This is a genomic window from Brevibacillus ruminantium, from assembly GCF_023746555.1.
GTDB classification, from domain to species: Bacteria; Bacillota; Bacilli; order Brevibacillales; family Brevibacillaceae; genus Brevibacillus; species Brevibacillus ruminantium.
The window spans coordinates 3,063,848-3,120,205 of the sequence record NZ_CP098755.1 but is presented as its reverse complement, the minus strand read 5'-3'; the positions used below and the strand labels follow the sequence as shown (position 1 = coordinate 3,120,205).

The following is a 56,358-nucleotide window of genomic DNA, read 5'->3' as shown; positions in this document are numbered from 1 at the left end:
CGTGAAGGAAGTGCGGAAGCTGATCTTTGTCGTGGGTGTGGTTGGGTTTATCTCGACTACCGTGTTTGCTTTCTTCCTGTCGTCGCGGATCACGTATCCGCTGCGCCAGATGAAGGAGACAGCCCATCGGATTGCAGAAGGGGATTTTCATGCGGAAATTCCGATCAGAACGACGGATGAGATCGGTGAACTGGCTGCATCGTTCAACAGTATGGCCAGTCACCTCAATCAATTGGTAGACGCCCTATCCAAGGAAAAGGAACAGCTTTCCAGTGTGCTTCGGAGTATGGTGGACGGCGTCATCATGATCGATGAACAAGGCAAAATTGCCGTGACCAACCCGCCAGCCGAACACTTTTTGCGCGACTGGACCTATGAGCATCCAGACGAGCCGATTCCGCTGTTCACGTTTTACCAGATGGTCGTTCGCACGGGCCATGAGGTTACGGAAGAGATTCCGGCACAAGGAAGAATCTGGTCTCTGGTGATGATCCCGCTTACTGATCGCGATCAGATTCGGGGGGCTGTTGCCGTCATCCGTGAGATCACGCGGGAGCGAAAGCTGGACAAGATGCGTAACGATTTTGTCGCCAATGTCTCCCATGAGCTCCGTACGCCTTTGTCCATGCTGCAAGGCTACAGTGAAGCGATTGTAGATGACATCGCCGCTACTCCGGAAGAGCATAAGGAGCTTGCCCAGATTATCTATGACGAGTCGGTGCGTATGACCAAGCTGGTCAATGAACTGCTGAGCCTGGCAAGGATGGAGGCGGGTCATATTGAGGTGTCGCTGGAGCAGGTCGAAGTGCGTCCGTACCTGGAGCGCATTCAGCGGAAATTTGTCAATCTGGCCAGGGAACAGGAAATACATTTGCTGCTGGAAATCAATACATCCGTGGAAACCACATGGATTGACCCGGATCGGATGGAACAGGTGCTGACGAATCTGATTGACAATGCCATTCGCCATACACATGAGGGAGGAACCGTCGTACTGCGTGCACGCGGAGACCAGACCCTGTTGTTGGAAGTAAGCGATACCGGTTCAGGGATTCCGCAGGAAGACTTGCCATTTGTCTTTGAACGCTTTTACAAGGCGGACAAGGCGCGTACACGCGGAAAGGCAGGCGGAACCGGGCTTGGCCTTGCGATTGCCAAGAATATTGTGGAGGCCCATGGAGGAACCATTGGAGTACAGAGCAAGCTGGGAGAGGGTACGACCTTTACCATCGCCTTGCCTGATAAACATAAAATTGTAAAAGCATAGAGGGGCGAGAGAATGATTAAGACCATACTGTTTGATGTTGATGGAGTCATGTTGAGTGAAGAAAGATATTTTGACGCTTCGGCGCTGACCGTTTGGGAATTGCTGCACAGCCCGCTTTACCTTGGCCTTGATTCCGATGTGTTTACGCCTTCGCCAAAGGAAGCTGAGATTCGCAGAGTTCGCGAACTGGTCTTTGCAAACGATGAGGTTCTCAATTTTATCAAATCACGTGGGATCAACTCGAACTGGGATATGGTCTATTTGGCTGTCTCCTATCAGATTATCCGTTTGTGCGGGCGGTTGAAAGCTGATCTGGGACAACAGGTTACAGATTTGTTGACAGGTCAGATCAATCGTGCTGCGATTGCCCGCTTGGCAGAATGGGCAAAAACATACGCGCCTGATTTTACGATCGAGTACGCCAAGTTTACCACCGATTTTGCCCGTGGCAATGCCCAAAAGGCTGAGATGCTGTTGTATTTGAACCAGATTGCCCGTGAACGCTGCGGGATCGTGACCAATATTTTTTCGCGTAACAGCGACCTCTGGAAGCTCTGTCAGGAGACGTTTCAGGAGTGGTATCTGGGCGATGAGCGCGTAGCCGCTTCGATTGGCCGTGAAACTGTTCAGCCTGGGAAAAAAGGATTTCTCCATGATGAGATTCCGATCGTCAGCCCGGAAGAAATGATTCAGCTTTTCCGCACACTGAAGGAAAAGGGCTATACGATCGGCATCGGTACCGGACGCCCAACCATCGAAACGCATGTGCCGCTCGAGGAGCTGAAAGTACTGGAATGGTTTGATCCGAACCGCGTGGTGACTGCGAGCCATGTTCTGGAAGCGGAAGAAGAGTCGCCGGCGCATGCGCCACTCTCCAAGCCGCATCCCTTTTCTTATGTAAAAGGCTTGCTTGGGCTGGATACGCCCAACCTGGACGTGCTCAGCTACTCTCTCCCCATCCCGAATGGCGATGAAGTACTGGTAGTGGGGGATTCGCCAGCCGACCTTCTGGCCGCACGTGCAATGGGCTGTCGTTTTGCTGCAACCCTTACCGGATTGTCAGGCCAAGCTGCACGCAGCAAATTTGAAGAGGCAAAAGCGGACTATATTTTAGATGATGTGCGGGACCTTCTCTCAATTTTGGAATCATAAGAAAGAGACAGACAAGCTGGCTAAGGTGATGACCTGGCTGGCTTGTTTTTTTGTGTCAGAAGACAAAAAACAACCGGCTCTATGCGAACCGGTTGTGACCCCTTCTACGATTTCCATGAAAGGGATTCCACGCAGCGAAAACGGAAGGCTTGGAGCAAAAAGGGAATGACGGCATCGGAGCGAACGATCACTTCATAGGAGCCATCCTGCTGCGTGTAAAACAGGGCGTCTGTATAGTCCTTGTTGTCGTCAAAAAAGCTGCGAACCTGCTTCAGTCGATTCCTCATCTCATCGGAGTATACCTGGAGGGTAAAGGTAACATCATGTTCATTTTGCGTTTCCTGAATGGAAATCTGATTGTGGTCAAAGGTGTAGGTTACCACGTGTATGCCTCCCTATCAGAGAAAATAGCGCAGAAAAACGTACAGATGCGACAGAACGATCGACATAATCATTAGAGGAAAAGCGATTTTCAAAAAGCCGATGAAGGTAATGTGGTGGCCTTCCTTCGCAGCCAGACCAGCTACGATGACGTTGGCGCTGGCACCGATGAGCGTGCCGTTTCCACCGAGGCAGGCGCCCAGAGCGAGGCTCCACCAAAGCGGTTCCAGATTTGTGATACCAAGAGCCCCCATCTCCTTGATCATCGGGATCATGGTGGCGACAAACGGAATGTTGTCGATAAACGCGGAAGCAATGGCACTGAGCCACAAGATCAGGAACGAGGTTTTCATGGCATCTCCGCCGGTCAAATGGATTGCTCCTTCAGCCAGCCTTGCAATCACGCCCGTTTCTACCAGACCCGAGACGAGTACGAAAAGTCCCACGAAGAAGAAGATGGTTGTCCACTCTACCTTGCTGATCGCCTCTTCGAGGTAATGCTCACCCGTGATCAACAGCAGCAGGAAGGCACCTGTGAGGGCAATCGTTGCTGATTCGAGGTGAAGAGCACCGTGCAACATAAAACCGACGATAGTCAATGCAAGTACCGATAAAGACTTCTTCAGGAGCTTGGCGTCCGTAATTTCGTCCTTTTCATTCAGGTTCATGATTTTTGCCTGCAATTCCGGTGTAGTCTTCAGCTCTTTCCGATAGATCAGGGTTAAGCAAAAAACAGTAGCGATCATGATAATGATGATAACAGGAGCCAGATTAAACAGAAACGCCATGAAGTCCAATTCCGGGACAGCGCTTCCAATCATGATATTCGGCGGATCACCAATCAGAGTAGCGGTGCCGCCCACGTTGGATGAAATAATTTCAGAAATGAGATAAGGGAGAGGGTTTACCTGCAACTGTCTGGCGATACTGAATGTAACCGGTACGATTAAGAGCACGGTGGTCACATTATCGAGAAAAGCAGAGGCAGTTGCGGTAATGATACTCAGATAAATCAGAATTCGCAGGGGATTTCCGTTAGCGGCCTTGGCTGCCCGGATCGCCATGTACTTGAAGACACCAGTCTGCGCGGTAATTGCGACAAGGATCATCATCCCGATCAATAAGCCAAGTGTATTAAAATCGATATGGTGTACGGCCTGTTCCTGACTGACGACACCAAACAGGATCATCAGAATGCCGCCAAACATGGCCACGATGGTCCGATGCAGCTTCTCACTGATTATGAATGCGTATGTAATGAGAAAGATGCCGATTGCGACGATTGCCTGGGTGGTCATATAAATCTCCTCTCAATGAACGATATTAATCTGGGATTAAATTGTATGCTAATATTATAACCAAATTTTATCAGAGGTAAAGGCCTGATCCAGAAGACCAGGCCTAATAATGAAGATTAAAGCTCGATTTGGGTGACGCTTTTCACTTCTGGCAGTTCACCCATGGTATCCAGCAGCTCAGCCGTAAGCGGTTTGTCTACGGACAGCATCATGATCGCATCTCCACCCATATCGCGACGACCCACCTGCATGGTGGCAATGTTTACGCCGTTTTCACCCAGGATGGAACCGACTCGTCCGATCACGCCAGGGCGGTCGTTGTGGTGAATATAGAGCAGATATCCTTCCGGTGCTACGTCAATCGCAAACTCGTCAATCTTTACGATCCGCGCTCCATAACCGTTCAGGCGGGTACCTGCAACCATGCGGGTCTGTTGCGTCGTTTTTAAAGTGACAGTGAGCAGATTGGTAAAGCCTCGATTTTGTGTGGATTTCTTCTCCGTCACGGTAATATCGCGGGCTTTTGCCAGCAACGGAGCATTGACAAAGTTCACTTCTTCTCCGAGATGGAAGGAGAGAACTCCTTTTACGACGGTGCGGGTAAGCGGTGCCGTATCCACCTCGGTCAAATCGCCACTGTAGCTGATCGCAATTTCCTGAACGGAACCAACCGTAACCTGTGCCAGGAAATGTCCCAGCTTCTCCCCGAGGGTAAAGTAGGGCTCGATGCGCTCCATGACGTGAGGGGGGATGGACGGCAGGTTGACTGCGTTTCGGAACGGCTCCCCGCGCAGCACCTTGAGGATTTCTCCTGATACGTCAACGGCGACGTTTTCCTGGGCTTCCACTGTAGAAGCACCCAGGTGAGGCGTCACAACCACTTGCGGCAAACCGATCAGCGGGTTATCAACAGGTGGCTCTACTTCAAACACATCCAGTGCAGCGCCCGCAACTTTACCGGTAATGATGGCTTCGTAGAGCGCCTTTTCATCAATAATGCCACCGCGTGCACAGTTGATGACGCGAACACCCGTTTTCATCTTGTCGAATTCTTTGCTGCTGATCAGATAACGCGTTTCTTTGGTCAGCGGCGTGTGCACAGTGATGAAATCAGCCTGGCGGCAAATGTCATCCACAGTCGCGTGCGTAACCCCCAGCTTCTGGGCCCGTTCTTCGGTCAGGAACGGGTCATAAGCCAGGACGGTCATCCCGAATACTTTTGCCCGCTTTGCCACCTCGGTACCGATCCGTCCCATCCCGATCACACCGATTACTTTTTGATTCAGCTCGACACCCTGGAAGCTCTTTCTGTCCCACGTGCCATCCGCCAGCTTGCGATACGCCTGCGGAATATTGCGAGCCACTGCCATCAGCATTGCAAAGGAATGTTCTGCGGTGGAAATGGTGTTTCCGTCCGGTGCGTTGATGACGACAATACCAGCTTCGGTGGCTGCCGTGACATCGATGTTATCGACACCGACGCCAGCCCGCCCAACTGCCTTGAGCCTCTTGGCAGCCGCCAGTACTTCTGAGGTTACCTGGGTTTGGCTGCGGACCAACAGGGCATCGTAATCTCCAATGATGGAGAGGAGATCAGACGGAGAGAGGTTCGTATTGCGGACAACTTCTACATCTGGTGCTTCCAATAGCTGTTTGATACCAAATTCACTGATGGGGTCTGTAATCAATACTTTATACATGGGCAAGTAGCACCTCCTGGGCAGCTTTTACACCGGCTCCGAGTTCGACAGGAGCTCCGATTTGTTGGAGAGACATTTCAATGGCTGCAATGACTTGCAAAACATCGAGCGGTTCGCAAAAGCCCATATGGCCAATGCGGAAAATTTTCCCTTTCAGATGGCCTTGGCCGCCTGCAATCACGATATTGTGTTTGGTTCTGAGCACTTTGCGAAGCTGCTCGGCATCGAAAGCATCATGCGGATGGCAGGAGGTAACCGTAGTGGCTGCGTATTCTTCGGAGGCCATCAAAGGAATGCCCAGCGCTCTCATGGCTGCGCGAGTCATATCGCGCATCAGTTCATGACGTTTGATAATCGCCGGCAAGCCTTCCTCATCCAGCATATTGCATACCTCAACCAGGCCAAAGATCAGCGATACAGCCGGGGTATAAGGCGTGGTCTTGTCTGCCAGGCTTTTCCGGTAGGCTTTCAGGTCCAGATAAAAAGCGAGCGGCTTTTTGCTGTCAATTACATCCCAGGCGCGTTTGCTGGCTGCCAGAAAGGCTAGACCTGTAGGAAGCATGAAAGCTTTTTGCGAGCCTGTGACGACAATGTCCACACCCCATGCGTCCATTTCACAAGCAACTGCTCCGAGACAGCTTACTGCGTCCACAATAAAGAGGGCATTGGACTTTTCACGGACGATGTGGGCCAGCTCGCGAATCGGATTTTGAACACCGGTCGAGGTTTCACAATAGGTGGCAAAGACCGCTTGTACCTGAGGCTTATCTGCCAAGAAAGAGGAGAGTGCTTCAGGTGTGACGGCTTCTCCCCATTCAACCTCCAGGCGATGGACGATAATGCCGTAGCGTTCGCAAATCTTTGCAAAGCGTTCGCCAAAAGCACCGCTGACCAGAACAACCGCTTCTTCACCGGGCTGGAGCGTATTGACAACACTCATTTCGAGAGCGCTGGTTCCGCTGCCTGCGAGGATAAACACCTCTCCGGAAGTTCCGAAGTAGGGGCGAAGCCGCTGCTCTGTGCGGGCAAACAGCTCAGAAAATTGTCCGCTGCGGTGGCCGATCATCGGCTGATTCATCGCTTGCTGCACGCGAGGCGGGATCGGGGTAGGGCCAGGAATTCGCAAAATCATTTTGTCTGTAAACATGTTTCTCTCCTCCTTGATACCATTCTTTGCATGAAAACTGAGAACATAATAAAAAGCCTCCCGATCTCACACTGCTCCTAAGAATCGGGAACAGGTGAGGGACGAGAGGCTTAGCTTCGCGGTGCCACCCTCATTCGTTCTTCTTTTCGCAAAGAAGAACCTTGGCAGGTACATGACCTGTAGAGATAACGGATCTACCGTTCGCGTCTACTGAGATGCCCGGGACATCCGTTCAACGCAACAACTCGGAAGTGCTTATCCTAACGCGGAACCACCGATTCGCAGCAACCATCGGCTCTCTGAGGGTTTCCAGGCAAGGCGTTTCTTCGTCATCGCTGTTCAAGTATTCATACTCTTTAAGATTTGTCTCTACGATATCACGGGTAGCGGAGAGCGTCAAGTATGAAAAAGCAGAAAAAATGAACAAAAGTTTTAAAATAGAATTTATTGTTCGTGAAATAACTATGTTTGAAAGGGAAAAGGGAGCCTGAAAGGGGTAAAAAACGAACGTTAAGGATTAGGTTTCCTAGAAAATGGGAAATTCATTGAAAAATGTTCGGGTTTTCTGAAAGTGTTGATGGATCTGTTTGATCCTTTTTATTTGGCTCTGCCCAAATCAGATGAATACAGCCTGCCCAGTAATGCTCTGCCGTTTTCAAACGGAGGTCAGAGCGGTCAACAATATTCATGATATCCCGATTATGGTGGCAGCCTTCGATGCGTAAAATGAGAGGGTCCAGCGATTGTTGCGCGATCGCAAGCAAGCGATTCGAACTCAATCCATGCTCCATCAGCAGAATATTCCCGCCACTCCTGCACCAGTGGTTGAACTGGTGCAGCACCGTCAGCGGGTCTTCATAGCTGCAAAGTGACAACGTAGACACAATCGTATCAAAGGAATCGGGAGGAAAGGAGAGATGGTCCATATCCGATTCCATAAAAGTTGTAGGAATCCCGTACTCTTTTGCTGCTTCCTTTGCTTTCCTGAGCATCTCAGGGCTGAAGTCAACAGCCACTACTTCGTCCACCATTTCCTTTGGATAAAAGGGGAAGTTGGCACCGGCTCCAACAGCCGCTTCCAGGACCCTGCCCCGAGCAGATTGGACCAATCGGCTTCGCCATTGGCCAAGTGAATGGGCTTTCCGATTCCGCTCATACATAGCAGCCTGCCTGCTGTATTTCTTGATGCGGTCGGCTTTGTTCATGGTCATCCCTCTCCCTGCCTGCTACTCCTAAGACTATCATAGCCGAGAGAGGACTGAAAGAAAAGCGGCCAGTTGTTCACTAGTCCAGGAACGATTGGTGAACCGGCTGAGCGGCAAGAAAAAGAAAAACTCTCTTCCGTATTTCCGGTAAGAGAGAGTTTTTCCGTATCCGGCACCCACGAAGAGAACGGAGCGCAGAATTACATATTTGCCAAAGTGTCGGTTAATACTGGGACGATTTGCTTCTTGCGAGAGACGACGCCTTTCAGCTCCGCTTTGTTATTTGCCAATGTGACTTGATAAGCCTTTTCTACAGCATGAGAAGCTTTACCCAGCGCCAGACCAATTGAGTCGTTGTTCAGGATATCGGTTACCACGAAGAGGAACAGGTCCAGTCCTTTCTCGGCAATGATCGCGGAAAGGGCATCTTCCAGTTCTCCCTGACGTGCCAGGACATCATGTACGTCAACGGCATTCACTTGGGCGATTTCTACTTTGTAGTTCCCCATTTGGAACTCCTTCGAGTCGAGGGAGATCAGCTGTTGGATCGTTTTGTCGCTCAAATCAGCGCCAGCCTTCAGCATTTCCAGTCCGTAGCTCTCCAAGTCCACGCCGGCGATCTCAGCCAGTTCACGCGCTGCTGCCACATCTTGATCCGTGCAGGTAGGGGACTTCAGCAGGAGTGTGTCGGAAATGATGGCGGAAAGCATCAGGCCCGCGATATGCTTGGGAATTTCGACACCGTTTTCCTTGTACAGCTTTTTCAAGATTGTGGTAGTGCAGCCAACAGGCTCTGCACGGTAATACAAGGGATTGCTTGTTTCAAAATTGGCAATGCGGTGGTGGTCAATAACTTCCGTCACCTGTACCTTATCGATGTCACTTACGCTTTGCTGACGTTCATTGTGGTCTACCAAAATAACCTGATCGACTTCATTTGCCGCTGTTTCAATCAAGCGGGGAGCTTCCACTTTAAAGGTATCGAGCACGAATTTTGTTTCGTTGTTGATCTCACCGAGACGAACAGGCTCGACTTCCATGCCCAGCTTGGTTTTCAGATCGGCATAGACAAGTGCTGAACAAATGGAATCAGTGTCCGGATTTTTATGTCCGAAAATAAGTGTTTTTCCCATTCTAATGCTCCTTCTTTGTTTTTGGCGAGAAAATTATACCATAAATAAGGGAGGAAATGCGATGAAAATGAAAAAACCCCCCACAGCTGAAGAGCAGTGAGCGGTTTTTTGTGAGCTGGGAATCTTACTCTTCCACTTTAATGGAATCAGTTGGGCATCCTTCAGCCGCGTCGCGAACGTCGTCGAAAAGGATGTCAGGAATCTCAGCGCTGTTGGTGTTATCGTCGATCTTGTTGAAAGCAAGGCCCTCGTCATCGTAGTCGAAAACGTCAGGAGCCGTTGCGCCACAAGCACCGCAAGCGATACAAGTTTCTTTGTCTACCCATGTGGTCATCGTGGTTTCACCTCCCATACCCAATGGTACGTCCACTGTCATAAATCATTGTATGCTGTGTCTGGAAAGATTTCAAGAATGAATCGCATCTAAAAATGAACGACTATTGGTAAAGCGGAATTTCGGGGGTTTTCAAGCGGTTGTAATGCTTGTTTTTGACCTCTTTGAAATCTCCGCTATGCACAGCGTCTGTCGCTGTTAACAGCTTGACAGCCGCGTTTACATCTTTGATACCCAAATTTTTGACATCATCAGATTCAAACAACAAATCCATACGGGCGGTAAGATCCTCAGGGTTGTAATCGCCCCATTTTTTGTGAGCGGTCATGGAAAGGGCAGCAATATAGGTCTTGTAATGAAACGGCAGGCGCTTCCATTGGTCGATGCTCACGTTGTCAGGCACTTCTTTCGGCAGCGGCTGTTTGGTTACATAAGCCGATTCCCAGACAGCCAGCGAGTGGTAAAGCTGTTCATTTGCTTGAAACCAGCTGGTTAGCCCCAGGCGGATGGTAATCTCATCGGGGGTAAGAGCATTACTATTTTGATCGGACAGTAATTGCTTCATACCATCCAAATAAGCCCGTGCTCCAGACTGAAACTGACTGTGTGCCTGAACCAGCAGCGGGGAAGTGGGCAAAGGCACTTCCTTTTCCAGCTTGGTACTTGTTTGTTTGGCGGCGTCGATCAGAGACTTGAGCGTCTCTTTGCGTTTTGTCTGGTCAAGATTAGGCCATGCTTCCATTTTTTCGAAATGATTTCGTTTCAACTCGAGGAAGGGAGCATAGATAGCGTAGTAAAAGCGGATAAAGTCCTGTTCGCTGTACAGCTTTTGTTCGCGAAGCTGTTGCTCTCGCTCGGCCTCCAGCCTTTGTTGTTCCAAAACGGCTGCTTGCTCGGAGGCAATTTTCGATTTCATATAATAGGCGCCGAAAAAAAATCCGCCAACCAGGCAAGCAAGTGATATGATGATCATGTAAGCAAACAGAAATTCAGATCGAGACAGACGCTTGTTCATACAATCCTCCACAGTTGTTGGTACAATAACGGATTCGTCGCAACGTGACCGGCAAGGTCCGAAGAGACGACCCGATGTTGAAAAGGAGTTTTCATGAGCAGTCCAACATTGAATGAAAGGGAATGGACATTTGTCTGCACCCTCGTGCTTGGCGGTTTCATGCCCCTGGCCCATGAGCGGACAGTCCAGTCCCTGTACTATATTCTCCGTGGCAGAAAAGCCAATCAAACCTTGCAGGACGTTCATTTATACAGCCTTTATCCGTATTATCGGCTGTTTCCCCGTCTTTTGAAAGAGGATTGGGCGAAAATTGTTGAAAAGCTGCAAGCAGATGAGTTGTTCATCTCTATTCCTGCAACCGGAGACAGAAAAAAACCGTCCTTTTATGTGACCGATAAAGGAAAACAAGTTGCCAGCGAAGGGGCAGAGAGATTTTGCCTCCCGGACTGGTTTGCTCCCTTTACAAGCGCAGACATTCCGGAAAAACTGGAGGTTTTCTGGCTGCGGCTGCATCTGCTTGTTCAGACGGTTTCGTATTTATTGAAAAAAGATCTTTCCTTTCAACCCGTTGTCCAGGAGAAACGCGTCCAGCAGTGGGTAAAGCAGCGTTTGGCAGACCGGCGAGAGCGAGAACGCTGGGAGGAAGGATTGTCAGCGGAGTTGTTCCATTGCCTGTCGACGCTGCCCGAATCGGTGCAAGAAATCATCATTCGTCTCTTTTCAGGGGTTTCCCAGTCGGGTCAAACTCTCACCCAGCTGGGTAGGGAGAGGCAGGAGGCATCTTCATACATACACGTTCAGCACCGCTTTGGACTGGCCCGCGTGCTGCACTTGCTACGGGAGAAACCGGAGCAGTTTCCCTTGCTTTCTGCGTTACTGGAGGATGACAGGAGCAATGATCCTCGTTTGACAGAAAGCGCATCCCAAACCTACATGCTGGTCAAAAGGGGCACATCGATCGAGGAGATTGCAAAAAGGCGGGGCATCAAACCGAGTACGGTGGAGGACCATTTGGTGGAAATCGCCCTGCGCTGCCCGGAATGGAGCTGCTCTGATTACCTTGCTCCACAGCTGGCAGAGCAAATTGTCGAACTGAGTAATCATTTGGGGACAAGCAGATTACGATTGATCAAGGACCGGATAGGAGCCAATGTATCTTACCTGCAAATCCGGCTCGCTCTGGCGAAAAGGAGGGAAGAGGGTTGATCGCAGAAGCGCGGGAGACACTACACGATCTGCTTCAGCGTTATTATGGATATTCTTCCTTTCGGCCGGGACAGTGGGAGATCATCGAGCGAATTGTGAACCGGAAAAACGTTTTGGGATTGCTCGCAACCGGTGCGGGAAAATCAATGACCTACCAACTTCCTGCTTTGTTTCTCCCAGGTACTGCGGTTGTGATCTCGCCGCTTATCTCTCTAATGGTGGATCAGGTCCAACAACTGCGTGGAAAAAGGAAAATTCCAGCGGCCTTTGTAAACAGCACCCAAGAACCTGCAGAAACGCGTGAGCTTCTTATGCAAATTGCACAAGGCGCTTATAAGCTGGTCTATGTTTCTCCGGAAAAACTGCAAAACAACACCGTTCAAAGAGCATTGCTCCGGGCAGGTGTTTCGATGATTGCAATCGATGAGGCACACTGTATTTCCCAATGGGGGCATGATTTTCGCACAGACTATCTGCGCCTGCCCGCTGTGATCCAACAACTGGGAGCACCCCCTGTGTTGGCAGTGACAGCCACTGCCACGCCAAGCGTCAGAGCAGAGATTTGCCAGCTTCTGCAGATTTACCCGGAAAATGTGGTGTCGCAGCCGTTAAATCGGGCAAATATTGCGATTGACATCATGCCGGTAGAATCGGAGACGGAGCGACGGAGCATGGTAATCCAGGCGATGGAGGATTTGGAGGGGCCGGGGATTGTCTATTGCAGTACCCGGCAAGCCGTAGAAGTATTGGTCGCGGAATATCAGCTTTCCGGGAAAAAACGGGTGCATGGGTATCACGGCGGAATGAACAGTATGGACAGGATGGTCGTCCAGACGCAATTCCTGCGAGATGAACTGGATGTCATTGTCGCGACGAACGCATTTGGCATGGGGATCGATAAAGCAAATATACGCTATGTCCTACACTATCATACTCCGTCCAGTCTGGAGGGATATGCCCAGGAAATCGGGAGGGTAGGACGTGATGGTCAAGCGGGGTACGCGGGGCTGTTCTATTCGCCGGAAGACCGTCTGATTCACGCTCATCTGCAGGAAAAGGAGTATCCTACGGAAGAGCAGCTTATCCGTTTTTTGCACCTCGTTTCTGGGAAAGAGACTGTTTCGATAAAAGAACTGATCATTGCGGATATTCCGGAAGAGATGGCGGGGCTTTTGTTTTTCTATGCAGAGCAAGCTGGTATCCTTCGAAATACGGTTGCGGGTCGTGATGATTTTCGATTTGAGAGTGGCTCAGTGCAGCATCGTCAGATTCCTGAAATGGCGGCACGGCTGCTGAGTGCGCTTGACTTGCCCAAAAAGCAAAAAAGAAAAAAACTGGCCGATATCTATTCCTGGCTGGAGGCTACTGGTTGTTTTCGGAAAAACCTCAACCTCTATTTTGGTGAGGCTGATTTTTCCCATTCTCATGCTTGCTGTACCCGCTGTGGACTGGAGCGAAGCAAGTACGTCAACCGGGTGTCGGCAGAAACGAGAGAATCTGAGGCGCAGGGTTGGAATTTACGGAAGGCATTGGAAATGCTTTTGCCGAATAAAAAGGGAGGCAGCAACTTTTGAAGCAGGAGCACCCAATGATTGACGAGACCACCTTGCGTTACCATTTGTGGCTGACACAATTCGTGGTGATAATGATAGCGGTGGCGGGGAGTTTGCTCGTTCACGGTTGGGAAAATTCTGTAGCCCTCTTTCGGCTCTCTTCTGCCGGCGCATATCTGTGGGCGCTCGGCATCGCTCTTGTGGTTGTCCTGTCGAGTATTGCGATGGATCGCTTTCTGCCGCCTCGCTGGCAGGACGACGGAAGTGTGAATGAACGGATTTTTACCGGGCTCACCCCAGGAAAAACGATTTTGCTTTGCGCGCTGATCGGGGTAGGAGAAGAGTGGTTGTTTCGCGGGGTGATCCAATCACTGATAGGCAACCTGTGGACAAGTCTTCTGTTTACCCTCGTGCACGTCCGCTATCTAACCAAACCCTTGCTCGTCGGCAGTGTGTTTCTGACGAGCTGGCTGCTGGGAAATTTGTTTCAGGCAGATGGCCAATTGCTTCCGCCGATACTGGCGCATATCGTGATTGACCTTTTGCTTGCTTTCTATATTCAATTTGGATTTTCCCGCGAGAGGAGGAGTCGGGAATGACAGAGCATATAAACCACAATTTGCCGGAAAGAGATGGGGAACGAGATGGAGACCAAGCAGGAAAAGAAGGGAGAGCTGAGCATTCAGCGCTAATGGCAGAGTTTGCAGAAGATCAGGTGAGCCTTTCACAGGGATTGCCTCCGCGCCGTCTCAGGCACAAGCACACAAACAAGCACGCAAACAAGCAGAAGATATCGCGTCCGAATCGTCGTCCTGAGGCTGCAGGATTTTCCAAAAAAGCGGTACTGCGTTTGGGCCTGGCTGTGTTTGGAACACTCTTTTTTCTATTGATCTGCATGGAGCTGTACAAAGCAGGCCAGTCCGTCCCGGCAAACGTGTCCATGGAGGAAAAGCAAGGTGAACCGGGTCAAACATGGTCCCCAGATCAACAGGCATCCACTGCGGGAACCTTGCCTGTACAAGCGCAGGAATCCTCGCCAGAAGGAAATACCGGAACTGCGCAATCAGCGGAACCGGTTGATGGTATCATCACACCCAGCGCTGGCACCGAGACTGAACATCAGCAGAATCCAACTAGTGATCACGCATCAGAGCAGAGCGTCAGCCATACTGGCAATACAACGCCGCCCGCCGCTCCTCTCCAGCCGGAGTCAACCGTCAAGGAAGCTGTCACACAGGAAAAAGAGGAAAAAGCGCAAGCAACAGTAAAACAGCATAAAGTAAAGAAGGGTGAAACATTATTTCAGCTATCTCGCCTATATTACGGGCATAACAGCGGAGTGAAAAAAATTGCCGGCTACAACGGGATCAGTCCGGAATCACAGCTTTTTGAAGGGCAAATTGTCCAAATTCCCTTGTCACCATAAATAAACAGCACACATATGAGAGAAAATAAACGGAAATGAAGAGACAAGGGTGGAATGAACGTTGACCTTTGACACGGTGATTATCGGGGGAGGCATTGCAGGGTGGCAAGCTGCCATTCAACTATGCCGTTCGTTGCGAAGGGTGGCAGTGATAGATGCAGGGGGAGGAAGATCTTCTGCTTCTCGGGGATACCGAAATCTTTTGGGATTCCCCGCGGGGGTTAGCGGAGAACAACTGCGTCACGCTGGACGTTCATATGCAACGAATTTGGGAGCTGTTTTTGTTCAGGATGAAGTGATCTCCTTGGCACAAACACCAGACCGTTTATTTCACCTCACAACCAGAAGTCAGCGAATCCTGCAAGGACAAACCATCGTGCTTGCCACTGGAATTGATGATCCATTTCCGCAGATCGAAGGACTGAGGGAATGCTTGGGCATTTCCGTTTTTATTTGTCCCGATTGTGACGGATATGAAGCTGTTGGCAAAAGGACGGCGGTCATTGGCAAGGAAGCACAAGTAGCAGAGATGGCAAAAGCGATTTCCTATTACACGGATCAGCTCGTGCTTCTCCATGATAAAAGCACGGAACATCAGAAGCAAATCGCCCGTATCCTGCATATAGATGGAAAAGTCGCTGGTGTTGAGCTGGAATCGGGAGAGAAAATCGAAGTGGAACGTATCTTTCTCGCATATCCGGGAGCACGCGTACAGTCCCAGCTCCTTCGCTCCTTGTCGGTGCAGCTGAATGAAAAAGGACATGTTCTGGTCGATCCCCGAACCAAAGAAACCAGCCACCCGGGAATTTGGGCAATTGGCGATGTAACGGTTCACTCACAGCAGGTCGCAATCGCTATGGGAGATGGATTGCAAGCAGCTATCTGGATACATAAACGATTGCAGGAGCAATCTCGTATGCATCAAGAAACCTGTACAGCGAAAGAGCATACATAAGAAATAATGTTTCCTGGGAAAGCGCAGGAAGTGACATCTGCCAACACGGCAGCACTCCAGGTTCGCTAGCTTTCGACACGTCAGCGCGATCGTGCAGTCAATGGGTTTCCCTTGCTATATTCTTGTCCATAAATATGGTATGATAGTGATAACCCGGAAGGAAAATGGGTTATCTATTACGAGGTATTCGTCGGAAAATGCGGAGAACTCTTACAGGCTCTCATTCATAATTTGTAGTACGACTGGATGGCGAGGAGGGACGGTCATGCGTGTTGAACGCCTTGGTCAAGATAAAATACGAATCTTTCTGACGTTTGATGATCTGTCAGAGAGAGGAATCGAAAAAGAGGACATGTGGCGTGACATTCCCAAAGTTCATGAACTGTTCAACGACATGATGGAGCAGGCTTACCATGAGCTTGGCTTTGAGGTGTCAGGTCCTGTGGCCGTTGAAGTGTTTGCCTTGCCAGCACAGGGAATGGTCGTAATCGTAACTCGCGGAAAAACTGGCTCGAAGTCTGATAAAGAAGAAGAAGAATACGATGATGAGGACATGTATGAACTCGAGGTAACGCTCGAGGAAAGTGATCTCGTGATCTATTCCTTCCGCGACTTTGAGCATCTGGTGGAAGCTGCTCATCGAATCAATGCTTTCCTGATTAACGGAGGAGCAGCATACTTTTACCAAGGAAAATATTACCTTGTACTGGAGGAGCTGGATCTCGATCAGGAGCGCTACCAGAAGTTGATTGCGATCCTTTCTGAATACGGAGAGGCAACACCTACTACCGTGTATGTATTGGAAGAATATGGGAAAGTTGTCTTTTCTGACGATGCAGTCAAGGAAATCTGTCGACACTTTCGTTAAATAAATGACGCCGCTGCATGCGCGTGAAAGAGCACCTGGTTATTCGCCAGGTGCTCTACCTGTATGTTTCCCTGATTCATCCATTCAATACGAGATTCCTGAAAACAGGTCTGCTTCTTTTTCCGTCGAGCTTGGGAGTCCTGCTGCGCTGTACGCGAGTATAAAATGATTGACCGAGCGAACATACGCAGTATCCCCCTCCAATACACCCGGGAATACCCGACTGACCGAGAGATGCTGGGTTCGATGTGCCGCCAGTGCCTGCGCAACCTCTGACACGTACTCGGGAGCCGAGATGATCGTCGTAATGCTCTCAAGCGGGTCTGTAAAGGGAGGGGCTATGTTGCCGAAGCCCTGCTTAGCTGCATGTGTGACATAATACAGCTTTTGAACAGATAAAGGCTCACTGTCATGCTTGACGGCGTACGCGGTCGCTGCAGAAATCGCCTGATGATCGGGGTGACCAGAGATCCCATGAGGGGCAAAGGTGATCACGATTTGCGGCTGGTATTGCTGGATGGACTGCCGGATTTTTTCTGCCAGTTCCTCTATAGGTACATCTGAGAGGTGTTTATCTTGGTATTCCAGGAAGTCAACCGTGGTAATGCCAAGGATCGAAGCGGCCACGCGAAGTTCGTTTTCTCGAACGGCGGGCAGTTCTTCTTTTGTGCAAATAGGCGGCTCTCCCGGTTTGCCTGCTTCGCCTCTGGTCGCACATAAAAGATGAATGGATACATCTGGTTGGTTGGCGTACTTGCGTATGGTGACACCCGATGTAAACGTCTCGTCATCGGGATGGGCAAAAATGAACAAAATTCTTTTCTTGTTCATGGGGACCTCCGCTAAAAGAAATGGACTCACTTACTCTATTATAGGCAAGGGACGGCGGTTTTGACAGGGCACAGGTGCAGAAAGCGTAATGAGTGATGGGAAAATCGGGCAAGCTATCAACAGATGAAATCATGCGGGCAATCAACCGGCAAAGCGTGTGACATCAATGCTTTCTTCATATGCGTGACCTTCTTATTTTTGAGAATATCAGGCTGTCGGTACCAGTCCGAAAGTTTCGATTACACATCGAAAGGGAATTTTCATCTTCTCATCCCTGATACAAGCGTGTATACTTAACGATGGGTTTACCGACAACTATTTTGAGGTGAATAAGTAATGGGTAATCACGAAGTGGTAACCGAAAACACCCAAGGACAAAAAAAGCAACAAGAGAGCATGAATCTGTTGCATTCAACCCAGACGGTGATCAAAGAAGCACTTGACAAATTAGGTTACCAGGAAGCAATGTACGAACTCTTGAAGGAGCCGTTGCGCGTTCTGACCGTGCGTATTCCAGTTCGCATGGACAACGGAGAAGTAAAGGTATTTACTGGGTATCGCGCTCAGCATAACGATGCAGTAGGTCCTGCCAAGGGGGGCATTCGTTTCCACCCGGAAGTTACAGAGGATGAAGTTAAAGCGCTATCAATCTGGATGAGCTTGAAAGCCGGAATCGTTGACCTTCCTTACGGCGGCGGTAAAGGCGGCATTATTTGTGACCCGCGTGAAATGTCTTTCCGCGAATTGGAGCGCCTGAGCCGTGGTTATGTTCGGGCGATTAGCCAAATCGTAGGACCGACAAAAGATATTCCCGCTCCAGACGTTTTCACCAACTCTCAAATCATGGCATGGATGATGGACGAATACAGCCGTATCCGTGAGTTTGATGCTCCAGGCTTTATTACAGGAAAACCAATTGCACTCGGTGGCTCTCATGGACGTGAGACTGCAACGGCAAAAGGTGTAACCATCTGCATTCATGAAGCTGCAAAACGCCGCGGTATTGACCTGAAGGGAGCGCGCGTCGTTGTGCAAGGCTTCGGTAACGCCGGAAGCTATCTCTCCAAATTCATGCATGATGCCGGTGCAAAAGTAGTCGGTATTTCCGACGCTTACGGTGCCCTGTACGATCCAAACGGTCTGGATATTGACTATCTCCTGGATCGCCGCGATTCGTTCGGAACTGTCACCAAACTGTTTACCAACACCATTTCCAACAAAGAATTGCTGGAATTGGACTGCGATATCTTGGTTCCTGCAGCGATCGAGAACCAGATTACTGCTGAGAATGCTCCTAACATCAAAGCGCAAATCGTCGTTGAAGCAGCAAATGGACCAACGACTCTCGAAGCTACGAAAATCCTCACCGAACGTGGTATCTTGCTCGTGCCGGACGTACTGGCAAGCGCAGGCGGTGTGACAGTATCCTACTTTGAGTGGGTACAAAACAACCAAGGCTACTACTGGACGGAAGAGGAAGTTATTGAAAAGCTGGAAAAAGTGCTGGTAAAAGCATTTGAAAATGTGTATTCCCTCGCACAAACACGCCGTATCGACATGCGTCTCGCCGCCTATATGGTAGGGGTGCGCAAAACTGCAGAAGCGTCCCGTTTCCGCGGCTGGGTATAAAAACAATAGGTATGAAAAAACGGGACTGCCCCCCGTCTGTAGGACAGGGATCAAAACACCTTAGCCAATTAAGCAGCCAGTTGCCGAAATTGAATCGGTGACTGGTTGTTTAGTTTCGTTTGAATGCGAATTGAGTTATAGTAATGAATGTAGTCTTGAACAATCTGTGCAACGATGGCCGTCGTTGTACAGGTAAAGTCTTCAAGATAGAACGTTTCAGACTTTAGCGTGGAATGAAACGATTCTATGGGGGCATTATCAGCAGGTGTACCCTTACGGGACATGCTCATGGTAATGCCCTTTTCCTTTACAGCCTGTTGAAATGCCTTGGATGTATAAACGGAACCTTGGTCACTATGTAACATGCAACTCGTTACTGTGGGCAACTGATACAACGTATCTAAAACCAAACCGGTATCTTGTGTGTCTCCAATACTGTAGGCGATAATCTCGCCGTTGTACAAGTCCATGATGCTAGATAAATACAGCATTTTGCTGCCGAAAGGCAGGTAAGTAATATCCGTAACTAGTTTTTGCAATGGTTGTTCCGCATGAAAATCACGTTTTAGAAGATGATCAGCTACTTGGAATGGTTGTCCGATTCCCTTTCGCTTTTTCACTTTCACTCGACATTGCAAGCCTTCTTCTCTCATGATCCGTTGCACTCGTTTATGATTCACTTGCATCTCTCGGCGTAAAAGTGCTGTGATTTTTCGGTATCCATAGCGAAATTTATGTGCTAAGCACAGCTCACGAATACGTGTGACGAGTGGTTTTGAAACCGGTTGTGTATTCCTTTGATTTTTCCACCGATAGTAGGTGGAACGAGCAACGCCCAGCCATAGGCACGCTTGTTGTACAGAGACCTCTCCCTTTATGGAATCCATCCACTGGACTACTGCTTCTGGTGACACCTCCTTTCCCACTCCTTGTACTTTTTTAAGACATCCAATTGTTGTTTTAAGAAGCGATTTTCCTGCTTCAATCTTTCAACTTCAGATGTAACCTCTGGCCCTTTTCCATATGTGTACTGCTTACCTACTGGTTGTTCAAAGCGGTGAATTTCCCCGTTTCTATACCAACGTAACCATGTATCCACCTGCGTTTTGTTCTTGATACAAAGATGTTCCATTACTTCACTCACTGATACGCCCGCCATCCTCATTTCAACAGCCTTTAGCTTAATTTCCGCGGGATAGCTTACTCTCGTTGCCACAGAAAAACACCTCCAAGTTGTCCCCATATCTTACGACATGGTCGCATTCTCTTGAAGGTGTTTTAATTTGTCTTACGTTATGGGGTCAGTCCCAACCTCCTTGCTGTTTGGTAGCAAGGAGGTTTTTGCTTATTGGTCAAAGAGTTGTTGAAGTTCGGCGAAGTTTTTGGTTTGGGCGAGGGCAACCATCAGCTTCAGACGCGCCTTTTGCCCGTTCAAGCCGCCTCCGAAGATCATGCCCATTTCCTTTAGTTGACGACCGCCGCCATCATAGTCGTACACATCCTGAACCTGCCCGTTATAGCAGCGAGAGACAAGTACGATGGGAATTCCTTTGTCCAGCAGCTTTTGGAGTGCGGGAAGGATCGTAGGCGGCAGATTTCCCAATCCAAAGGCTTCCAGCACCAACCCATCCACAGGCTGTTCGATCAGATACTGAAACCAGTTCGGGTCCATTCCGGCTACTGCCTTCATCAACGGGACATTGGCTGTTGGGCTGGCAACGGGATAATACTCTCTGTCCAGCGGCGCATGATGATAGCTGACATGCTTCTTGGCAATAGTTCCGATGGGGCCGTACTGTGGTGATTGAAAAGTAGCGACATTGCTTGTATGCGTTTTGGTCACGTGTCTGGCGGCGTGGATCTCATCGTTGAAAACCACGAGCACACCTTTGTTTCGACTTTGCGGATCAGCTGCTGTTCGTACGGCGGAGATCAAATTGACAGGACCGTCTGCTCCCAGTTCGTTGCTGCTGCGCATCGCGCCTGTCAGAACGATCGGCACGGTAATGGGCAGAGTCAAATCGAGGAAATAGGCAGTTTCCTCCAGGGTATCGGTCCCGTGCGTTACCACGACACCGTCATAGCCGTGCTGGCTCAGCTCCTGCTGAATAAAGAGGCGGAGCTGGTTCATGATCTCCGGTGTAATATGAGGACTGGGCAGGTTAATATAATTGATCATCGTAACGTCTGCATAGCGCTCAAGCAGGGGGCCGATTTTTTCCACCGCGTGTTCTTCCAGCGGTTTGACCCTTTCACTTTCATCTATTGACATGGCGATGGTACCGCCCGTATTAATAACCAGAATTTTCTTTTCCATAAACGCTCTCTCCTGTACGGGTTTTCAAGTCACCAGTATTCATGGTACGATGGAATACAGTCCTATGTAAAGGAGCAATACTCAGATGCTTGCTGTCATCGGTGCGGCAATCGCCCCTGGTATCGCCATCCTGAGTTATTTTTATCTCCGTGACAATCTGGAGCCAGAGCCGATCTCCCTGGTCATCCGTTCCTTCCTGTTTGGAGTTCTCTTGGTTTTTCCGGTCATGGTTCTGCAATATATTATGCAGACCGAGTGGAACTGGCAAAATGAAATTTTTGCCAGTATTTTCCAGTCCGCGGTGGTAGAAGAATTTTTTAAGTGGATGGTCATTTATTTTACTGTATATAAACACGTGGAATTTGATGAGCCTTATGACGGAATCGTTTATGCCGTTGCTGTTTCTCTTGGTTTTGCGACTCTGGAGAACCTGTTTTATTTGGTGATCAATGGCGTTGACATTGCTTTTTGGCGTGCGCTTTTGCCTGTCTCCAGCCATGCTCTGTTTGGTGTATGGATGGGGTACTACCTTGGCAAGGCCAAATTTTCCGGCTCCACTGTCCTGGAGCTCCGGCGTTTATGGACCTCCCTTTGCCTGCCAATTTTGCTGCACGCATTGTACAATTCCATTTTCTTGACGACGCGTTACTGGTTTTGGTTTATTGTTCCCTTTATGCTCCTGTTATGGTGGCAGGGATTGAAAAAAGTGCAGCGCGCTCATGATTTCGGTTCTAAAACCCTGACTTCCCGTCCACAATAATACGAAGGAGGAGAAGCTTTGTGGCAAGGAACCAACGAACGAAAGTGACCATTCGCTGCAACGTCTGTGGAGAAAAATTTACGCTTCGGGGCAGAAAAGAGCCTTCCGGTGAGGTGGACACCGGCTTTAAACAGTGTCTATGCAACAACGATAGACATTTCATGATCCACGAGGAGTCTTGATCCCCGAAACCAATTTCATGGATTTCCAGGTTTTGTGGGAACCGGGAGAATCGGCAAATAGCCGGTTCTTTTTTTGTTTGCCTTTGGCGCATTCGTGCATAAACATTTCCGGCTCCACTAACACTATGCAAAGATTGAATGATATGCCAAGGAGGATGCTTGCTTGTGGGAGCAAGGATTATCAAGGTGCGAAGTGACCTACTTTTGCCGCGAAGAATTGAAGGGGGGAATCACACAACATGGTATATGGAGTAGCAGCACGAATTCTCTTGCCTGTAGCACTGGTTGGCCTAGTAGGAGCAGGGGTGTGGGGATACCAGGAGCACAATGAGAAAAACTCGATCCTAATCAAGGCAGAAAACCAGTATCAGCGGGCTTTTCATGACTTGACCTACCATATTGACAAGCTTCACGATGAATTGGAAAAATCCTTGGTCATTAATTCAAGAAACCAAATGACTCCGTCTTTGACCAATGTATGGAGACTTGCTTACGCAGCCCGATCAGATGTCGGTCAGCTTCCGCTTACGCTCATGCCCTTTAACCATACGGAAGAATTTCTCTCCAATGTAGCCGATTTCTCCTACAGGGTTGCGGTTCGTGATTTGGCAAAGAGTCCGCTGACAGACAGGGAGTATGCAACCTTAAAAAGTCTCCACAAGAATTCCAAGAAAATCCAGAAAGAGCTAAGGCATGTTCAGACAAATGTACTCGATAAACGTTTGCGTTGGATGGATGTAGCGACAGCAATGGCCTCGGATGAGAAGAAGAGCGACAATACGATTATTGACGGCTTCCGAACAATCGAGAAAAACGTACAGGAATTCCCTGAGGTAGACTGGGGCACCAGCATCCAAAGTCTCGACAAAAAGAAGAAGCAACGGATCAAAGGGATCGATGGCAAGCCGGTCTCGCTGGAAGAGGCGAAAAAAATTGCGCTTGATTTCACAGGCGTGCATCCGTCACAGGCAAAAGTAGAAGTGGAACAGAATGGAAAGGCAGAGGAGTACTCCGCTTACAGTGTCAGAATCACTTCAGGAAAATCCGGCACTCCGATCCACTTGGACGTCACCAAGCGTGGAGGTAAAGTCGCCTGGTTGATGAATGAACGGAATGTCGGAGAGCACCGGCTGAGTGTGGAACAAGCGGAAGCCAGCGCCAAAAAGTTTCTGGAAGCGCATGGCTATTCCAACATGGTAGTGGCAGAGAAGGACGGTTACCAAGGGATGGCAGTCCTCACCTTTGTGCCGGAAAAGGACAAGGTGCGCATCTATCCGGATGCCGTTACCGTGAAAACTGCACTGGACAACGGCACAGTGGTCAGCTTTAACTCGACAGAGTACCTGTTTAATCACAAGCCGAGAACCTTGCCAAAGCCAAAGCTGACAGCAGAAGAAGCGAAGAAAAAAGTAAACCCGGGTTTAAAAGTAACAGATCAGCGTTTGGCGTTGATCGAAGGAAAAAATGATGGAAACGAGGTCCTCTGCTGGGAAATGAACTGTGGCTATGATGGCAATGCCTATAAAGTGTACATTAATGCGCTCACGGGTGAAGAGGAAGAAATCGTGAAGATGACCACCGGAAAGGAAAGCCGGGCAACCGAATAAAAAGAGCCAAGAGTGAAGAGGGAAAGCTGAAGAATTGCGGCTTTCCCCATTTGCTGTTTTTTACCTCCTGACGTTATAATGAAGAGAAGAGGAGTAAAAGGGAGGAAAGACATACCATGATGCTGCCAAAAATCGGACAAACCATCCGCCTTGACCTCGCCGATGACTGGGAAGAGAACAGGGATCAGACATTAAAATCCAGGGTAGCTGATCTGAGGGATGACATCGCTGTCATAGAACTGCCGATCAGTGAAAAAACCGGACGGATGGCTCCCTTGCAGGCGGGTACCCAGTGCAATGTTTGGTACATTGGCGAAGATGGTTCCAGATATGAGTTTCGTACGTCAGTCATCGGGAGACAGAACGAAAACATCCCGGTGCTGTACATGAGTCTTCCGCAAAAAGAGGCGGTTAAACGCAATCAAAGACGTGACTATCTTCGCATTCACACATCCGTAGAGATTGCGGTCAGGCTGGAAGATTCGATCAGGCAGTATCATTTTTTGGCGCGAACCATAGATTTGAGCGGTGGCGGTCTATCCTTTACCTGTGAGGAATCCTATCGCCTGATGGAGAAGGATAAGCTGATGATCTGGCTCTCTCTGCCAAATAAAGCGGGTCAAATCATGCACGCTTACGGGGAAGGAGAAGTCGTTCGGGTGAAGCCGCCCGGAGAAAAAGGCAAGCATCAATGGGTTTCAGTGAAGTTCACACACATTGGAGAAACGGATCGGGCCAAGGTCGTCCGTGCTTGTTACGAGAGACAACTGGAGATGAGAAAAAAGGGAGTACTGGAGTAACAAAAGCAAAAGGGTGATTACCGGATGGAAGATGACTTTAACCGCCATTTTGCCCGATTTTCCAACCGCTTGGAAAAAGGATTGATCCTCCTGATTTGTCTCTGTGTTTTTTTGCTGATAGCAGGAGAGCTGCTGCTGACGATAGAACCGGCGCGCTCCGTGCTAGTGGAGACAGAGAGGCTGGAGGGGGTCTCGCATAAACCTTAAGGTTTGCGCATGCTTCCATACTATGGTACTATTAAACTTAACATAGAGAGTTGAGAAAGGCATGAAGGGGCTTCGACAGAAGCTTTTCTTGTTTGTATCTCTTTCCAGCACTCGTACATAGCAGGTGAGCACAGAATGAATATCGCAATAGACGGCCCAGCGGGAGCAGGGAAAAGTACAGTAGCCAAATTGGTAGCAGAGCAGTTGGAGTACCTATACATCGACACCGGCTCGATGTACCGCGCATTGGCATGGGCTGTGATTACAAAGCAAGTCGATGTGGAAGCGGAACAAGCCGTTTCCGATTTGCTGAAACAAAATCACATCACGCTGAAGCGAGATACTGATAACCAGCAACACATTTTTTGGAACGATGAGGATGTCACAGATCGAATTCGGACTCCCGAAGTAAGCAAATTCGCTTCTGTTGTGGCAAGCTATGCACCAGTCCGCGAGCAAATGCTCGTATTGCAGCGCGAGCTGGCAGTTGCCGGCAACGTCGTGATGGATGGGAGAGACATCGGTACACATGTACTGCCCGATGCAGAAGTGAAGATTTTTCTAACTGCCTCCATCCGTGAGCGAGCTGAACGAAGATTGCAGGAATTGCTGCAGAAGGGACATCAGACAGACCTCGCTGCCCTGGAAGCAGAGATTGCGGAGCGGGATAAGCGGGACATGGAGAGGGAGGTTGCTCCTCTCAGACAGGCAGATGATGCTGTTCTCATCGATACCACCGGGATGACCATTCCACAAGTGGTGGAGCGGATCCTAGAAATCTGCAAGCGATCGGGTGAATAGCCAGTGAGTTATTATCGTTCATTTCGCGCCTTCTTCCGTTTTATTTTTTCTGTCTTTTATCGTTGGCAAGTGATAGGTGCCGAACATATACCTAAGGAAGGCCCTGTTATTCTTTGTTGCAATCATATTTCTTTGTGGGACCCGCCGCTTCTTGGGAGCGGTATTGACAGACAAGTGCACTTCATGGCAAAAGAAGAGCTGTTTCGCATCCCGGTCATTTCCTTTCTGATTACCAAATTTGGAGCATTCCCCGTCAAAAGAGGAGCAGGTGACCGTGCCGCGATTCGCGCGACACTGAAACTGCTTGAAGAGGGGAAAATCTTTGGAATATTCCCGGAAGGCACACGCAGCAAGAGTGGAGAGCTTGGCTCTGGCCTGTCTGGTGTTTCGATGTTTGCCCTGAAATCAAATGCAGCAGTGATTCCCGTGGCCATCAAGGGGCCATACAAGTTGTTCCGCCCAATCAAGATCGTTTACGGACAGCAGGTTGACATTTCCCAGTATCGGGAAAGAAAAACGGACTCCGAGACGATGCGGGAGACAACGGACCTGATCATGAGCCACATCAAATCACTGTTGGAGCAACATTGATGATGAGAAGGCAGAATAGAATCAGCAAAGGGTAGAATACTAACTTTACTGGAACTTCTTGGCTCGTCAGCTAACTGTCTGCCACAAGGCGGCAGTTACAAATATACATGATCCCGCTTCTTTTTTAGAGGATGTTTAAAAAGGAGGACAAACCGGCTCCATCCATGCGCAGCCTGTTTCCCGAAATCATGCTCTCATTTGGTTTCCTCCCTTTTTAAATACCTTCCTGAGAAGCTCGGACTTGATGGTATTGAAGGAGGTTTTACTCATGATGGAAGAAAGCAACGTAAGCCTGACGGATGCAACAACTGTTTCCGTGGGGGATGTAGTTAAGGTTACGGTTACCAAGGTAGAAGATAAACAGGCTTTGGTAGACGTAGGTTACAAATACGACGGGCTGATTCCGATCAGTGAACTTTCTCCGTTGCATGTGGAAAAAGTGTCCGATGTTGTAGCCGTCGGGGACACTTTTGAAGTAAAAGTAATCAAGCTGAACGATGAAAAAGAGGAACTGGTCGTCTCCAAAAAGGCCGTAGCGATGGAATCCTCCTGGAATGACCTGGAGCAAAAAATGGCATCCGGTGAAGTGATTGAAGCGACTGTGAAGGAGATCGTCAAGGGCGGCCTCGTCGTTGACGTGGGTGTCCGTGGATTTATTCCGGCTTCGATGGTAGAGCGCCATTTTGTAGAAGATTTTAGCGACTACAAAGGCAAGACTCTCCGTTTGAAAGTGGTTGAAATGGATAAGGAAAAGAACAAAGTAATCCTTTCCCATAAAGCGGTTCTGGAAGACGAGGCGAAACAGCAAAAAGCCTCCATTCTGGATAAGCTGCAGCCGGGTCAAGTGCTGGAAGGCACCGTTCAACGGATGACCGATTTCGGTGTATTCGTAGACATCGGCGGGGTTGACGGTCTGGTACACGTTTCCGAGCTGGCCTGGAACCGCGTAGAGAAGCCTTCAGACGTGGTAAAAGAGGGCGACAAGGTTCAGGTAAAAGTTCTCAAGGTCGACAAGGACAACGAACGAATCAGCCTGAGCATCAAGGATACCCAACCAGGACCTTGGGCGGAAGCAGCTGAAAAATTCAAGTCGGGAGAAGTTGTCAGCGGAACAGTGAAACGCCTCGTATCCTTTGGCGCATTTGTAGAAGTAGCACCGGGCATCGAAGGTCTCGTGCATATTTCACAAATTGCGAACCGCCGCGTTTCCACGCCGGGTGAGGTTCTGAAAGAAGGACAGCAGGTCCAGGTGAAAGTACTGGATGTCGTACCGAGTGAACAGCGCATCAGCCTCAGCATCCGTGCCGTTGAAGAGGATCGCGTGGAGCAGGCAGAACGTGCAAGCAAGCGCGAACAGCAACAGTTCCAGCAAGAAAACAACCAGCCGCTGGGAGTCACGCTTGGAGAGCTGTTTGGTGATCTGAAAGACAAATTGAAGTAAGAAACCGGGGGATGCGCGAAAGCGTGTCCCTTTTTTGCTCGATCAAAGGGAGGGTGGATATGGATCGATCACAGCGAAAACTGGATCATATTCGGCATGCACTGGCTACAGGGATGGATCAGGAAAACATCTGGGACGATGTTTCATTTCCTCCAAACAGTTTACCGAATATATCTTATGGAAACACAAAATTAGAAGTATCACTTTCTCCGTTTACCATTTCTTCGCCGATTCTGATCAACGCAATGACCGGTGGGGCGGAAGCTACAACAGAGGTGAATCAAAAGCTGGCGATCCTCGCACGTGAAAAAGGAATGGCGATGGCTGTGGGTTCACAGATGGCAGCGATTCGAGATCCATCTGTCTTGCCCAGTTATCAGATCGTTCGGAAGGAAAATCCAGACGGTCTGATCTTTGCCAACCTGGGAGCCGAGGCCACAGTGGAACAGGCACAAATCGCTTTGGAAATGGTAGAAGCAAACGCCATTCAAATCCACCTGAACGTAATGCAAGAGCTATTGATGCCAGAAGGGGACCGTGATTTTCGCGGATATCTGGAGAATATCAAGCGGATCAAGCAACAACTCTCCGTCCCCGTTATCGTGAAAGAAGTAGGTTTTGGCATGTCTGCCGAGACGATCAAACAGCTTGTCGAAGCAGAGATTACGATTATTGATGTCGGTGGGAGGGGCGGTACCAACTTTGCCCAAGTGGAGAACCGGCGTCATTCGCTGGAGATGTCCATGTTTGAAGAGTGGGGATTTACCACGGCGGAGAGCTTGCTGGAGACACGGCCATGGCAGGGAAAAGGGGTATCATTCCTGGCCACAGGAGGGGTACGAAACGGTCTGGATGTGGTCAAAGCAATCGCACTGGGTGCTTCCGCTGTTGGAATGGCAGGTGCAATGCTCCGGTTGGTCCAAACAAAGACGATGGATGAATGCTTGCGACAGGTGGATCATTGGCATCATCAGATCAGAGTGGCGATGACGGCATTGGGAACAGCATCACTTGCAGAGCTGCGGGACGCGCCTGTGCTGATCACCGGCAGGACAGCAGAAAGGGCAACGCTTCGTGGCTGGCAACTCGATCATTATGCAAGACGCCAGTCACACGCGAAATGTTAGGCTTCTTTTCCCTGACTCATGAAAGCAGAGAGATTGAGGCATACTTTGGGAGGACAACCACATCTTGAGGGAGATGGACATGAACGAAGGGACGCTGACAGTCCTCATTCAGTGGTGTTTTCTTTGCTTAATCTGGATGGGTGTATATGATCGAGTTCTCGATCGATGGGGGATTCGACGTGCCGAAGCATTAGCAGTCGTGACGGTATTTCTGATTTGTGCGTTTGTTAGTTGGAAGATCGCTTTTTTGCCGTCGGTTCGCGTTCATATCAGTGGAATGATCTTGCCATTTCTCTGTGCCGGTTGGCTCTATGCCAAGCAGCGCCAGAGTCGGAAGAGATTTATGGTCATCTTGGGAGGATGTCTGGGTGTCGCCCTTTTCTGGTTTCGCTGGCTTTTGTTTACCGATCCGGTTCTCGCGATTTGGGATGAAAGCTGGATGCTGCCGGTAGTGGCTTTTCTCGCCGTTCTGACGATTAGCCGTTCCGGTCTTACGCAATTGTTTTTGCTGCTGTATTCACTGACCCTGGGAGAAGTGCTCTATGCGCTGTTTGAATGGAGATTTTCCGGTTCCTGTCTAATCGGCGGGGAGTATGCCCAAGATTTGCTGTGGAGCACCCTATCTTTATGGAGTCTGCTTGCGGGAGGTTGGCTGGTTCTGCGTCAACTCCTGCGAATTGGGCAGAGAGATCGTGACCCGGAGAATCAGGGATAAAGTCTGAAAAGGCAGGTTGACTCCGCTAATCATTGAGAGTCACGAGCAGTGTATGGTATGATTGTCTAGTTAAAACGTAAAACGAGAGAGAGTGTGTCAACTATGGGATTGCCAGTGGTAGCCATTGTGGGGAGACCCAACGTGGGCAAATCCACGATTTTTAATCGACTCGTCGGAGAACGGATTGCCATCGTAGAGGACAAGCCGGGTGTTACGCGTGACCGCTTGTACGGTAAAGGCGAATGGCTTGATCAATACTTTCATGTCATTGATACAGGCGGCATTGAGTTCGGAGAGACCGACGAAATTCTTCAGCAAATGCGTCATCAGGCAGAATTGGCGATTGATGAAGCAGATGTGATTATCATGATCACCGACAGCAGAACAGGTGTGACAGACGCGGATCTGGAATTGGCGCGAATGCTCAACCGCACAGGAAAACCGATTGTGCTTGCTGTCAATAAAGTAGATAACCCGGAAATGCGAAACGAGATTTACGATTTTTATACGCTGGGACTGGGAGAGCCTTTCCCCATATCCGGAAGCCATGGCCTGGGATTGGGTGATATGCTGGATGAAGTTATCCACAACTTCCCGGATCGCGGGGAAGATCTGGAGAACGATGACGTGATTCGCGTTTCCATCATTGGCCGACCCAACGTGGGGAAATCTTCCCTGACCAACGCCATCTTGGGTGAGGAACGTGTGATTGTCAGCGATGTCGCAGGTACGACACGCGACGCCATTGATACACCGTTTGAGAGAGATGGACAAAACTACATACTCGTCGATACGGCCGGTATGCGAAAACGCGGAAAAGTCTACGAAGCCACGGAGAAATACAGTGTGATGCGAGCCATGCGCGCGATCGAAGACTCAGACGTCGTACTGGTTGTCCTTAACGGTGAGGAAGGAATTATCGAACAGGACAAAAAAATCGCCGGCTATGCACATGAAGCCGGACGAGCTGTTATCATCGTCGTCAACAAATGGGATGCCCTGGAAAAAGACGATAAGACCATGATTCGTTTTACAGAATTGATTCGCGAGGAATTTAAATACCTCGACTATGCACCGATTCTGTACGTATCCGCCAAGACGAAGCAGCGTGTTCATACCATCCTGCCTAAAGTCAATCAAGTAGCAGAATCGCACGCCATGAGGGTTCCGACTGCCGTGCTGAACGATCTGATCACGGATGCGACGGTGATGACACCACCGCCTTCTGACCGCGGCAAGCGACTCAAGATCAATTATGCGACACAAGCTGCAGTGAAACCGCCAACGTTTATCCTATTTGTCAACGATCCGGAATTGATGCATTTCTCCTATGAGCGATACATAGAAAACAAGATACGGGAAGCGTTTGTCTTTGAAGGGACGCCCGTACGGATTTGGACGCGCAAAAAAACATAGGGAGAGGGAATTTCCATGGTGTTTTTGTCCTTGGTGATCAGCTATCTGATTGGATCGATCAGCTTCAGTTACCTCATTGCCAAAAAAATTGCAGGCATAGATATCCGATCGCATGGGAGCGGTAACGCAGGCGCGACCAATACGTTGCGCGTGCTGGGGAAAGGACCGGCAATCCTCGTGTTGCTTTTGGATGCGTTAAAGGGATTGGCGGCCATGGGCCTGGCTCACTGGCTGACGGACGGACATGCACTCGCGTATGCCTTATCCGGCTTATTTGCCATTATTGGACATAACTGGCCTATCTTTTTTGGCTTTCGCGGAGGAAAGGGAATTGCAACGACTGTCGGCGTGGCACTCGGCTTTTCTCCGCTTGCCTTTCTTATTTCCGTAGTCATCACCGTTTTGATTATTGCGGTAACTCGTTATGTATCACTCGGATCTCTGGTGCTGGTCACCGTCCTGCCGATTTTTCTCTTCGTGCTGGGAAAGGATCCGGCATTTATCTGGGTCAGTGTTGTACTGGCTCTGTTTGCCTACGTACGTCATTACAGCAATATCCGAAATCTTCTATCTGGTAGGGAAAGAAAACTGGGTGAGGGTTCCCGTCCTTTGAAATAAGTATCCAAAATAATCAATTGTTTTCTGCTCTTCCAGATGAATGATAGGGAAGTGCATGAATGTGGAGGGGGAAGCTTTGAGTCTAGATGTTGCAGTCGTAGGGGCCGGAAGCTGGGGGACAGCACTGGCATCCGTTTTTGCCGACAATGGCTATCGCGTGAGCTTATGGATGCGGGATTCCAAACTGGCTGAGCATGTCAATAAACATCATGTAAACAAAAAGTACTTGCCCGATGTTCGTCTGTCCGAACAGATCATCGCCTCTGCCGATGTAAGAGAGGTTGTCCAGGGCAAGCCTGTAGTATTACTGGCCGTGCCCTCTCATGCCATGCGCACCGTCACGCGAGAATTGGCACCTTATTTAGATCCCGACGTATTGTTGATCCATGCGACCAAAGGGTTCGAAATGGAAACACTGAAACGAATGTCGGAGGTCATCGGAGAAGAAATTCCGGAGTCCATCGCCAGCAGCTTGGTCGTTTTGAGTGGGCCAAGCCATGCCGAGGAAGTGATTTTGCGTTCTCCCACCACCGTGGTAGTCGCTTCCGCTTCCGAGCAAAATATGCTGCGTGCCCAAGACCTTTTAATGAACAACTATTTCCGCGTCTATACAAACCCAGACTTGATCGGTGCCGAGCTGGCCGGTGCTTTGAAAAACATCATCGCTCTCGGAGCAGGTATGTCAGATGGCTTGGGCTATGGAGACAACGCCAAAGCAGCACTCTTGACCAGAGGGTTGGCAGAAATCACAAGACTTGGGGTCAAGCTGGGGGCAATGCCGCTCACATTTGCAGGTTTGGCAGGAATTGGAGATTTGGTGGTGACCTGCACCAGCAAGCACAGCCGCAACTGGCGTGCCGGATATCTGCTGGGCCAAGGCAAACCGCTTGACCAGGTATTGGAACAGATGGGGATGGTCGTCGAGGGTGTGCGTACGACCAATGCATCGTATGCGCTGTCTCGGCGAGAAGAAGTCAGCATGCCGATCACGGACGTATTGTACCGGATATTATTTGAGGGGACGTCTCCGCGCCAAGGTGTGGAAGAACTGATGGGCCGCGGGCGGACGTACGAAAACGAGTTTCTCGGACCCTATTTGCGATAAATGAAGATCGCTCACCTTTTTGGGCATTTGCACATACCTTGTTGTTGTACATCAAATGTCGCAAGGAGGGCCTTGAGCAATGGAGAACAATATGTCTCGCCGTTTTTTTGAGAAACTGCAAAATCAGGCTGCAAATCAAGTGGACCAGGGGAAATTGCGTTCGCTGGCTGGACAATTGCAACGTAGTGATTTTGAAGACGAGGATAAATTGAGACAAGTGATTCGTTCGCTGGCTGCGATGACCGGTAAGACGTTGGACGCGGAAAAAGAAGACCAGGTTGTAGAAATGTTTCGCAATCAGGAGATTCGTTTAAACGATGTAGCGTCATTGACCAAACTGTTGCGTTAATAGAGAAATGGGCGGTTATGTCCGTTCCATGCTTGACAAATCGTCATACAGTATCACTAGGAACAATCATGGCTCTACAGGGACATGGCTGGTCTGCAGATTCAAGAAAAAAAGAGGGAGATTATCCCTCTTTTTTTCGTTTGGTCACAGCGTTTGTTGTCGAGGTCAGCAGACTTTGTACCAGAGGTGACTGCAAAAGACCGAGAATCTGTCCAATATCAATATTGCCTAAAGGATTTGACGCTCCGCTGTTCTCCATGTCCTCTCCGACCTCTTCTGCAGCCAAGCGGTTTTCAGAGAGCTGCTTTTTCGCGGTCTGCTTGTCTCCCTGGTTCTCGGGAGCATTTTTTCGTTTTCCAAAGGTATCAAACATCTCCATTGCACCGTACAGGGTATCCATCGTTTCCTCTACCTGTCGAATGGTGCTGCTGATTCCTTTGATATTACTGCGCATTTTTGACACGGAAGTGCGCAAATCAACCGCTTGAACCACTTTTTTGGGTGTCACGGCCAGGGAAACATCCGTACTTTGATCACTCAGCTTTTTGCTGGGAATGGGCGCGTAGGGATTGCGCCATTTTTTCGTGGCCATCCGTATCCCTCCATTGGGCTAATTCGTCAACATAGTCTATGCGAACGTCTAGGTCGAGGTTCTAGCCGAACAAGCGGAGAACAACAGAAGTATGGTATAATAAAGCAAAACATAAAGAGAAAAGGATGCTGTCCAGATCATGCCTATCGATCCGATGACCAAGATGAACATATCCTTGGTGGCGATTGCGCTCATGTTCATCTGCAATTTTCTGATGATTTTTGCACGAAAAACGGCAAATGGCGTGCTTCGTTTTGCCTTGAAGACCATAGCCTTCTTGATGCTTCTGGTTACCTTTGTCATGATCATTATCGTAATTTTTGCGTAGGGAGAGACAAAACATGAACCAATTGACATTGCTGACACGAAATGGGAGCCACCAAATGCCCTTGGAAACAGACCAAACGATTGTTTCGATTGCGAAAAAGCACAAATTGGCCTGGGGATACGCGTGTGAGCGTGGAATATGCGCGCAATGCCGGACGCACGTCCAAGAAGGCGCAGAGTTTTTGAACGAAATAACAGAGGCGGAAAAGCTCCGCCTGAGAAAAGCGGAGCGAGCCGAAGGGTATCGGCTCGGCTGTCAGATCAAAGTGATTTGCGAGGGCAATGTTACTTTGGCTCACCGCCCATATTGACGGGAGTGAACAGACGTGGGAAAAATAACGTTTCTTCCCGCTGGAAAGTCGATTAAAGTACGGCCTGGCCAGAGCATCATCAGTGCGGCACGTTCTGCCCGGATCGTCATTCCGCAGCGTTGCGGGGGGCACGCTTCCTGCCTGATGTGCCGGGTCGTAGTGGAGAGCGGCGAAATCAGTCAGCCGTCATCGCTGGAGAAAAGAAAAATGCCGGAAGCTGATCTGAAAGGCGGGGTACGACTCGCCTGCCAGGCTGAAGCGACCGGAAAAGATTGCACAATTCGGATTCCGGAAAGCAAATGGAAATCAGTCGTACAAGCTGCGCTGGAGCGGGAGCGAATACAAAATGAAGAAGAATGGTAGCAAGGAAGGTACTTGACATGTGGGTAGATTTTCAAAAAAAAGGCATATTTCCCGTAATGATTGCAATCGTGGCAGCACTTTTAGGGGGCTGCATGTATCCAGAAGAACGGAGACAGGAAAACCAGATCCCCAGTGAATTCTACCTCGAGGCCACGCAAAAGGCGGTGGAGCAATTTCAGCAGGATACCGGTGTACTCCCGATCGCTACAAAGGAACTGAACACGCCGATATTTGAGAAATACGAAATTGATTTTCGCAAACTAAAGCCCAAGTATTTGCCGGATGCACCTGCCAATGCTTTTGAAAAGGGCGGGATTTACAAATATGTATTGATAGATGTAGAGACGAAGCCGACCGTCAGAATGATTAACTTGGCGATGGTCAGCAAAGTGGGCGACATCCAGACAGCGGTCAATCATTATCAGCGGAATTATGAAAAACTGCCGACTAAATCAGAGATTGGAAATGGTTACTTTTCCATAGACTTCCAAAAGCTGAGCATGAAGGATGTTCAGGTCCAGGCAACAGCAGGGAACTACCTTTTGCCATTGATTATGAATGAAAAAGGGGAGGTGGGGATTGATTACGCAGCAGATATTGCCACCGTCTTGCGCAATTCAAAAGCAGAAGTCCCCAACCAGACGGATCCGCGCTACGTAATGGCGAGAGAATCGATGTTTGTTCCAGCCAAGTCGTTTCCCTATGAAATGGTGGACGGGGAGCCACGTTTGCTAAAAATCAGGTAAAAAGCAGCTCATCATGAGCTGCTTTTTTTGTTCTATGCTTCTGATTCTCACATATATTGATATTGTCCAAGATACTAGTACGAGTTCACGGGAAAATACTGGCGGTCAGGGATAATTCGGAAAAACGGTCATAGTGTAACAATAGACAAATAGAAGGAGGTCATCGATGGTGGAACGAGTCGATATTTTTAAAGACATTGCCGAACGGACGGGCGGGGATATCTACCTGGGGGTAGTCGGGCCGGTTCGCACGGGAAAATCGACCTTTATCAAGCGGTTTATGGAGCAGATCGTCATCCCGAATATTCAATCGGAGGCAGAGCGGATCCGGGCAACGGATGAGCTGCCGCAAAGCGCTTCCGGGCGAACAATCATGACGACTGAACCTAAATTCGTTCCCAACCAAGCCGTCCAGGTAAACGTTACGGAAGGACTCAGCATTAACGTTCGCCTCGTTGACTGCGTCGGCTACACGGTTCAAGGAGCAAAAGGCTTTGAAGACGATAACGGCCCGCGCATGGTTCATACACCGTGGTATGAAGAGCCGGTCCCGTTTGAAGAAGCAGCAGAAGTGGGAACACGAAAAGTCATCACGGAACACTCGACGATCGGCATTGTGGTCACGACAGACGGCAGTATTGCCGAAATCCCAAGAGCCAGTTACATCGAGGCGGAAGAGCGCGTAGTCAATGAATTGAAAGAAGTTGGCAAGCCTTTCGTGATCGTTGTCAACTCGACTCGTCCGCGTTCGGAGGAGACGGAGCATATGCGACTGGAACTCCAGGAAAAATACGATGTTCCTGTCTTGGCTTTGTCTGTCGATCACATGTCCGAGCAAGAAATTCTGATGCTGATGAAGGAAGTGCTGTTTGAGTTCCCTGTCCATGAAGTAAACGTGAACTTGCCAAGCTGGGTAATGGTACTGGAAAACGGACACTGGCTGCGCCAGAACTACGAAGATGCCGTGAAGGAAACCGTTCAGGATATTCGCCGACTGCGGGATGTCGACCGTGTCGTTAGCTTTTTCAACGAATATGATTTCGTAGAGCGGGCATCGCTGACCGGCATGCATATGGGGCAAGGCATCGCCGAGATTGATCTGTATGCACCGGATGAGCTGTACGACCGCATCCTCATGGAGATTGTCGGTGTTGAAATAAACGGCAAAGATCATCTCCTGACGATTATGCAGGATTTTGCTCATGCCAAGAAAGAGTATGATCAGGTAGCGGAAGCGCTTCATATGGTTCGCACCACGGGCTACGGCATAGCTGCGCCGTCTCTGCACGAGATGACCTTGGACGAACCTGAACTCATCCGACAAGGACCGCGTTTCGGTGTCAGGCTGAAAGCGACGGCACCCTCGATTCACATGATTCGAGTGGACGTCGAGTCTGAATTCGCGCCGATCATCGGAACGGAGAAGCAAAGTGAGGAGCTGGTTCGCTATCTGATGCAAGACTTTGACAAGGATCCACTTTCTATTTGGAATTCCGATATCTTTGGCCGATCCCTTCATTCGATTGTACGCGAAGGAATTCAGGCAAAAATCACGATGATGCCTGACAATGCACGCTATAAACTTCAGGAAACGCTTGGACGGATCATCAATGAAGGCTCGGGCGGACTCATCGCGATCATCCTGTAAATAGGTCAATGGAATCAAAAAATAGGAGAAATTCGTAGGCTCCCAGTATGACGGGAAGCCTTTTTTCTTTGTTTTCGTTTAAATTCGACAGGTGGGGGCTTGAATTTCAAAGAATGGTGTATTACTATAAGCTTGTCAGAGCGGTAAAAACACCCAAAAGCGTATAAAACGCTGGGTTTCGGTAAAGAAATGTAATACCTATGACTCGACCTTCATTGAGGGGAGGTGAACATAATGAACAAAACAGAACTGATTGCAAAAGTGGCTGAGACCACTGAGCTGACGAAGAAAGATGCAACGAAAGCTGTTGATGCAGTTCTCGATGCCATCGCTGACGCACTGAAACAAGGTGATAAAGTCCAATTGATCGGCTTCGGTAACTTCGAAGTTCGCGAGCGTGCTGCACGTAAAGGTCGCAACCCGCAAACAGGCGAAGAAATCGAAATCGCGTCCAGCAAAGTTCCTGCCTTCAAACCAGGAAAACAACTCAAGGACTCCATCAAGTAATTGTTTGTAAAGTATCACTTACATAAAAATCCACATTGATATGATGTGGATTTTTTCACGTTTTCTGGCCGTACATCCGAAGTGTTTTCGAGCCATCATTGATTTTGTCTTTTCATGGTTTGTATGGTAAGATTGGCTTGTTTCGCTGTAGGAAGAGGAGGTACGAATATGAGTGTCGATTTGGAAAAAATTCAGACGGCTGTTCGAATGATTCTCGAAGCGATTGGAGAGAACCCGGATCGCGAAGGTCTTCTAGATACACCCAAAAGAGTAGCAAAGATGTACGCCGAGGTATTTGAAGGATTGCGTATAGACGAAGAGAAGTACTTTGATACGATTTTTAGTGAAAACCATGAGGAAGTCGTTATCGTAAAAGATATTCCCTTCTACTCTATGTGTGAGCACCATCTTGTTCCGTTTTTCGGAAAGGCGCATGTAGCTTACATTCCGCGTGGCGGACGCGTCGTAGGGTTGAGCAAGCTGGCTCGCGCCGTAGAGACAGTAGCGAAAAGACCACAGCTGCAAGAGCGGATCACGTCTACTGTTGCGGATGCCATTGTTCGCAAGCTGGACCCGCATGGGGTCGTGGTAGTCGTGGAGGCCGAGCATATGTGCATGACAATGCGCGGAGTGAAAAAGCCCGGTTCCAAAACGGTGACATCAGCGGTTCGTGGTATTTTTGCCAATGATCCGGCGGCACGCGCTGAGGTATTCAGCCTGATTAAATAGTAAATTTTTCTTGACAGCAGGACTAAAATTTTGTATAGTTGTGATGTACAGTCGGGATGTGGCGCAGCCCGGTAGCGCGCACCCTTGGGGTGGGTGAGGTCCAGGGTTCAAATCCCTGCATTCCGACCATCATCACGAATCAGTGTTGGGCAAACCGCTATGCTGACAAACCGTTCATGAAGGCGGTTTTTCTTGATGAAATGCCTTTATTTATGGTAAAATGATGGTAAAATTTTAAACGATTATATCGTTTTTGTTCTTGCATGCTTGTAACGGGATGTGGCGCAGCCCGGTAGCGCGCACCCTTGGGGTGGGTGAGGTCCAGGGTTCAAATCCCTGCATTCCGACCATAGAATCGATTTTTTTATAAAAGTAGCCTCCAGCTCTTGACGGGCAGGGGGCTTCTTTTCTGTAAAAAACGTCCCCTCTCTTTGGGGGATTGAAACATCTTGACGTTTTTCACGGTCATAACCGTTTGTCTGAAAACTGCCTATTGGCTTCCAGGTTTATCTTCTCTATAATAGAGTGAAGCAAGACAAGCAGAAAGGTTGTTCAATGATGAAGATGACGATGTCTTTACCACCCAATCTGTCTGCAGCGATTCGGACTGAGACAGGCGGCGGAATACAACCTGCGTCCATTCCTGGTTCTGATCTTTCTTTTGCAGATGTGCTGCAGATGGAAGTAACAGGTGGACAAAGGGTTATTCGCGCCGAACAGATTATCGCAGAGCTTGATGGTTCTCCAGAATGGAATTTTGATCGAGCATTTGATACATACGGCATTCGAAGTGATGACAGCACGGAAGTAAGCAAGCAGGACATCTTGGAAAAAATCAGTCGCGCTGCGCGCTCTCATGGTGTGGACGAAGCTCTGGTTAGGGAAGTGGTTCGTGCAGAGTCCAATTTTGATCCTCGGGCTGTTTCCAGGGCGGGAGCCAAAGGATTGATGCAACTGATGGATGCGACGGCCCAATCGCTGCATGTCCGAAATGTTTACAATCCGGAGGATAATTTGAACGGAGGTACCAAATACCTTCGGGGATTGATTGATCGTTATGATGGCAATGTAAAGGTAGCTCTTGCTGCTTACAATGCTGGACCTGGTCGCATTAACCGCCTTGGCATTGATACGGATGAAGAGCTGGAAAACAAGTTCAGTCAGCTTCCGGTTGAAACACAAAAATACGTGGACAAGATCATGAAACGGTTGGATCAGAATCGGACATCCTAGGAACTGGAAGGAAGAGCATCACTAGTAAGGAGGATACAGGGTGGCAGATAAACCGAATACACAACAAGACTATTTTATCGTGCGAGCAAAAGAAAATGGTGTCCATGTGATTGGATTGACAAGAGGTTCGGATACTCGCTTCCACCATACAGAAAAACTGGACAAGGGTGAGGTCATGCTTGCCCAGTTCACTGAGCATACCTCCGCGATCAAGGTAAGAGGAAAAGCAGTCATCTATACGCATCACGGGATTATTGATACGACAGATGAAAAGCAGGCATAGCCTGCTTTTTTTATTTGTACAATGATGGTGAGGAGGGATGTCTATGCCGCGCAGACTCTTTGTTGCCATCGCTATGTCCGCCTTTTTGGCTGCCATGTTGTCCTTTATTCCGGCACTGTCCATACGACAAATGGATGTGCCTGCATTTCAAGCGTCACGACCCGTCGATCTGAGTGAACAAAATGTCGTGGATTTGTTTACATTCTTGTCCACACATTATAAGATTAAGCGTGTAAAATGGGAAAATCCGTCGGTTTTTGTCGATCTGACAGTGAGTCCCCAGGACAGCATCGAAATCAATCGGGTATACAAGGATTTTTACGGTCTGACGTACGACGTATTTCGCTTGACGGGGAATGTTCAACACATCTTTTTCCGACTTTTGGAGAAGGAAGAGGAGAAAGCCAAAACGAGCAAGCTGCTGGTTGCCATCGAGGCAGAACGACCCAAGCGGGCTGTCTCGATGGCAGCCCCCGATGATATCCAAAACTTTGAAGAGCATGTCCGCTCCAGGTTCTCCGTACTGATTGACCCTTATTTTTATGAGAGGGTTAGTCCTTGACGGAAGAAGTATGGTATGATGGTAGGGATGGTATTTTGCCCGACAATCGGTATCAGGGTAAAACCGAACGGAAAGGGAATGACCAGGTTGTGGAGGAGGACGCATGAGCAAAGAACAGAAAACATTCATAGATGAGATCCGTGCGATTATCGACCAGATCTACGAACGAATCTCCATATCCTACGTTGAACAATACGTAGACATCCCGGCCATGGCTGAAAACCGCCTAGCGCTGTTGTATCTTTTTCTGCTCGACCGGGGAATGGACAAAGAGCGGGCACGCACGATCTCGATCTCAACCGGCCTCATGCAACTTGGATTGGACATGCATGAAACCGTCAAAAATACGTACGGCGAAACGTTGGTCGACGAGCGAAACCGGCAGTTAACCGTGCTGGCCGGTGATTACTACAGCAGCCATTACTATCAGCTTTTGGCCAGTGCTGGAGAAATCGAAGCGATCCGCGTGCTGGCAGACGCGATTCAACGAGTGAACGAAGCCAAAATGAAGCTCTATCTGGCAGACAAAGAGGGAAGACTTTCTTCCGAAGAGTACTTAAAACTGCGAACGGACATTGATACGGGTCTTTATGTAGCGGTGGTTGAAAAGTATGCAGGGGCGGAGGAGACGCTCAAATTCTGGACGTCGCTGCTGGAAGATACGGCTGCGGTAGAGAATATGATCAGCGAGTGGGAACAGCTAAAGTGGCAAGAACAGGCTCCCTTTGGTTTTTCCCGTTTTCTGCTGCAAAAACCGGGGGCAACGATTGGACAGGTGCTTTCTGTAATCGATTCCAAAGCAACCGAAATGCTGGACATGTGCGAGCAGTTATTGCGAACCCTACATCAGACTGAGGCTCAGGATGTTCTGGCCTGGATTACTTCTCGTTACTCGCATCGTGTCAATCGTCTGAGACGGGTAGTTGAGGAGATGTGAAGCCATTGAACGAGACACAGATGAAAGAAAAAGCAGAGTACGTTCACAATGTATTCCAAAGCATCGCCGACGAATACGACAAGATGAACAATGTAATCAGCTTCGGTAGTCATGTCGCTTGGCGTAATTATACGATGAAGCAGATGAATATCAAGCCGGGACAATCGGCCATCGACGTGGCCTGCGGCACCTGTGACTGGACCATTACCCTGGCAGAAGCAGTTGGCAAGGACGGGCGCGTCGTCGGGCTGGATTTTAGTCAGAACATGCTAGATGTGGGTGCCTACAAGGTGGCGAATAAAGGCGTCGGCGGAGTGGTAAATCTGGTAAATGGCGACGCGATGAAACTGCCTTATGAGGACAATTCTTTTGACTACGCCACGATCGGTTTTGCGCTGCGCAATGTCCCGGACATTCAAACCGTATTGAATGAAATGGCTCGTGTGGTCAAGCCCGGCGGCAAGGTCGTTTCACTTGAGGTGTCTAAGCCTCCCTTTTATCCATATCGTCAGCTATTTTATCTCTATTTCTACAAAATCTTGCCGTTGGTTGCCAAATGGACAGTGAATAAGTATGAGGAGTATGCCTGGCTTCCGCAGTCACTCACGAATTTTCCTGACAGCCGGGAGCTTGCTGGCATGTTCCAGAAGGCTGGTCTGGAACCGGTTCAGGTCAAGCTGTTCATGGGTGGAGTGGCGGCATTGCATATAGGGACAAAGCCTTGACCCATCATCCGGTATCTCTTCAGTGAATAGGAAGTGTATGACGTGAGTCTTCGTAAATTGAAAATTATTTTGGAAATGATTAAATTCGAGCATTCCATTTTTGCGCTCCCGTTTGCTTTTATGGGAGCTGTTTTGGGTAAAATTGTAGTAGAGAATACGTGGCCGACCTGGATGGAAATTTTTTGGGTAACGGTTGCGATGGTCGGAGCCCGCAGTGCAGCGATGTCGCTGAACCGTTTGATTGACCGCTTTATTGATGCGAAAAATCCGCGTACAGCTACCAGGGCCATACCTGCCGGCCTTATTTCCATTTTTGAAGTGATTTTCTTTATTGTGGTTTCCTTTGCGGTTCTATTTTTTGCGGCATTCCAGTTGAATTCGTTGGCAGTCAAATTGTTGCCGCTCGCAGTCTTCGTTTTGATTCTCTATTCTTATACCAAACGCTTTACTTGGCTTTGCCACTTTGTGCTTGGCGTTGCGATTGGCTTTGGTCCGCTAGGCGGATGGGTAGCGACGACAGGCCAGGTAGACGGGACCGGTCTTTTACTGTTTATCAGTGTACTCTTCTGGACAGCCGGATTTGATATCATGTACGCTTGTCAAGATGCGGAATTCGATACCAAAGAAGGCCTGTATTCCATGCCGAGCCGATTCGGGATTCAAAAAGCGCTGCTCATTGCAAGAGCTTGCCATGTCGTCACCTTCTTTGGTCTATTATCGCTCTACATGATTGCCAATCTGTCCATCTGGTTTTTGATTGGTGTGCTGATTTCTGGCGCGATTCTGTTGTACGAGCATACGCTGGTCAAGCCGACTGACCTCTCGAAGCTCGATGTCGCGTTTTTTAATATGAACGGAATTTTAAGCCTTGTCATGTTTACGTTCACCATGATTGATCTGGTGATATCATGAACAAACAGGCGTGGGCAGTCGGCATAACGGGGGCGAGTGGCGCCATTTACGGTGTGAGGCTGGTCCAGGAGCTGTTGAAACAGGGGCATACCGTTCATCTGATGATCACGGAAGCCGGATGGCAGGTGTTCCACGATGAACTTGACTGGGCGACGGACGATCGCCCGGGCCTACTGAAGGAAAAGCTCCAGCAGGATTTTTCTGGCGAGCTTCACTACTGGGGATTGCGAGATTTTAACTGCCCGGCAGCAAGCGGTTCCTATCGCTGCCAGGGTATGATCGTCGTCCCGTGTTCGATGGGGACCCTCTCTGGGATCGCGCATGGCGCCTCTGGCAATTTACTGGAGCGGGTGGCAGACGTGATGCTAAAAGAAGGGCGAAAACTGGTGCTAGTGCCCAGAGAAACGCCTCTAAACGCAATTCAGCTGGAAAATATGCTTCGACTTAGTCAACTTGGGGTTAAAATCTTGCCGGCGATGCCAGGCTTTTATCAGAAGCCGGAAACGATGGATGACCTCATCAATTTTGTCGTAGGCAAGACGTTGGACGCACTTGACGTTCCACACGCTTTGTTTCGGCGCTGGGGGGAATGAGAACATGCAAAAATCCCTACGCATTGGGCAAATCCTCTACACCAATACACTCCCGGTTTATTTCCATTTTGACCAGGCTCACTTTGAGGATCGAATCGCGTTTATTCGGCAAGTACCTGCTCAATTGAATGAGGCCATGGCTCGCGGAGAGATCGACGTTGGGCCGATTTCATCGTTTAGCTATGCTGAGCATGCCGCGGAATACCTAGTCCTGCCTGATTTGTCAGTCAGTGCAAAAGGACGAGTAGGGTCCATTTTCCTCTTTAGCAAAAAGCCAATTGAAGAATTGGATGGAGCGCGTATCGCACTGACCAATACATCAGCCACCTCGATCAATTTGCTAAAAGTGATCTTACAGAAGTTTTACGGTCATCATGTCTCTTACGTTACACAGGCACCGGTGTTGGCAGAGATGATGAAGGACGCAGATGGGGCGCTCTTGATCGGTGATGATGCCATCATGGCGATTCGTCAGCGGGTACCCTACATGATTTACGATCTGGGAGAGCTGTGGAATCGATTTACCGGCTATTCGATGACGTTTGCACTGTGGGCCGTTCGCAAGGCTGTATTGGCAGAGCATACAGATCTGCTGAGCGAGGTTCACGACGCTTTTATGGAAAGCAAGAAGCAGTTTCATCAGAATCCCGAACCGTTGATTGAGTATGTCCATAACCATTACGGCGGTGAAAAGGCGGATTGGCGCCAATATTTCCAAGGCCTGCAGCACGTATTCGGCGATGAACAACGAGCTGGACTGGAGTATTATTTCCGCTGTGCAGCGGAACAGGGCCTGCTCCCCGAACCAGTAAAGGTGAATGTGTGGGAGAGGGCAGGGCAGCAAAAACTACGTTGAATGAAAATAGGTGGAGCGGATGAACCTAGTCGATATATATTTTGAAATGAAAAAAGATGTAGAGTACATTGAGAATCAGTTGGAGCAGTCCATCGATACCGAGGTAAAAGACCTGTATCAATCCTCTACACATCTGTTGAAGGCGGGAGGGAAACGCATGCGTCCTGTCTTTGTGCTGCTCGGGGGAAAATGGGGAGATTATGATGTGAAGCGCCTGAAGTATGTGGCGGTACCTCTCGAATTGATTCACATGGCCACTCTTGTTCACGATGACGTGGTGGATAATGCCGACAAGCGCCGGGGCAAGGACACCGTGAAAACGAAATGGGACAACAAGGTAGCGATGTACACGGGCGATTATATCCTCGCCCGAGCGCTTTCGATTGTCACGGAGCTGAAGATACCGCGCCTGCATCAGGTATTGGCTGATGCCATCGTAGAGATGGTAAAGGGCGAGGTTGAACAGGTGCGTGCCTTGCATAGCTGGGACCAGAATTTCCGTATGTACCTGAGAAGAATCAAAAGGAAAACGGCTCTTCTGATTGCGATCAGCTGTCAAATGGGAGCGATTGCCAGTGGCGCTAAGGAAGAGTTTATTCGGAAAATGTACTGGTATGGATATAACGTCGGCATGGCTTATCAGATCAGAGATGATATCCTTGACTTTACGGGCACGGAAAAGCAATTGGGAAAACCGGCCGGGAGCGACTTGCTTCAGGGGAACGTCACCTTGCCAACTTTGTATACAGCCCATTACGGGAAGGCTCGGGACCAATTTCAGAAATGGATACGGGAAGGCATGTTTTGGGACCATGTAGACGAGGCCATTCAGTTGGTGCGGAAAGATGAAGGGATCGCCTTTTCTCAACAGTTGGCCGAGAGATATATCGGCAGAGCCCGGGATATTATAGCGGATCTCCCGAACAATTCCACCAAAAAATCCCTGGTCGGTGTAGCTGATTTCATTATTGACCGCAAATTTTAATGTTTTTTCACGAGGAGCAGGTTGATTGCCCCTCTATTCTTTGATAGAATTTCTGATGGTGTAACAATACCAATACATAGCTATATTGGAGGCAACCTTACGATGGAAAAAACGTTTCTGATGGTGAAACCTGATGGCGTACAACGCAACCTGATCGGTGAGATCGTTTCCCGCTTTGAGCAAAAAGGCTTTCAACTCGTTGGAGCTAAACTGATGAACGTAAGCCGTGAACTGGCTGAAGAGCACTACGCTGAGCATAAAGAGCGCCCGTTCTTTGGTGAACTGGTGGACTTCATTACATCCGGCCCAGTGTTCGCAATGGTATGGCAAGGAAACAACGTGATTTCTACTGCTCGATCCATGATGGGCAAAACCAACCCGGCTGATGCTGCTTCCGGAACCATCCGTGGCGATTTCGCTACTTCCGTTGGCATGAACATCATCCACGGTTCTGATTCCCTTGAAAGCGCTGAGCGCGAGATCAACCTATGGTTTGGCGAAGGAGAAGTACTCTCCTACGAAAAAACGATCCAACGTTGGATCTAATCACGCAAACAACGAAGTGCCACATTGCGAGAAAACAGACTCCAAAAATGGGGTCTTTTTCTTTTTTTCGAGAATCTGCAACAGAAATCGGCAGGATTTTGTCAAAAAAAGGCGAATCGCAAGGGTAAGTCGTCGAAAGGGGATATCGTAGCATGGATGATAAGGATTTTCTCCAATTCATCGCAAATGTAAAAAGAATGACCGGAATTGATCTTGCCCTCTATAAAGAAGCACAAATGAAACGTCGGCTTACTTCGCTTCGAATCAAGCGGGGATATTCTTCTTTTACCCAATATTTCGAAGCGATCTCCAAAGATAAGGAGCTCTTCTACGAATTTCTCGATAGAATGACCATCAACGTCTCGGAATTTTTCCGCAATCCGGGACGCTGGGAGGTTCTGGAGAATAAGATTCTGCCGAGATTGGTTAGACAGTCTCCACGCCTGAAATGCTGGAGTGCGGCCTGCTCGACAGGAGAAGAGCCCTATACGCTTTCCCTGATCCTGATGCGTCACCGCTGGGAGGCCTCTTTGCTGGCGACGGATATTGACGAAGGAGCCATTGCCAAAGCGAAGCAAGGTGTTTATTCGGATCGGGCTCTGCAGGACTGCCCAAAGGATCTGCTGACGAAATATTTTCAAAAGGACAGTTTGAGCTATCGGATTTCCGATGAAGTCAAAAATCGCGTAACCTTTCGCAAGCACAATCTGCTCGCAGACACATTTGAGAGCGGATTTGACCTGATCATCTGCCGCAACGTGATGATTTACTTCACAGAAGAAGCGAAGCATGAGCTGTACCAAAAGTTCAGCCGCGCCCTGCGACCAGGTGGAGTGCTGTTCGTGGGAAGCACGGAGCAGATTTTTCAACCGCAGCAGTACCAGTTTGAAACCGAAGACACATTCTTTTACCGAAAATTAGGGTAAAGCAGGCGTTGGCAAGTATATCCCTGTTGTTTTTTCCCAACACTAGGCCTAACAACCTTTTCAGGGAGGAAGCAAATGGACAAGCAACAAGTCATCGAAGCCTACCGGCGTGGCTTGATAACGCTCCAGGAGTGCGGGCAAATCCTTGGCGCTGAGAAGACCCAGCTGGATGACCTGCTCAGGGCAGATCACCTCCGCCGATCCCTATCCTCGAAGCCGGTGTTCATTGCCGACCACTATTAATCAATTCTGTGGCAGACGCTTCTCTTTTTTGAGAAGCGTTTTGCCTATGAGGCAAGGTTTCGTTTAGAGGTTTCCATTTTTGTATTTCCACCAAGGTGGAGGTATGATATTATAACGCTTAAAAGTGATAAAGGACAGCGACCCGTGTGAGGGAAAAGCAAATGCTGCCTGCAGGATGGAGGAAGCGAAAAATGCGTTATTTAACAGCAGGGGAATCACATGGCCCTCAATTGACAGCGATCATCGAAGGGGTACCAAGCAACCTGCCGTTCTCTGTCGATAAAATTAACGAGCAGTTGGCAAGACGCCAAAAAGGTCATGGCCGCGGCAGGAGAATGCAAATCGAAAAAGATCAGGTGAAAGTTCTCTCCGGTGTCAGACACGGTTATACGACCGGCGCCCCGATCACATTGGTTGTGGAAAATAACGACTGGACACATTGGCAAGGGATCATGAGCGCAGAGCCGGTGGAGGGTGCTGAGGAAAAGCGCAGGGTATCCCGTCCGCGCCCAGGACATGCCGACTTGAACGGCGCTATCAAATATCATCAGCGTGATATGCGAAATATTCTGGAACGTTCGAGCGCGAGGGAAACGACGATTCGCGTGGCTGTTGGCGCAGTTGCTAGACAATTGCTGGAGGCTTTTGGCATCCGTATCGGCGGCCAGGTGCTGCAGATTGGCAATGTTGTGGCGAAACGCGTAGACTTGCCGCTCGATGAATTGATCACTCGCACAGAAGAATCGCCTGTACGCTGCCTGGATGAAGAAGCGGCTCCATTGATGATGGCCGCGATCGACAAGGCAAAGGAAGAGGGGGATTCGCTCGGCGGTATCGTTGAGGTGATCGTCGATGGTGTGCCAATCGGTCTCGGCAGCCATGTCCAGTGGGATCGCAAGCTGGATGGACGATTGGCTCAAGCAGTCATGAGCATTCAGGCTTTTAAAGGGGTCGAGATTGGTATCGGCTTTGAAGCAGCCGGCAAGCCGGGGTCCCAGGTTCATGACGAGATCTTGTGGAATGAAGAGACGGGTTACAGCCGGAAAACCAATCGCGCTGGCGGTTTGGAAGGTGGCATGTCGACCGGGATGCCGATCGTTGTTCGCGGTGTCATGAAACCGATCCCTACTCTATACAAGCCATTGATGAGTGTTGATATCGATACGCGCGAAGCGTTCTCTGCCAGCATTGAGAGATCAGATAGCTGTGCGGTACCTGCTGCAAGCGTTGTGGCCGAAGCAGTTGTCGCATGGGAAATTGCCTCTGCGATGTGCGAGAAGTTTCCTTCCGACTCGATGGACGATATGTTGGAAAACGTCAGCCAATATCGCGCTTATACGGAGAAATTTTAATGCGCCGGGAAATCCTGCGCGTTGAGCTTGGGGAGCGATCCTATCCGATTATCATCGGAGAAGGTCTTTTGCAGCAGGCGGCCACCCTGTTGCAAGAGGGTGGGATAGCTGGCGGAACCAGATTGTTCATCATTACGGATGAAAATGTTGCCCCGCGCTATCTTTCGCTGCTCCAGGATGAGTTGATCTCCGCCGGTTTTCCAGTCCATGCCTGCGTGATTCCAGCAGGTGAACAGTCAAAGAGTATCGCCATGTATGAAACAGTGATGACACAGGCGATACAGGCAGGGTTAGACCGCAAATCGGTGATTCTCGCGCTGGGCGGAGGTGTAGTCGGAGATTTGGCCGGGTTTGTGGCAGCTACCTATATGCGGGGGATCTCGTTCGTACAGCTGCCCACCACACTTTTGGCGCATGACAGCTCGGTAGGAGGCAAGGTAGCGATCAATCACCCTTTGGGCAAAAATTTGATTGGCGCCTTTCACCAACCGCGTATGGTGCTGTATGATACCGCGGCTATTTCCACACTGCCAGAGCGAGAGCGAGCAGCAGGCTTTGCCGAAGTGCTGAAGCACGGTCTTATAGCCGATGAGCGCTTTGTCTCCTGGCTGGAGGAGCATGCGGAGAAACTGTGGGAGCTCGATTCTGAATTGCTAAGCAAAGCCATCTTGCGCGGGTGTCAGGTAAAAGCGAACATCGTTTCGGCAGATGAAACGGAGCAAGGGCAGCGGGCGCTGCTGAATCTGGGCCATACCTTTGGGCATGCCTTCGAAGCGCTCGCCGAGTACGCCAAGCTCAATCACGGCGAAGCGATTTCTATCGGCATGTGTCTGGCAGCCAAGGTAGCAGAACGGCTAAAGGTAGCAGAGGATGGCGTGTATGAGCGTACCCGCAATCTTTTGCGCCAGTACCACCTGCCGACGGAGTGGCCGCTCTCGCTGGAACCGCTAGAGGTACTGGAAGTAATGAAGAGAGACAAGAAAGCGGTTAGCGGAAAGCTGGCGCTTGTTTTGCCGCGTTCAATCGGGGTTGTAGAATTGTTCGCACAAGTAGATGAAGCACTGATTATGACAGTCATGAATGAGGAAGCGGGGGCATCAAGAAATGGGAGTGCGAGGAATTAGAGGAGCCATTACTGTAGAGCAAGATCGTAAAGAAGAGGTAGTTGCTGCGACCAAGGAACTGCTGGAGGAAATGGTCCAGCGCAACGATGTGCAGCCGGATGATATCGCCAGTATTCTGATTACGACAACCGAAGATGTGAAGTCGACCTTTCCGGCACAGGCAGCCCGGTTGCTGGAGGGCTGGCAGTACGTCCCGTTGATGTGTGCCAGAGAAATACCCGTACCAGGCAGCTTGCCGTCCTGTATTCGTGTGATGATGCACGTGAACAGCGAAAAATCGGCAGATCAGATCAACCATGTCTTCTTGCGGGAAGCGATAAAATTGCGTCCTGATTTGGTAAATCGTGATTGACAGAGTGGGCACCCTCTTTTAGTATAGAAACAAACGAGGGTGCCTCGTTTTACACCGGTATAAGCAAGACCGGCTGAGAAGAGTGAGAGCAGAGAAGAGTAGAGAAGAGTTAGGCTGAGGAGAGAAGAGTGAGCTGGGATTGTGAAAGATACGCACAATCAATCCAGGTTTCTTCCTGGATTTTTTCTTTTTCTCCCCCTATCTTTTCCTCTAACACGCAGGTGTCAACAGAGGAAGAGGAACCAGAGCCGTGACGGGAATCTGTCCCGCCCCCGGACAGATCCGTCATTTGCACAACCTTGTGCATCGCCATGAAAACAGGAATATAGAGTACCGCCTGTTTTTACCGTGGAAAGCGAAGGGGATGTTTATTGTTCTTCGTGTTCCTGAGGGCGAGGGCTTTCGATCCCCCTGACTCTTTTGACAACCTCCAAAAAAGAGGTGAAAGAGTCCATGTTTACCCCATCCTTGTCTGAAGTGCAGACACTCGCAAAATCGTATTCGCTGATTCCGGTCAGGCTCACGTTGCTGGCTGACCAGGAGACCCCCATTCGTTTGTATCAAAAAATCCGTACTCCGCAGTCTTTTTTGTTGGAAAGCGTAGAAGGCGGCTCACGCTGGGCCCGCTACTCCTTTATCGGCCTTAATCCGTTTCAGACGGTAGAGGCATCAGGAGACATGATTACCGTCAAAAGAAGAAATGGCGATCAGTTCGTCCTGAAAGGGAATCCCGTCACTTATTTGCGGGAAGAGCTGGATCGGTATAAAAGCCCCAAACTGAGCCATTTCCCTCGCTTGAGTGGCGGTGCCGTCGGTTTTTTCGGCTACAACACGCTTCATTACTTTGAGCAGTTGCCAAAGCATCAAAACGATCAACTCAAGCTGCCGGACATGCGCTTTCTCTTTACAGATGAAATCATTGCATTTGATCATCTGAAGCAAGAAATCCAGCTAATCGTCAATATTCAGGCAAACGACGACGACAGTGATGAGATGATTGCGCAAAAATATACGAAGGCAAGCGAACGACTGGAGCAACTGGCCGAACAAGTGACGACGGTTGGCGAACAGGAAACAAACAACCGGCTTGCCCTGGGTCAGCATCCAGCTACAAAACTGGCTGTAGAGAGCAATATGAGCCGTGAAGCTTATGAACAGATGGTGGAACAAGCAAAATCGTATATCGCAGCAGGCGATATCTTTCAGGTCGTTTTGTCCCAGCGCTTCCGGACGGCAACGGAGCTTGATCCATTCTCTGTATACCGAGTGCTTCGTACACTGAACCCCTCTCCCTATATGTACGTACTGCAATACGAACAGGAAACGGTAGTGGGTACTTCTCCAGAGCTATTGGTCCGGGTGGAAAATGGCAAAGTGGAAATGCGGCCAATCGCTGGTACCCGGAAGCGGGGAAATACGGCAGAGGAGGACGCAGCTCTGGCTGATGATCTGCTAAGCGATCCCAAGGAGCGGGCAGAACATTACATGCTGGTCGATCTCGGACGAAATGACGTGGGCCGGGTATCGGAGTATGGCAGCGTAAAAGTAGAGGAAGCGCTGGTCATTGAAAATTACTCCCATGTCATGCATATGGTTTCGCACGTCACAGGCCAGCTGCGGAAGGACGCCCATCCCTTTGACGCCCTGTTGTCAGCCTTCCCTGCTGGCACTGTGTCTGGCGCACCCAAGATCAGGGCGATGGAGATTATCGCCGAGCTGGAACAAGACGCCCGTCATCTGTATGCAGGGGCTATCGGATATCTGAGCTTCGACGGAACCATGGATACGTGCATTACGATTCGCACACTCCTCTTTCAGGGAGGGTATGCGTATGTGCAGGCCGGAGCGGGTATCGTCGCGGATTCGGACCCCGCGGCTGAATACCAGGAATCAGTGAACAAGGCAGCCGCGATGCTGGCAGCTTTGGAAAAAGCAGAGCAGCTCTTTGCGCGGAAGGAGGAGCAACTATGCTAAAAACGGCATTGGAGAAAATCATTACGGGCAGTGATCTGGACAGGAACCACGCACAGTCCGCCATGGGCGAGATCATGGATGGCAGGGCTACGGCCGCACAGATTGGCGCGTTTTTGGCCGGCATGCGGATGAAAGGGGAAAAAGTGGAGGAAATCATCGGCTTTGCCAAAGCCATGAGAGAGCGTGCCGTCAGCTTCCCTTTAAACGTTCCAGGAATGGTGGATACTTGCGGAACAGGCGGTGACGGAAGCCATACGTTCAACATCTCGACAGCATCCGCTATCGTCGCCGCGAGTGATGGTGTACCGATTGCCAAGCACGGAAACCGCGCTGTTTCCAGCAAGAGCGGAAGTGCTGATGTCCTCGAAGCGCTCGGCGTTCCGATCACCCTGTCACCAGAGGATGCGGCCGATTGTCTGAAAACAACCAATCTCTGCTTCCTGTTTGCGCCGCTCTACCATCAGGCGATGAAGCATGCAGCCGGTCCGCGCAAGGAACTGGCCGTGCGGACGGTTTTTAACCTGCTGGGACCGTTGACCAACCCAGCAGGGGCTACGCGCCAGCTTCTCGGCATTTACGATGCCAGCCTGCTTCAGACTGTAGCTGAAGTACTGCGTGAACTTGGAATTGAGCGGGCCGTCGTTGTGGCAGGTTCCGATGGATTGGATGAGTTGACCGTCACAGGGCCGAGCTATATTTCGGAGCTGCGTGAAGGCAATATCGTGAACTATGAGATCGCACCGGAGCAATTCGGGCTGCGCCGCCACTCCCTGGATGATTTGCGCGGGGGAGATGCGGTCGAAAATGCAGAGATCATCAAAGGTGTTTACCACGGCGAGCGGGGAGCAGCGCGCGACATCGTTTTGCTCAATGCGGGTGCGATTCTCTATCTGGCGGATCGGGTAAGCAGCATTCAGCAGGGGGTTATGAAAGCGGCTGAATTGATTGATGATGGAATTGTACTGGAAAAATTGGAGCAATTCCGGAAAGTGGCAGGAGGTTTGACCCATGCTTCATAAAATTGTGGAACGAAAACAGGAAGAGGTCGCACAGCTTCGCAGCAGCACGAGTATCCCCGCATTGTTGCGGGAGGCAGAGGCCATGCGTCCTGCCAAACCGTTTGGTGAAGCCCTGCTGGGAAGTCCGCGTCCGGTGAGCGTAATTGCAGAAGTGAAAAAAGCTTCCCCATCCAAGGGAGTAATTCGCCCAAATTTTGATCCGGTCGCCATTGCGAAAAGCTATGCCGCTGCCCAAGTCGAATGCATGTCTGTGCTGACCGACACTCCTTTCTTTCAGGGGAGCAAGGCGTATTTGCAGGAAATTAGCCAAATCGTTTCTCAACCCTTGTTGCGCAAGGATTTTATCATTGACGAATATCAGGTGGTGGAAGCCCGGGCGATCGGGGCAGATTGCATTTTGCTCATTGCCGCTATTCTCGACGGTCACCAGTTAAAAGAACTGTCGCAGGCGGCAGCCGATCTGGGGATGGACACCTTGATCGAAGTGCATGATCGTTCGGAGCTGGAAAAGGTATTTTCAGTGACAACGCCATCGCTGCTCGGGATCAACAACCGAAACCTGCGAACCTTTGCTACGGATCTGGCTGTTACACGAGAGCTTTCCTCCCTCGTTCCAGCACAGATCCCTGTGATCAGCGAGAGCGGAATCAGCCGTGTGCAGGATGTGCAGGAAGTGAAGCAATACGGCGCAAGAGCGATTCTGGTCGGCGAGCACTTTATGCGCCAGGAAAATGTCACCCAGGCTGTTCTTGACCTCGTAGGGACAAAAGAAGTTCGGGCGGAGCAGGTGAAACCATGACACGCATCAAAATTTGCGGGGTGAAACATGCGGAGACTTTGCGGCTGCTGGCTGCGCTGGACGTGGATTACGTCGGCTTCGTCTTTGCACCGAGCAAACGCCAAATATCGGCTGAGACGGCAGGAGTTCTGCTGGGTGAAGTGCCAGAACATCCGCCAGCCGTAGGGGTATTTGTGAATCCCACCCTGCCAGAGCTGGAAGCAGTCCTCGAACTTGCTCCTCTTTCCGTCATCCAGCTTCACGGACAGGAAAGTCCCGCGTTTTGCCAAGAGGTGCAGGAGCGCTTTTCGTTGCCAGTGTGGAAAGCTCTGGCTGTCGGTAAATCTGGTCTGGACGATCACTCGACGGACGAGTGCACAGATATCGCAACATATCGCGAAGTGACACAGGGGCTGCTGTTTGACACATATGACCCCGCACAGGCAGGTGGAACCGGAAAACGCTTTTCGTGGGAGCAAATTCCGCAGCTGATCCAAGCGACTGCACCGCTTCCGTGCATAATCGCAGGCGGTATCCACAGTGGAAACGTCAGAGAGTTGATCGAAAACTATAGTCCTGCTGTCATCGATGTTTCGAGCGGAGTAGAGACAGAGGGCGTTAAGGATGCAGCAAAAATCAGAGAATTTGTGGAAAGGGTGAGGGAGCATGACGGCAACAAACACAATAAAACAGCAGGTGCCTGACCAATACGGACGATTTGGCGCTTTTGGGGGAAAATACGTGCCGGAAACGCTGATGAATGCGCTGGCTGAGCTGGAGACTGCGTTTGCAGAGGCACAGGAAGACCCGGGATTTCGTCAGGAGCTTGGCGATTTGTTGCGGGAATATGCAGGGAGGCCGACTCCTCTTACGTTTGCAGACAAATTGACTTCGCATCTTGGCGGGGCGCAAATCTATCTCAAGCGCGAGGATTTGAACCATACGGGCGCTCACAAGCTGAATAACGCTTTGGGGCAGGGACTTTTGGCCAAACGCATGGGAAAAAACTCGATCATCGCGGAGACGGGAGCAGGCCAGCACGGGGTTGCCAGTGCAACCGTAGCGGCAAAGCTGGGGCTGTCCTGCAAAGTGTTCATGGGAACCGAAGATATCAAGCGCCAAGCACTTAATGTCTTTCGCATGAAGATGCTGGGAGCTGAGGTGATCCCTGCTGAATCAGGCTCTCGTACACTGAAAGATGCCACGAACGAGGCTATCAGGTACTGGGTCTCCCATGTAGACGAAACCTTTTACGTGATCGGTTCCGTCGTCGGTCCCCATCCGTACCCGTACATGGTTCGCCAGTTCCAAAAAATCATTGGCGAGGAAACTCGAGCACAAATCCTGGAGATGTTGGGACAACTGCCGGATGAAGTGATTGCCTGTGTTGGCGGAGGAAGCAATGCCATCGGGATGTTCTACCCGTTTATTCAAGACGAATCCGTAGCACTGCGCGGTGTAGAAGCGGCTGGTCATGGGATTTCGACGGGCAAGCATGCCGTTACCTTGAGTCAGGGGCGTCCCGGTGTGATTCACGGGGCCATGACCTATTTATTGCAGGATGAGTATGGCCAGGTGCAGGAAGCCCACTCGATCTCAGCTGGCTTGGACTATCCGGGGGTAGGGCCGGAGCATGCCTATCTGAAAGATGAGGGGCGTGTACAGTATACGTCAGTGACCGATCAAGAAGCGTTGGATGCCGTCGCGCTGCTGTGCCGCACGGAGGGAATCATTCCGGCGCTGGAGAGTGCGCACGCGATCGCTGAGGCAATCAAGCGCGCACCGCAAATGAAAAAGGATCAGATCCTGGTGATCTGCCTTTCGGGCAGGGGAGACAAAGACGTGGAAACGATCCAGAGAGCGATGGAAGAACGAGCAGCAGGAGGGGATGTACAATGAGTCAGCGTGAAAATCGCATTGATCGCTTGTTTGCAGACCGGAGTCGAAAGCGGTTTATCCCGTTTTTGACTGTGGGCGATCCGACGCTGGAGGCGACCTTTCATTTGGCCCATGGACTGGTTGAGGCCGGTGCCGATTTGCTGGAGCTGGGTGTGCCGTATTCCGATCCCCTGGCTGATGGTCCGACGATCCAAAGAGCTTCAGACCGTGCGCTTGCCAACGGCGTCACGATCAAAGATGCCCTCAATCTGGTAGAGAGGCTGCGCCAATCCGGTCTCGAAGCTCCGCTTGTACTCTTTACCTATTACAACCCGGTTTTGCAATACGGGGTAGAGCGCCTGTTCGCTGATTTGGCAGCAAAAGGAGCGGACGGCATCGTCATTCCTGACCTGCCGATCGAAGAGAATGCTGCTGCAGTAAAGGCTGCATCTGATAACGGCGTACATGTCATATCACTAGTCGCCCCAACGTCGGATTCCCGCATTCGGATGATTGGACAGCAGGCAACAGGCTTCCTTTACTGCGTCTCTTCCTTGGGGGTAACGGGCACGAGAGCAAGCCTGCGAGAAGATCTTGCAGAGTTTTTGCAACGAGTGCGCAGTTCTACGAAAGCGCCTACGGCAGTCGGCTTTGGCATTTCGACTCCCGAGCAGGTGAAAGCCATAGCGCCGCATACAGACGGAATTATTGTCGGAAGTGC

63 protein-coding genes, 2 tRNA genes and 1 other annotated feature (2 of these 66 only partly in view) are annotated in these 56,358 nt (G+C 49.8%); of the genes, 53 read left to right on the top strand and 12 right to left on the bottom strand.

Annotated elements, in window-relative coordinates; all coding sequences use genetic code 11:
* A protein-coding gene (locus tag NDK47_RS15395; protein WP_407653446.1) for an ATP-binding protein crosses the window boundary here: on the top strand, nucleotides 1-1,267 show its 3' portion. 482 nt of this gene lie to the left of the window's left edge; the window shows 1,267 of its 1,749 coding nt (coding positions 483-1,749); its start codon lies beyond the left edge, outside the window; its stop codon occupies nucleotides 1,265-1,267.
* A gap of 12 nt (nucleotides 1,268-1,279) precedes the next feature.
* The gene (locus tag NDK47_RS15390; protein ID WP_251870641.1) at nucleotides 1,280-2,419 is read left to right on the top strand and encodes an HAD family hydrolase; all 1,140 of its coding nucleotides are present in this window, start codon (nucleotides 1,280-1,282) and stop codon (nucleotides 2,417-2,419) included.
* Nucleotides 2,420-2,523: 104 nt separating this feature from the next.
* On the opposite strand, the gene NDK47_RS15385 is transcribed toward NDK47_RS15390, so the two are convergent.
* From NDK47_RS15385 to NDK47_RS15350, 8 genes are all read right to left on the bottom strand, one after another.
* Nucleotides 2,524-2,802 (bottom strand): hypothetical protein, encoded by a 279-nt coding sequence (locus tag NDK47_RS15385; protein WP_251870640.1) that lies wholly within the window; start codon nucleotides 2,800-2,802, stop codon nucleotides 2,524-2,526.
* A gap of 15 nt (nucleotides 2,803-2,817) precedes the next feature.
* Nucleotides 2,818-4,098, bottom strand: a complete 1,281-nt coding sequence (locus tag NDK47_RS15380) for an ArsB/NhaD family transporter (protein ID WP_251870639.1) — start codon at nucleotides 4,096-4,098, stop codon at nucleotides 2,818-2,820.
* Between the two features lie 116 nt (nucleotides 4,099-4,214).
* Nucleotides 4,215-5,798: a phosphoglycerate dehydrogenase gene (gene serA, locus NDK47_RS15375; RefSeq protein WP_251870638.1), complete on the bottom strand. Its 1,584-nt coding sequence runs from the start codon at nucleotides 5,796-5,798 to the stop codon at nucleotides 4,215-4,217.
* Nucleotides 5,791-6,945 carry a pyridoxal-phosphate-dependent aminotransferase family protein gene (locus tag NDK47_RS15370; RefSeq protein ID WP_251870637.1) on the bottom strand — a complete coding sequence of 385 codons (1,155 nt, stop codon included), beginning with the start codon at nucleotides 6,943-6,945 and terminating at the stop codon, nucleotides 5,791-5,793. The genes serA and NDK47_RS15370 overlap by 8 nt, the downstream gene beginning before the upstream one ends.
* Before the next feature lie 94 nt (nucleotides 6,946-7,039).
* Nucleotides 7,040-7,287, bottom strand: a binding site (T-box leader).
* A gap of 200 nt (nucleotides 7,288-7,487) precedes the next feature.
* The gene (locus tag NDK47_RS15365) at nucleotides 7,488-8,150 is read right to left on the bottom strand and encodes a class I SAM-dependent methyltransferase (protein WP_251870636.1); all 663 of its coding nucleotides are present in this window, start codon (nucleotides 8,148-8,150) and stop codon (nucleotides 7,488-7,490) included.
* Nucleotides 8,151-8,350: 200 nt separating this feature from the next.
* Nucleotides 8,351-9,283: a manganese-dependent inorganic pyrophosphatase gene (locus NDK47_RS15360; RefSeq protein ID WP_251870635.1), complete on the bottom strand. Its 933-nt coding sequence runs from the start codon at nucleotides 9,281-9,283 to the stop codon at nucleotides 8,351-8,353.
* Nucleotides 9,284-9,407: 124 nt separating this feature from the next.
* Nucleotides 9,408-9,617, bottom strand: a complete 210-nt coding sequence (locus tag NDK47_RS15355) for a ferredoxin (protein ID WP_251870634.1) — start codon at nucleotides 9,615-9,617, stop codon at nucleotides 9,408-9,410.
* A 103-nt stretch (nucleotides 9,618-9,720) separates the two neighbouring features.
* Nucleotides 9,721-10,632, bottom strand: a complete 912-nt coding sequence (locus NDK47_RS15350; protein WP_251870633.1) for a V-type ATP synthase subunit E family protein — start codon at nucleotides 10,630-10,632, stop codon at nucleotides 9,721-9,723.
* 93 nt (nucleotides 10,633-10,725) lie between these two features.
* Here NDK47_RS15350 and NDK47_RS15345 point away from each other — a divergent pair, with 93 nt between their 5' ends.
* From NDK47_RS15345 to NDK47_RS15320, 6 genes are all read left to right on the top strand, one after another.
* Nucleotides 10,726-11,838 carry a YpbB family protein gene (locus NDK47_RS15345; protein ID WP_251870632.1) on the top strand — a complete coding sequence of 371 codons (1,113 nt, stop codon included), beginning with the start codon at nucleotides 10,726-10,728 and terminating at the stop codon, nucleotides 11,836-11,838.
* Nucleotides 11,835-13,412, top strand: coding sequence for a RecQ family ATP-dependent DNA helicase (locus tag NDK47_RS15340; RefSeq protein WP_251870631.1), 1,578 nt, complete (start codon nucleotides 11,835-11,837; stop codon nucleotides 13,410-13,412). Before NDK47_RS15345 ends, NDK47_RS15340 begins: the two co-directional genes overlap by 4 nt.
* Nucleotides 13,409-13,990, top strand: a complete 582-nt coding sequence (locus tag NDK47_RS15335) for a CPBP family intramembrane glutamic endopeptidase (RefSeq protein WP_251870630.1) — start codon at nucleotides 13,409-13,411, stop codon at nucleotides 13,988-13,990. Before NDK47_RS15340 ends, NDK47_RS15335 begins: the two co-directional genes overlap by 4 nt.
* On the top strand, nucleotides 13,987-14,817 hold the full coding sequence (locus tag NDK47_RS15330) for a LysM peptidoglycan-binding domain-containing protein (protein ID WP_251870629.1): 831 nt from the start codon (nucleotides 13,987-13,989) through the stop codon (nucleotides 14,815-14,817). Before NDK47_RS15335 ends, NDK47_RS15330 begins: the two co-directional genes overlap by 4 nt.
* 61 nt (nucleotides 14,818-14,878) lie before the next feature.
* Nucleotides 14,879-15,772 carry an NAD(P)/FAD-dependent oxidoreductase gene (locus NDK47_RS15325; protein WP_251870628.1) on the top strand — a complete coding sequence of 298 codons (894 nt, stop codon included), beginning with the start codon at nucleotides 14,879-14,881 and terminating at the stop codon, nucleotides 15,770-15,772.
* A gap of 265 nt (nucleotides 15,773-16,037) precedes the next feature.
* Entirely contained in the window at nucleotides 16,038-16,640 is a 603-nt protein-coding gene (locus NDK47_RS15320) for a genetic competence negative regulator (protein ID WP_251870627.1), read from the top strand.
* 84 nt (nucleotides 16,641-16,724) lie between these two features.
* On the opposite strand, the gene NDK47_RS15315 is transcribed toward NDK47_RS15320, so the two are convergent.
* Entirely contained in the window at nucleotides 16,725-17,471 is a 747-nt protein-coding gene (locus NDK47_RS15315) for a PIG-L deacetylase family protein (RefSeq protein ID WP_251870626.1), read from the bottom strand.
* Between the two features lie 396 nt (nucleotides 17,472-17,867).
* Here NDK47_RS15315 and NDK47_RS15310 point away from each other — a divergent pair, with 396 nt between their 5' ends.
* Nucleotides 17,868-19,100, top strand: coding sequence for a Glu/Leu/Phe/Val family dehydrogenase (locus NDK47_RS15310; protein WP_407653445.1), 1,233 nt, complete (start codon nucleotides 17,868-17,870; stop codon nucleotides 19,098-19,100).
* 68 nt (nucleotides 19,101-19,168) lie between these two features.
* On the opposite strand, the gene NDK47_RS15305 is transcribed toward NDK47_RS15310, so the two are convergent.
* A protein-coding gene (locus NDK47_RS15305; RefSeq protein WP_251870624.1) for an IS3 family transposase occupies nucleotides 19,169-20,316 on the bottom strand; the annotation gives its coding sequence in 2 pieces (ribosomal slippage) (nucleotides 19,169-20,046 and nucleotides 20,046-20,316; 1,149 coding nt in all).
* A 129-nt stretch (nucleotides 20,317-20,445) separates the two neighbouring features.
* A complete protein-coding gene (locus NDK47_RS15300; RefSeq protein WP_251870623.1) occupies nucleotides 20,446-21,417 on the bottom strand; it encodes an asparaginase in 972 nt (323 codons plus the stop codon).
* Nucleotides 21,418-21,502: 85 nt separating this feature from the next.
* Here NDK47_RS15300 and prsW point away from each other — a divergent pair, with 85 nt between their 5' ends.
* The 14 genes from prsW (at nucleotide 21,503) to NDK47_RS15230 (ending at nucleotide 33,136) form a co-directional block, all read left to right on the top strand.
* Nucleotides 21,503-22,177 (top strand): glutamic-type intramembrane protease PrsW, encoded by a 675-nt coding sequence (gene prsW, locus NDK47_RS15295; protein ID WP_251870622.1) that lies wholly within the window; start codon nucleotides 21,503-21,505, stop codon nucleotides 22,175-22,177.
* A gap of 20 nt (nucleotides 22,178-22,197) precedes the next feature.
* Nucleotides 22,198-22,359 (top strand): hypothetical protein, encoded by a 162-nt coding sequence (locus tag NDK47_RS15290; RefSeq protein WP_251870621.1) that lies wholly within the window; start codon nucleotides 22,198-22,200, stop codon nucleotides 22,357-22,359.
* A 239-nt stretch (nucleotides 22,360-22,598) separates the two neighbouring features.
* A complete protein-coding gene (gene ypeB / locus NDK47_RS15285) occupies nucleotides 22,599-23,966 on the top strand; it encodes a germination protein YpeB (protein ID WP_251870620.1) in 1,368 nt (455 codons plus the stop codon).
* A 116-nt stretch (nucleotides 23,967-24,082) separates the two neighbouring features.
* Nucleotides 24,083-24,766 (top strand): flagellar brake protein, encoded by a 684-nt coding sequence (locus NDK47_RS15280; protein WP_251870619.1) that lies wholly within the window; start codon nucleotides 24,083-24,085, stop codon nucleotides 24,764-24,766.
* Between the two features lie 24 nt (nucleotides 24,767-24,790).
* Nucleotides 24,791-24,973 (top strand): hypothetical protein, encoded by a 183-nt coding sequence (locus NDK47_RS15275; RefSeq protein ID WP_251870618.1) that lies wholly within the window; start codon nucleotides 24,791-24,793, stop codon nucleotides 24,971-24,973.
* A gap of 135 nt (nucleotides 24,974-25,108) precedes the next feature.
* Complete coding sequence (cmk, locus tag NDK47_RS15270) at nucleotides 25,109-25,774, top strand: (d)CMP kinase (RefSeq protein ID WP_251870617.1); 666 nt, start codon at nucleotides 25,109-25,111, stop codon at nucleotides 25,772-25,774.
* A gap of 3 nt (nucleotides 25,775-25,777) precedes the next feature.
* Complete coding sequence (locus tag NDK47_RS15265; protein ID WP_251870616.1) at nucleotides 25,778-26,365, top strand: lysophospholipid acyltransferase family protein; 588 nt, start codon at nucleotides 25,778-25,780, stop codon at nucleotides 26,363-26,365.
* A 268-nt stretch (nucleotides 26,366-26,633) separates the two neighbouring features.
* Nucleotides 26,634-27,806 carry a 30S ribosomal protein S1 gene (gene rpsA, locus NDK47_RS15260; protein ID WP_251870615.1) on the top strand — a complete coding sequence of 391 codons (1,173 nt, stop codon included), beginning with the start codon at nucleotides 26,634-26,636 and terminating at the stop codon, nucleotides 27,804-27,806.
* Between the two features lie 59 nt (nucleotides 27,807-27,865).
* Complete coding sequence (gene fni / locus NDK47_RS15255) at nucleotides 27,866-28,933, top strand: type 2 isopentenyl-diphosphate Delta-isomerase (RefSeq protein WP_251870614.1); 1,068 nt, start codon at nucleotides 27,866-27,868, stop codon at nucleotides 28,931-28,933.
* 73 nt (nucleotides 28,934-29,006) lie between these two features.
* Complete coding sequence (locus tag NDK47_RS15250) at nucleotides 29,007-29,648, top strand: YphA family membrane protein (RefSeq protein ID WP_456151385.1); 642 nt, start codon at nucleotides 29,007-29,009, stop codon at nucleotides 29,646-29,648.
* A gap of 102 nt (nucleotides 29,649-29,750) precedes the next feature.
* Complete coding sequence (der, locus tag NDK47_RS15245; protein WP_251870612.1) at nucleotides 29,751-31,064, top strand: ribosome biogenesis GTPase Der; 1,314 nt, start codon at nucleotides 29,751-29,753, stop codon at nucleotides 31,062-31,064.
* Nucleotides 31,065-31,079: 15 nt separating this feature from the next.
* Nucleotides 31,080-31,682: a glycerol-3-phosphate 1-O-acyltransferase PlsY gene (gene plsY, locus NDK47_RS15240; RefSeq protein ID WP_251870611.1), complete on the top strand. Its 603-nt coding sequence runs from the start codon at nucleotides 31,080-31,082 to the stop codon at nucleotides 31,680-31,682.
* A 55-nt stretch (nucleotides 31,683-31,737) separates the two neighbouring features.
* Nucleotides 31,738-32,787: an NAD(P)H-dependent glycerol-3-phosphate dehydrogenase gene (locus NDK47_RS15235; RefSeq protein WP_251870610.1), complete on the top strand. Its 1,050-nt coding sequence runs from the start codon at nucleotides 31,738-31,740 to the stop codon at nucleotides 32,785-32,787.
* Nucleotides 32,788-32,866: 79 nt separating this feature from the next.
* The gene (locus NDK47_RS15230; protein ID WP_251870609.1) at nucleotides 32,867-33,136 is read left to right on the top strand and encodes a stage VI sporulation protein F; all 270 of its coding nucleotides are present in this window, start codon (nucleotides 32,867-32,869) and stop codon (nucleotides 33,134-33,136) included.
* Between the two features lie 121 nt (nucleotides 33,137-33,257).
* On the opposite strand, the gene NDK47_RS15225 is transcribed toward NDK47_RS15230, so the two are convergent.
* The gene (locus NDK47_RS15225; RefSeq protein WP_251870608.1) at nucleotides 33,258-33,728 is read right to left on the bottom strand and encodes a hypothetical protein; all 471 of its coding nucleotides are present in this window, start codon (nucleotides 33,726-33,728) and stop codon (nucleotides 33,258-33,260) included.
* Nucleotides 33,729-33,867: 139 nt separating this feature from the next.
* On the opposite strand from NDK47_RS15225, the gene NDK47_RS15220 reads away from it, so the two are divergent.
* The 30 genes from NDK47_RS15220 to trpA form a co-directional block, all read left to right on the top strand.
* Entirely contained in the window at nucleotides 33,868-34,056 is a 189-nt protein-coding gene (locus tag NDK47_RS15220) for a DUF2768 family protein (RefSeq protein ID WP_251870607.1), read from the top strand.
* A gap of 13 nt (nucleotides 34,057-34,069) precedes the next feature.
* Nucleotides 34,070-34,366 (top strand): 2Fe-2S iron-sulfur cluster-binding protein, encoded by a 297-nt coding sequence (locus tag NDK47_RS15215; RefSeq protein ID WP_251870606.1) that lies wholly within the window; start codon nucleotides 34,070-34,072, stop codon nucleotides 34,364-34,366.
* 15 nt (nucleotides 34,367-34,381) lie between these two features.
* Nucleotides 34,382-34,729: a 2Fe-2S iron-sulfur cluster-binding protein gene (locus tag NDK47_RS15210; RefSeq protein ID WP_251870605.1), complete on the top strand. Its 348-nt coding sequence runs from the start codon at nucleotides 34,382-34,384 to the stop codon at nucleotides 34,727-34,729.
* Nucleotides 34,730-34,746: 17 nt separating this feature from the next.
* Complete coding sequence (locus tag NDK47_RS15205; protein WP_251870604.1) at nucleotides 34,747-35,475, top strand: YphF family lipoprotein; 729 nt, start codon at nucleotides 34,747-34,749, stop codon at nucleotides 35,473-35,475.
* Nucleotides 35,476-35,644: 169 nt separating this feature from the next.
* The gene (gene spoIVA / locus NDK47_RS15200) at nucleotides 35,645-37,123 is read left to right on the top strand and encodes a stage IV sporulation protein A (protein WP_251876184.1); all 1,479 of its coding nucleotides are present in this window, start codon (nucleotides 35,645-35,647) and stop codon (nucleotides 37,121-37,123) included.
* 234 nt (nucleotides 37,124-37,357) lie between these two features.
* On the top strand, nucleotides 37,358-37,630 hold the full coding sequence (locus NDK47_RS15195; protein WP_251870603.1) for an HU family DNA-binding protein: 273 nt from the start codon (nucleotides 37,358-37,360) through the stop codon (nucleotides 37,628-37,630).
* A gap of 168 nt (nucleotides 37,631-37,798) precedes the next feature.
* The gene (folE, locus tag NDK47_RS15190) at nucleotides 37,799-38,359 is read left to right on the top strand and encodes a GTP cyclohydrolase I FolE (RefSeq protein WP_251870602.1); all 561 of its coding nucleotides are present in this window, start codon (nucleotides 37,799-37,801) and stop codon (nucleotides 38,357-38,359) included.
* Nucleotides 38,360-38,411: 52 nt separating this feature from the next.
* Nucleotides 38,412-38,488 (top strand) — tRNA-Pro (locus NDK47_RS15185).
* A gap of 144 nt (nucleotides 38,489-38,632) precedes the next feature.
* A tRNA-Pro gene (locus tag NDK47_RS15180) sits at nucleotides 38,633-38,709 on the top strand.
* 208 nt (nucleotides 38,710-38,917) lie between these two features.
* Nucleotides 38,918-39,592: a lytic transglycosylase domain-containing protein gene (locus tag NDK47_RS15175; RefSeq protein WP_251870601.1), complete on the top strand. Its 675-nt coding sequence runs from the start codon at nucleotides 38,918-38,920 to the stop codon at nucleotides 39,590-39,592.
* 40 nt (nucleotides 39,593-39,632) lie between these two features.
* Nucleotides 39,633-39,875: a trp RNA-binding attenuation protein MtrB gene (mtrB, locus tag NDK47_RS15170; RefSeq protein WP_251870600.1), complete on the top strand. Its 243-nt coding sequence runs from the start codon at nucleotides 39,633-39,635 to the stop codon at nucleotides 39,873-39,875.
* Between the two features lie 43 nt (nucleotides 39,876-39,918).
* Nucleotides 39,919-40,437 carry a hypothetical protein gene (locus NDK47_RS15165; RefSeq protein ID WP_251870599.1) on the top strand — a complete coding sequence of 173 codons (519 nt, stop codon included), beginning with the start codon at nucleotides 39,919-39,921 and terminating at the stop codon, nucleotides 40,435-40,437.
* A 103-nt stretch (nucleotides 40,438-40,540) separates the two neighbouring features.
* Entirely contained in the window at nucleotides 40,541-41,374 is an 834-nt protein-coding gene (locus tag NDK47_RS15160) for a heptaprenyl diphosphate synthase component 1 (RefSeq protein WP_251870598.1), read from the top strand.
* A gap of 5 nt (nucleotides 41,375-41,379) precedes the next feature.
* Nucleotides 41,380-42,099: a demethylmenaquinone methyltransferase gene (locus tag NDK47_RS15155; RefSeq protein WP_305883336.1), complete on the top strand. Its 720-nt coding sequence runs from the start codon at nucleotides 41,380-41,382 to the stop codon at nucleotides 42,097-42,099.
* 42 nt (nucleotides 42,100-42,141) lie between these two features.
* A complete protein-coding gene (locus tag NDK47_RS15150; protein WP_251870597.1) occupies nucleotides 42,142-43,011 on the top strand; it encodes a UbiA-like polyprenyltransferase in 870 nt (289 codons plus the stop codon).
* Nucleotides 43,008-43,604, top strand: coding sequence for a UbiX family flavin prenyltransferase (locus tag NDK47_RS15145; RefSeq protein WP_251870596.1), 597 nt, complete (start codon nucleotides 43,008-43,010; stop codon nucleotides 43,602-43,604). The genes NDK47_RS15150 and NDK47_RS15145 overlap by 4 nt, the downstream gene beginning before the upstream one ends.
* Before the next feature lie 4 nt (nucleotides 43,605-43,608).
* Nucleotides 43,609-44,460, top strand: coding sequence for a menaquinone biosynthesis protein (locus NDK47_RS15140; protein WP_251870595.1), 852 nt, complete (start codon nucleotides 43,609-43,611; stop codon nucleotides 44,458-44,460).
* Between the two features lie 19 nt (nucleotides 44,461-44,479).
* Nucleotides 44,480-45,445, top strand: a complete 966-nt coding sequence (locus tag NDK47_RS15135) for a polyprenyl synthetase family protein (protein WP_251870594.1) — start codon at nucleotides 44,480-44,482, stop codon at nucleotides 45,443-45,445.
* A 102-nt stretch (nucleotides 45,446-45,547) separates the two neighbouring features.
* Entirely contained in the window at nucleotides 45,548-45,991 is a 444-nt protein-coding gene (gene ndk, locus NDK47_RS15130; protein WP_251870593.1) for a nucleoside-diphosphate kinase, read from the top strand.
* A gap of 152 nt (nucleotides 45,992-46,143) precedes the next feature.
* Nucleotides 46,144-46,917: a CheR family methyltransferase gene (locus NDK47_RS15125; RefSeq protein ID WP_251870592.1), complete on the top strand. Its 774-nt coding sequence runs from the start codon at nucleotides 46,144-46,146 to the stop codon at nucleotides 46,915-46,917.
* 75 nt (nucleotides 46,918-46,992) lie between these two features.
* Nucleotides 46,993-47,160, top strand: coding sequence for a hypothetical protein (locus NDK47_RS15120; protein WP_251870591.1), 168 nt, complete (start codon nucleotides 46,993-46,995; stop codon nucleotides 47,158-47,160).
* A 191-nt stretch (nucleotides 47,161-47,351) separates the two neighbouring features.
* A complete protein-coding gene (gene aroC, locus NDK47_RS15115) occupies nucleotides 47,352-48,512 on the top strand; it encodes a chorismate synthase (RefSeq protein ID WP_251870590.1) in 1,161 nt (386 codons plus the stop codon).
* Nucleotides 48,512-49,636 (top strand): 3-dehydroquinate synthase, encoded by a 1,125-nt coding sequence (gene aroB / locus NDK47_RS15110; protein WP_251870589.1) that lies wholly within the window; start codon nucleotides 48,512-48,514, stop codon nucleotides 49,634-49,636. The genes aroC and aroB overlap by 1 nt, the downstream gene beginning before the upstream one ends.
* The gene (gene aroH, locus NDK47_RS15105) at nucleotides 49,617-49,988 is read left to right on the top strand and encodes a chorismate mutase (protein WP_251870588.1); all 372 of its coding nucleotides are present in this window, start codon (nucleotides 49,617-49,619) and stop codon (nucleotides 49,986-49,988) included. The genes aroB and aroH overlap by 20 nt, the downstream gene beginning before the upstream one ends.
* A gap of 453 nt (nucleotides 49,989-50,441) precedes the next feature.
* Nucleotides 50,442-51,962, top strand: coding sequence for an anthranilate synthase component I (gene trpE / locus NDK47_RS15100; RefSeq protein WP_251870587.1), 1,521 nt, complete (start codon nucleotides 50,442-50,444; stop codon nucleotides 51,960-51,962).
* A complete protein-coding gene (trpD, locus tag NDK47_RS15095) occupies nucleotides 51,956-52,981 on the top strand; it encodes an anthranilate phosphoribosyltransferase (RefSeq protein WP_251870586.1) in 1,026 nt (341 codons plus the stop codon). Before trpE ends, trpD begins: the two co-directional genes overlap by 7 nt.
* The gene (gene trpC / locus NDK47_RS15090; RefSeq protein WP_251870585.1) at nucleotides 52,971-53,780 is read left to right on the top strand and encodes an indole-3-glycerol phosphate synthase TrpC; all 810 of its coding nucleotides are present in this window, start codon (nucleotides 52,971-52,973) and stop codon (nucleotides 53,778-53,780) included. The genes trpD and trpC overlap by 11 nt, the downstream gene beginning before the upstream one ends.
* Complete coding sequence (locus NDK47_RS15085; protein ID WP_251870584.1) at nucleotides 53,777-54,463, top strand: phosphoribosylanthranilate isomerase; 687 nt, start codon at nucleotides 53,777-53,779, stop codon at nucleotides 54,461-54,463. Before trpC ends, NDK47_RS15085 begins: the two co-directional genes overlap by 4 nt.
* Nucleotides 54,426-55,658: a tryptophan synthase subunit beta gene (gene trpB / locus NDK47_RS15080; protein ID WP_251870583.1), complete on the top strand. Its 1,233-nt coding sequence runs from the start codon at nucleotides 54,426-54,428 to the stop codon at nucleotides 55,656-55,658. Before NDK47_RS15085 ends, trpB begins: the two co-directional genes overlap by 38 nt.
* On the top strand, nucleotides 55,655-56,358 hold the 5' portion of the coding sequence (gene trpA, locus NDK47_RS15075) for a tryptophan synthase subunit alpha (RefSeq protein ID WP_251870582.1). Its footprint extends 115 nt past the window's final position; 704 of the gene's 819 nt are visible here — the first part of the coding sequence; its start codon is at nucleotides 55,655-55,657; its stop codon lies off the right edge, out of view. Before trpB ends, trpA begins: the two co-directional genes overlap by 4 nt.

Coding starts and splice junctions, on each gene's coding strand:
- NDK47_RS15120 (WP_251870591.1), top strand. CDS start 46,993: ATGGACAAGCAACAAGTCATCGAAGCCTACCGGCGTGGCTTGATAACG.
- NDK47_RS15145 (WP_251870596.1), top strand. CDS start 43,008: ATGAACAAACAGGCGTGGGCAGTCGGCATAACGGGGGCGAGTGGCGCC.
- prsW (WP_251870622.1), top strand. CDS start 21,503: ATGCTTGCTGTCATCGGTGCGGCAATCGCCCCTGGTATCGCCATCCTG.
- NDK47_RS15085 (WP_251870584.1), top strand. CDS start 53,777: ATGACACGCATCAAAATTTGCGGGGTGAAACATGCGGAGACTTTGCGG.
- plsY (WP_251870611.1), top strand. CDS start 31,080: ATGGTGTTTTTGTCCTTGGTGATCAGCTATCTGATTGGATCGATCAGC.
- NDK47_RS15230 (WP_251870609.1), top strand. CDS start 32,867: ATGGAGAACAATATGTCTCGCCGTTTTTTTGAGAAACTGCAAAATCAG.
- NDK47_RS15360 (WP_251870635.1), bottom strand. CDS start 9,283: ATGGGAAAAACACTTATTTTCGGACATAAAAATCCGGACACTGATTCC.
- NDK47_RS15380 (WP_251870639.1), bottom strand. CDS start 4,098: ATGACCACCCAGGCAATCGTCGCAATCGGCATCTTTCTCATTACATAC.
- trpD (WP_251870586.1), top strand. CDS start 51,956: ATGCTAAAAACGGCATTGGAGAAAATCATTACGGGCAGTGATCTGGAC.
- trpE (WP_251870587.1), top strand. CDS start 50,442: ATGTTTACCCCATCCTTGTCTGAAGTGCAGACACTCGCAAAATCGTAT.
- rpsA (WP_251870615.1), top strand. CDS start 26,634: ATGATGGAAGAAAGCAACGTAAGCCTGACGGATGCAACAACTGTTTCC.
- NDK47_RS15250 (WP_456151385.1), top strand. CDS start 29,007: ATGGACATGAACGAAGGGACGCTGACAGTCCTCATTCAGTGGTGTTTT.
- NDK47_RS15345 (WP_251870632.1), top strand. CDS start 10,726: ATGAGCAGTCCAACATTGAATGAAAGGGAATGGACATTTGTCTGCACC.
- NDK47_RS15140 (WP_251870595.1), top strand. CDS start 43,609: ATGCAAAAATCCCTACGCATTGGGCAAATCCTCTACACCAATACACTC.
- NDK47_RS15215 (WP_251870606.1), top strand. CDS start 34,070: ATGAACCAATTGACATTGCTGACACGAAATGGGAGCCACCAAATGCCC.
- NDK47_RS15220 (WP_251870607.1), top strand. CDS start 33,868: ATGCCTATCGATCCGATGACCAAGATGAACATATCCTTGGTGGCGATT.
- NDK47_RS15275 (WP_251870618.1), top strand. CDS start 24,791: ATGGAAGATGACTTTAACCGCCATTTTGCCCGATTTTCCAACCGCTTG.
- NDK47_RS15280 (WP_251870619.1), top strand. CDS start 24,083: ATGATGCTGCCAAAAATCGGACAAACCATCCGCCTTGACCTCGCCGAT.
- aroC (WP_251870590.1), top strand. CDS start 47,352: ATGCGTTATTTAACAGCAGGGGAATCACATGGCCCTCAATTGACAGCG.
- NDK47_RS15390 (WP_251870641.1), top strand. CDS start 1,280: ATGATTAAGACCATACTGTTTGATGTTGATGGAGTCATGTTGAGTGAA.
- NDK47_RS15300 (WP_251870623.1), bottom strand. CDS start 21,417: ATGGAAAAGAAAATTCTGGTTATTAATACGGGCGGTACCATCGCCATG.
- serA (WP_251870638.1), bottom strand. CDS start 5,798: ATGTATAAAGTATTGATTACAGACCCCATCAGTGAATTTGGTATCAAA.
- trpC (WP_251870585.1), top strand. CDS start 52,971: ATGCTTCATAAAATTGTGGAACGAAAACAGGAAGAGGTCGCACAGCTT.
- NDK47_RS15330 (WP_251870629.1), top strand. CDS start 13,987: ATGACAGAGCATATAAACCACAATTTGCCGGAAAGAGATGGGGAACGA.
- NDK47_RS15205 (WP_251870604.1), top strand. CDS start 34,747: ATGTGGGTAGATTTTCAAAAAAAAGGCATATTTCCCGTAATGATTGCA.
- ndk (WP_251870593.1), top strand. CDS start 45,548: ATGGAAAAAACGTTTCTGATGGTGAAACCTGATGGCGTACAACGCAAC.
- aroB (WP_251870589.1), top strand. CDS start 48,512: ATGCGCCGGGAAATCCTGCGCGTTGAGCTTGGGGAGCGATCCTATCCG.
- NDK47_RS15235 (WP_251870610.1), top strand. CDS start 31,738: ATGAATGTGGAGGGGGAAGCTTTGAGTCTAGATGTTGCAGTCGTAGGG.
- der (WP_251870612.1), top strand. CDS start 29,751: ATGGGATTGCCAGTGGTAGCCATTGTGGGGAGACCCAACGTGGGCAAA.
- NDK47_RS15175 (WP_251870601.1), top strand. CDS start 38,918: ATGAAGATGACGATGTCTTTACCACCCAATCTGTCTGCAGCGATTCGG.
- NDK47_RS15165 (WP_251870599.1), top strand. CDS start 39,919: ATGCCGCGCAGACTCTTTGTTGCCATCGCTATGTCCGCCTTTTTGGCT.
- aroH (WP_251870588.1), top strand. CDS start 49,617: ATGGGAGTGCGAGGAATTAGAGGAGCCATTACTGTAGAGCAAGATCGT.
- ypeB (WP_251870620.1), top strand. CDS start 22,599: ATGGTATATGGAGTAGCAGCACGAATTCTCTTGCCTGTAGCACTGGTT.
- NDK47_RS15310 (WP_407653445.1), top strand. CDS start 17,868: ATGAATCTGTTGCATTCAACCCAGACGGTGATCAAAGAAGCACTTGAC.
- NDK47_RS15160 (WP_251870598.1), top strand. CDS start 40,541: ATGAGCAAAGAACAGAAAACATTCATAGATGAGATCCGTGCGATTATC.
- NDK47_RS15370 (WP_251870637.1), bottom strand. CDS start 6,945: ATGTTTACAGACAAAATGATTTTGCGAATTCCTGGCCCTACCCCGATC.
- NDK47_RS15195 (WP_251870603.1), top strand. CDS start 37,358: ATGAACAAAACAGAACTGATTGCAAAAGTGGCTGAGACCACTGAGCTG.
- NDK47_RS15355 (WP_251870634.1), bottom strand. CDS start 9,617: ATGACCACATGGGTAGACAAAGAAACTTGTATCGCTTGCGGTGCTTGT.
- NDK47_RS15350 (WP_251870633.1), bottom strand. CDS start 10,632: ATGAACAAGCGTCTGTCTCGATCTGAATTTCTGTTTGCTTACATGATC.
- fni (WP_251870614.1), top strand. CDS start 27,866: ATGGATCGATCACAGCGAAAACTGGATCATATTCGGCATGCACTGGCT.
- folE (WP_251870602.1), top strand. CDS start 37,799: ATGAGTGTCGATTTGGAAAAAATTCAGACGGCTGTTCGAATGATTCTC.
- NDK47_RS15365 (WP_251870636.1), bottom strand. CDS start 8,150: ATGAACAAAGCCGACCGCATCAAGAAATACAGCAGGCAGGCTGCTATG.
- NDK47_RS15225 (WP_251870608.1), bottom strand. CDS start 33,728: ATGGCCACGAAAAAATGGCGCAATCCCTACGCGCCCATTCCCAGCAAA.
- NDK47_RS15125 (WP_251870592.1), top strand. CDS start 46,144: ATGGATGATAAGGATTTTCTCCAATTCATCGCAAATGTAAAAAGAATG.
- NDK47_RS15135 (WP_251870594.1), top strand. CDS start 44,480: ATGAACCTAGTCGATATATATTTTGAAATGAAAAAAGATGTAGAGTAC.
- NDK47_RS15320 (WP_251870627.1), top strand. CDS start 16,038: ATGCGTGTTGAACGCCTTGGTCAAGATAAAATACGAATCTTTCTGACG.
- trpB (WP_251870583.1), top strand. CDS start 54,426: ATGACGGCAACAAACACAATAAAACAGCAGGTGCCTGACCAATACGGA.
- cmk (WP_251870617.1), top strand. CDS start 25,109: ATGAATATCGCAATAGACGGCCCAGCGGGAGCAGGGAAAAGTACAGTA.
- NDK47_RS15315 (WP_251870626.1), bottom strand. CDS start 17,471: ATGAACAAGAAAAGAATTTTGTTCATTTTTGCCCATCCCGATGACGAG.